The sequence below is a fragment of the Streptomyces sp. NPDC054765 genome (genome assembly GCF_053612065.1).
Map to the genome: position 1 here is coordinate 116461 of NZ_JBSHBP010000001.1, position 57131 is coordinate 173591.

The following is a 57131-nucleotide window of genomic DNA, read 5'->3' on the forward strand; positions in this document are numbered from 1 at the left end:
CGTCTTCGAGGTGCTGCGCAAGACCGCCCCGGGACGCGGCGGCGAGATTCAGCTCACCGACGCCCTCCAGGCGCTGGCCGCCGACCCCTCCCTCGGCGGTCCGGTGCACGGCGTGGTCTTCAAGGGCCGCCGCTATGACACCGGCGACCGCGGCGACTATCTGCGTGCCATTGTCAGACTGGCATGCGAACGTGAGGACCTGGGCCCGGACTTCCGGACCTGGCTGCGCAGTTACGTCACCGAGGAGATGTAAGACGTTGAACAACGCCACCGGCCGGACCCGCCACCCCGACCGTGTCTGGTCGGTGGCCGAGCATCTCGACGACGTCCTGGCGAAGATCGTCCCGCTGGACCCGATCGAGCTGCAGCTCCTCGAAGCCCAGGGCTGTGTCCTGGTCGAGGACATCACGGTCCCCGTCGCCCTGCCGCCCTTCGACAACAGCTCCATGGACGGCTACGCGGTCCGCGCCGCCGATGTCGCGGGCGCCACGGACGAGGCGCCGGTCGCCCTCACCGTCATCGGCGATGTCGCGGCGGGCAGCGGCGAGCCGCCCGAGGTCGGCCCCGGCCAGGCCGCCCGCATCATGACCGGTGCCCCGCTGCCGCCCGGCGCCGAGGCCGTCGTCCCCGTCGAATGGACCGACGGAGGCGCGGGCGAGGGACCGGCCGCCGCGATGCGCGCCCACAGCGCCGCCCCCCAGGACGCCGGCGGCGAGGTCCGCATCCACCGCCCGGCCGCCGCCGGCGCCCATATCCGCGCCCGCGGCAGCGACGCCACCGAAGGCGAGCCGGCCCTGCGGGCGGGCACGGTGCTCGGCCCCTCCCAGATCGGCCTGCTCGCCGCCATCGGCCGCGGCACGGTCAAGGTGCACCCCCGCCCCCGCGTCGTGGTGATGTCGACCGGCAGCGAACTGGTCCAGCCCGGCGAGGCGTTGGGCCCCGGCCAGATCCACGACTCCAACAGCTTCCAGCTCACCGCCGCCGCCCGCGCCGCCGGCGCCATCCCCTACCGCGTCGGCGCCGTCGCCGATGACGCCGAGACCCTCCGCTCCACCCTGGAGGACCAGCTCATCCGGGCCGACATCCTTGTCACCAGCGGCGGCGTCAGCGTCGGCGCCTACGACGTGGTCAAGGAGACCCTGACTGCCCTGTCCGCGACAGAGCCCGACGGCTCCTCCCTCGCGGGGGGCACGGTCGAGTTCCGCACGCTCGCCATGCAGCCCGGCAAGCCCCAGGGCTTCGGCCTCATCGGCCCCGACCGCATCCCGCTCCTCGCGCTGCCCGGCAACCCCGTCAGCTCGTACGTCTCCTTCGAGCTGTTCGTCCGCCCCGCCATCCGCGCCCTGATGGGCCTGCCCGACGTGCACCGCCCCACCACCTCCGCCCGGTGCACCGACACCCTCGCCTCCTCGCCCCGGGGGAGGCGCCAGTTCCTGCGCGGCTCCTACGACGCGGACGCCGGCACGGTCACCCCCGTCGGCGGCGCCGGCTCCCACCTGATCAAGGCCATGGCGCACGCCAACGCGCTGATCATCGTCCCCGAGGACACCACCGAGGTCGCCGCGGGCGCGGAGGTGGAGGTCGTCCTCCTCGGATAGCCCGCTGCCGCCGGGGGTACGGTGTCGTCCCACAGGCGGCAGTTTGGGTACCGGGAGAACGATGAGCAGCGGCCAGCAACACCTCACCCATCTCGACGCGGCGGGCGCGGCGCGGATGGTCGACGTCTCCGCGAAGGACGTCACCGCCCGCACGGCCGCCGCCCGCGGCCGCGTCCTGGTTTCTTCGCAGGTCATCGAGCTGCTGCGGGGCGAGGGCATGCCCAAGGGCGACGCCCTGGCCACCGCCCGGATCGCCGGCATCATGGGCGCCAAGCGCACCCCCGAGCTGATCCCGCTCTGCCACCCGCTGGCCGTCTCCGGCGTCACGGTGGACCTCTCCCTCACCGACGAGGCCGTCGAGATCACGGCCACGGTCAAGACCACCGACCGCACCGGCGTCGAGATGGAGGCGCTCACCGCGGTCTCCGTCGCCGCGCTCACCGTCGTCGACATGGTCAAGGCGGTCGACAAGGCCGCGGTGATCTCCGACATCCGCGTGGAGGAGAAGACCGGCGGCAAGTCCGGCGACTGGAGCCGGTCGTGAGCCCTGCCCGCGCTCTGGTCGTCACCGCCTCCAACCGCGCCGCGGCCGGTGTCTACGCCGACCGGAGCGGCCCGCTGCTCGCCGAGGGCCTGGCCGCCATGGGCTTCGAGGTCGACGGCCCGCAGGTGGTGCCGGACGGCGACCCGGTGGAAGCCGCCCTGCGCGACGCCGTCGCCGCTGCCCGCTACGCCGTCATCCTCACCACCGGCGGTACGGGCCTGACGCCCACCGACCGCACCCCCGAGGCCACCCGCCGGGTCCTGGACCACGAGATCCCCGGCATCCCCGAAGCGATCCGGGCCGCCGGCCGTACGAAGGTCCCCACCGCCGCGCTCTCCCGGGGACTGGCGGGCATCGCCGGTACGACCCTGATCGTCAACCTCCCGGGTTCCTCCGGCGGAGTCCGCGACGGCCTCGCCGTCCTCGCCGACCTCCTGCCGCACGCCGTCGACCAGATCCGCGGCGGCGACCACCCCGGACCGTCCGGGAGCCCGAGCTGAACGCGCCCTGGCCCGTGGTCCTCACGGACAACGACGTCACCCTCCGGCCGATAAAGATGCGCGACCAACGGGCCTGGCGCGAGGTCAACCGTCGTAACCGCGACTGGCTGCGCCCCTGGGAAGCGACCGTCCCGCCGCCCCCGCCCGGCCTTGTCCCGCCGCACCGCCCCACGTACCGTCAGATGGTCCGCCATCTCCGCGGCGAGGCGCATGCCGGCCGGATGCTCCCGTTCGTCGTCGAGTACCGCGGCCGGCTCGTCGGCCAGCTGACGGTCGCGGGCATCACCTGGGGCTCCATGTGCTCCGGCCACATCGGCTACTGGGTCGACCGGGAAGTCGCCGGCCATGGCGTCATCCCGACCGCCGTGGCGCTCGCCGTCGACCACTGCTTCCGGTCCGTGGGACTGCACCGCATCGAGGTCTGCATTCGCCCGGAGAACGTCCCCAGCCGCCGGGTGGTCGAAAAGCTCGGCTTCCGCGAAGAGGGCATCCGCCCGCGCTACCTCCACATCGACGGCGGCTGGCGCGACCACTTGGTTTTCGCCCTCACCGCGGAAGAAGTGCCCGAAGGCCTGCTCAACCGCTGGCGCCGGGAGAAGCCCAGTACTCCCGGCACACCCCACAAATAAAATAAATGTTCGAATGCATTCCCTGATGGACCGGACGGGGGGGAGGTGCTGATCTCTACCATCACAAAAAAGTTCGAGATATCAGCCAGATCGTGCGACACACCGGCTCAATTGGCGGATGGCCCCATGCAAACCCCTCTACCGTGTGAGTTGTGAGAAGCAGCGGCCTCATCTACGCAGTCATCGTCGGGGCCTGGGCCGCCTACTTGGTGCCGATGTGGCTCCGTAGGCAGGACGAGCTCAACGAGGCCCGTCCGACCGAGCGCTTCAGCACCGCCATCCGGCTGCTGTCCGGACGGGCGGCCATGCAGCGGCGTTACGACAAGGCGCACGGGGAGTACCCCGCCGACGATGCGGGCGACGACGTGGACCCGGACGCCCCGGCCGGCGAGGCCGCCGCCCGGGTCTTCGGCGACCCCGCTGCGGCAGCCATGGCCGAGGCTCCCCACACCCGGGTGCAGGCCGCCCCGCCGCGCCCCTCCGCCGCCGAGCGGACCAAGCGCGCCAAGGTCCTCGCCCGCCGCCGGCGCACCACCACCGTCCTCTTCCTCACCTTCACCGCCGGCGCCATCGTCGCCGCGGTCGGCGGCCTCCCCTTCCTTTGGGCCCCCGCCCTCCCCGCCCTCCTCCTGACCGCCTACATCATTTACCTGCGCGCCCAGGAGCGACGGCGCTTCATCTTCACCATGGACCGGCGCAAGGCGGAGGCGGCAGCACAGCGACTGCGGGAAGGCAGGCCCCGCCCTCAGCAGGCTGCCGACCAGCCGCCCGCCGACGAGCACCCGGCCGACGTCCGCGCTGACGCCCCGGCCGACGCCGCCCCGGAACCGCCCCGCGCCACCACCCCCGCCCACACCGCGGGCCGCCGCGCCCTGGTCGAGGAGACCGACCACGCCGAGTGGGTCGACCAGCAGCGCGAACGCGAACGCCCGCGCCCCGCCACCAGCAGCTGGGACCCGGTCCCGGTCCCCCTGCCCACCTACGTCACGGCCCCGGTCGCCCCCCGGGCCACCAGCCACGTCGACCTGGACGCCGAGGACGCCTGGAGCTCCGCCCGCTCCAGCGCCGCCCCCGACCACCCCCAGCCCGACACCCCCTCCCAGGACCGCCCCACCCACCCCGGCCGTCGCACCCGCGGCCGCACCCCGCTCTTCGACCAGTACGAGAACGAGGACCGCCCGCGCGCGGCGAACGAGTGACGGCCCTCCGCTGACCAGCACCGGAAGCGATTTCCGAGCACCGCGACCGAGATGCTAGAGTTTCACTCGTCGCAAGGGCCTGTGGCGCAGCTGGTAGCGCACCTCGTTCGCAACGAGGGGGTCAGGGGTTCGAATCCCCTCAGGTCCACAGCACGTCAAAGCCCCCGCCGGGGAGATCCGGTGGGGGCTTTTTCACGCCGTACAGCAGCGAAGTACAGCAACTACGTGGGATCCGCCTGGTTGCCGAGATGCTTGCCCAGCTTCCGCAGTGCCTTTCGCGTCGACTCCGATGGCACGTGCGTGTAGATCTCCATGGTTACCGCGATCTTGCTGTGCCGCAGAATCTGCATAGCGATCCGCGGGTGTACGTCGAGCGCGGCGAGGAGCGATCCGCAGGTGTGCCGGGTGTCGTGCAGGCGGATCCTGCGAACATCGGCCTTGGTCGTGCGGGCGGTGAACTCGCGGTTGAAGTTCCGCGGCTCGATCGGTGTGCCGTAGCGCGTGGTGAACACGAACCCGGAGTCCGTCCACAGTTCGCCGGCCGCTTGCTTCGCCGCTTCTTGGGCCTTGCTGCGGAGCTGAAGGGCCGCCACGCAGATGTCTGGAAGGGGCAGAATCGCGGTCGATGCTTCGGTCTTCGTCTCGTCATGGACGAGCCTCCGTGCCACCCGCTGCAACTGCCGTTCCACCGTGATTTCCCCGGTATCGAAGTTCACGCTGTCCCAGGTGAGCCCCAGCACCTCACCGCGACGGAACCCCAGCACCAGGACGAGGATGTACGCCGGGTACAGCGGATCACCAGCCGCACGAGCAGCTTCCAGGAAGGTCCGGGCCTCTTCCACAGTCCAGGGCTTCGGCTTCTGTGTACGGGCTGATCGCACCTTGACGAGAGCAGCGACGTTCTTCGAGATCAGCTCTTCCCGCATGGCGTTGCTGAGCGCGGATCGCAGCACGGTTCGCGCATCCTGAACAGTGCGCCGAGAGACGGTCTGCTGACAACACCGGCCGATCGCACAGCACTTCTGCCGGCGGGCGGGGTTCTTGTCCTCCCTGGGGCGTGCGGCATCCTTGCCCTGAGCGCAGCACTGGCACTGGTTCTGGAGCCTGTTGATCCACGTCCGCACGTCGCGCACGGACAGCTTGTCGAGCCGTTTGGCCCCGAGTTCAGACGTGATGTAGAGGCGAACGTGCATGCCGTAGGTCTCGGCAGCCTTGGGCCTGAGATCAGGCTGCACCACTTCCTTCATCCAGTATGTGAGGTATTGGGCGATGGTCGGTGACGAGGTGGCCACCGGCCCCTTCTTCGCCTCTCCATGCAGCTTGATCCACTTGTCGTGGACGTCGTCCCGCGTCTTCCCGTAGACGTACTTGCGCTTCTTCTTGCCATCCGGCGTGGTGACCCAGACGTACGCGGCAAAGCCGTTCTTGTACGGGTAGATGGACCCTTCACCGTTGCCGCGCTTGCCGCTCATGCCGGCCACCCTTCGGCGCCAGTCGCACAGCGGTTGACGTACTCATCGACCCAGCCAGGCAAGATGCGACGGTTGCGGCCGACCTTGACCGAACGGATTTCGCCGGTGAGCACGAGCATCTTGGTCTTCGACAGCCCGAAGCCGAGCATGGCGGCCACTTCGGCCGTGGTGTGCCACTTCCTGTCGATCACGGTAGCGGTCATGACCAGTCGTCTCCTTCGTCGTCGAGTTCCGCGCAGGCTTCGCGGGCGGTGTCGCGGTTGGTCTTGATGTCGCGTGCGAGTTGGGCGGCGAGCCAGGTCTCTCCCGGGGTGTGGCCGTGTCCGGCGTAGGTCCAGTGGGCGACGGTGAGCGTGGTGGCCTCGGGGTGGTCGTCGGGGTCGGGCAGGCCGAGGGCGGTGCGTTGCTGGGCGGCGCGGTAGTCGGCGCGGACCTGGCGGAGGGCGCCGAGGGTGGTGGAGTAGCGGCGGGACTTGGTGGAGAAGTGGCCGCGGAAGCCGAGCATGTGCGCCCACTGCCACAACTTGCGGTCGGGATACAGCTCGTCGAGGTCCCAGCAGGCGCGGATGAGGCGGCGGGTGTGGCCGGGCAGGTCGGGGAGCTTGTCCAGCTCGGCCAGTTCGCCGATGCGCCGGTCGACGGTGCCGGTGGTCTCGGCGGCCTTGGTGGCGTACTTGGCGACGTAGGAGGCCACGGCCTGTTCGGTCAGGTTCTCACCGGCTCCGAAGGCGCCGATGTGCTGGACGTCGAGCTGTGTACCCCAGCGCAGGACCCTTTCCGGCTGGTCACCGACAGGGTCGAGGACGATCTCAGCGCGGGTAGCGGCGGCGTTAAGCGCGTCGGTGAGCAGGTCGTAGGTGGCCCAGGCCGGGGGTTCGGTGTCGGGGCCGGCGGGCCCGTCGAAGCGGATGACGGCGTGGAAGTGGATGGCGCCGCGCTTCTGGTACTCGGCGACCTTGCCGTAAGACACCCGGAGATGTTCCTTGAGTGCCTTCTGCGTGATCCCGGCGCGCTTGGCCAGCTCCCGGGGCAGGTAGATGGTGACGTACCGCCACAGGTGTCCGGCGTGGTTGTTCCACAGCACCGCGCCCGCGTAGTCGTAGGTCTCCGGATTCAGGGCGGTGCCGAGTTCGGGGGCGTCGTCCTGGTGGTGGACGCCGCAGCGGCACCGGCCATGGCTTGGGCGATTGTGGACCGGGCCGAAGGACGGCGCGGTCAGGGTGGCGAAGACCCGGGGATGGTCCCGCACGGTCTCGGGGGTGCCTTTGGCTTCGTCGCCGGTCAGACCAGCGCGGATGAGGTGGTAGGTGTCTCCGGCGTAGGTCCAGGCGCAGGAGGGGCAGCGGGAGGCGCGGCGGTTGCCGCAGGCGAGCCGGAGGCGTCCGCCGGGTTCGGCGTCGGTGGTGTAGGTATGCAGGACGGTGCCGGTGGCCCGGTCCACGGTCTTGGTGGCGCCGGTGAGGTGGATGGGGTCGGCGCAGCCGCCGGTGCGGCGGATCTGGTCTTGCCAGCGGTCGAAGCCGGGGTCCCCGGCCACCCTGAGCAGATCGCCCAGGGTGGCGGGGTCCAGGCCCGCCAAGGTGGCGGTGTCGGTCACGCGATCACTTCTTTCCGGTCCGCTTCGTGGGCCGGTCGGAGTGGTAGCGCTCGGTTCCCAGCTCGTAGGGCGTGCCTTTGTCGGACAGGGCGCGGAGGCGAGGAGCGTTGGGGTTGCGGTCGTTCCAGTCCTCCGCGCACACCTTGTGGACTGGTTCGCCGGAGTGGGCGCGCAGTGGAGTTGCGGTGCCGCACTGGGTGCAGGGCTGGGCGCCGGTGGGGTCGAAGTGGTCGTGGTCGCGCCAGTTCAGGAGTCCCATCACGACCTCCCCGCGGTGGCAAGGGCGGCGGTGGGGAGCTTGTGGCCGGTGCCCTTGCAAGTGGGGCAGGTGGCATGGATGGTCGCGCGGGAGCCGTCACGGTGGCAGGAGCCCGTGGTGATCGCGACGACGGGGAAGCCGTCGCAAGCAGGGCAGACAGGCAGGTTGTGGGCGCGCTGAGGCATGATGGGGCTTCCCTTTCGGGTCATTGGATCTGGGAGGGGTGCAGGCGCCCGGGGCGGCGGAAGTTTGGCGACCGAGGCCGCCCCGGGGGCCCCTTAGCGGCGGTGGTTGCGGCGCTTGGAGTAGGCCGGCGGGATCTCGTCGTAGGCGTCGGCGCCCTTCCAGAACGCGACCCGCTCTTCGTCGGTGCTGCCGTTGCCGCCGATCTGGCGGGTGAGGCGGTTGGCGGTCTTGCGGTCGCCGTGGCGCTTGGCGATGGCGTACTCGCGGCCGAGTTCGGTCATGGCCCGGTCATCGCTGGAGTCGCTGGTCTTGCGGCTGAACATGCCCATGGCGGGACTCCCTTTCAGTGCTTGCTGTGGGAGTTGGTCAGGAGCGAGCGCAGGACGACGCCGCAGACTGCGACGGAGGCGGCGGTGATGGCGGTGGCCAGGAGCATGGAGACCAGGACCGTGCCGATGATGAGGACGGCGGCGGTTCCTCCGGCGGCGACGGTGACCACGGCGGCCGGGGTGAGCTGAACCGTGCGGCGGGCGGTCGGCATGGGCACCTGCGGGGCAACCGGTACGACGGGGGCGTGGACTTCTTCGACCGGGACAGGGACCCGGGGCGCGGCCGGGGTGGTCGGCACGACCGGGGCCGGGGCGATGGTCGGGGCGATGTCGGGGGCGGGGTATTTCGGGGTGAACATGGTGGTTCTCCTGTCTCGGGTCAGGGGTTGCAGCGGTGGGTGCGGGCGGCGAGTTCGGCGGCGGAGCGGTCGCGGTAGTCGGCGGAGAAGCCGCAGCCGGGCGCGGTGCAGGCGGCGGTGTGCTTGGTGCGGCCACGGCCGTCGTAGTGGGAGCCGACCTGGACGGGGCCGATGCGGGTCACGTCGTAGAAGCGGTTCGGGCGCGGCATGGTCAGCCCTCCGTCTTGTGGTTGGGGCCAAGCCACTCGTCACGAATCCAGGCAGCTTCGTCAGGGTCCTCGGTACGGTTCGCTGCTTCCTCAACGAGGAGACGAGCCAGAGCCGGACGACCCGAGCTGACCATCTCGTCTGCCGCCGCCAGGAAGTCGGCGGGATGATCGAAGGAGAGGAAGGACATGAGCTGATTCCTTTCGTGTCAGGCGAGTTGGGCGGTGATGGCGTCGGCCAGGACCGGCGGGACACCGAGGCGAGCGCGCAAAGTCGCGGAGTCGATCGGGGAGCCGGTCGAGGCGCGGTGGGTGTCAGCGATCTTGCGGGCGTGGTCGAGCAGTGCCGGCGGAACCGCAGGCGCCGACGCGGCGGGCCGGGGCGTGACCGGGGCAGGCTCCGGCGACGGCTCCTCAGTGGCTTCGGGAACTTCCGTGGAGACCGGTACGGGCGTGGGCAGTTCGACCGGCGGTGATGCCACGGGGCGTTCGACAGTGACCGACTTCGTAACCGGGGTGGGTACGGGCTCCGGGGCCTGGGCCGGGTCGATCACGAGGGTGTGCACCTGTCGCATCAGTGCGCCGAAGGCCAGCAGCGCGGCGGACGGGGGCACGGCCGCCACCACGTAATCGAGAGCGGGGGCGTTTGCTCCGACTCCGGCGACGTTGAGGCCGATGCTGCCGAGCGATCCGGCGACAGTCAGCCCGATGGCCCACCAGTCGGTGATGTGGCGGAGTCCGGCGCGGAACATCAGGACCTCACCGGCCAGGATGAACAGATCGATCGTGCCGGGCCAGGCCCATCGGCGTTCGGACGAGCTGGCCAGGCCATGGGATTGGGCGACGGAGGCGAGGTGGGCGTAGGAGAGCCAGAACGCGGCGATGGTCAGGACCATGATCACGGCACCGGCGACGAGAATCGCGGTCCGTTCCGCTTGGGGCTTGGTCATCGCGTCCTCCTTCCAAGGGGAGAAGGACCGGGCGGCGGTGCCCTAAAGAGCCAGCCGCCCGGCCGGGGCGGTCAGTTGGGGGCGTCGCCGGTGCCCCAGCACGCGGTGCACAGGGCGGCCTGCTGGTGGTCGGTGACCTTCTTGCTGCGCGTGCCGACCCGGACGGCGGAGCTGGTCTCTCCCTTGCCGTCGCAGTCGGCACACTTATTCGGGGCCTTGCGTCGGGTGGTGCCCTTGGATGCGGCCATGGCCATTGGTCCTCTCGGCTCGGTTTTGGGCATGGGCGGGGTAGGGACCTGGCGCGAGACGGTCACGCCAACCGGTGTGGAGGGGGCGTTACTCGGTGACGGGCCGGGGCTTGATCAGTGAGGGCGCGTCATCCGGAGCCGGTTCGGCCGGCACAGCCGGGCGGAACGGGGCCAGGGCGGGGAGAGCTGGGGTGAGGTGGGCGTACTCCCGGCAGACCGCGGCAGCCTCAGCAGGGGAAGTCTGCGGGGTGCGGATGCGCGACCAGCCGCCGGAGGAGTCACCGGCCACCGCGACGCCGGGACGGTCGGGGGCGATCGTCGTCACCGCGAACACCGCCTCCGGTGCAATGTCCCCCAGGCCCATTTCCGCGGTCTGCTTGTCGTTGACGCGGTGGACAACGCGGCCGGTGAGCTGGGCGCGGAGCATGGTGGCGCCCTTGCCGAGTTCGGAGCCGAAACGCTGCCCGCAGATCTCCAGATAGATGCCGACTGCGCGGGCCATCTGCCCCAGGCGGACCATCTGCATCACCATCCGGTCCCGGCGTTCCTCGTCCTTCTTCGCGGCGGTCAGGAACAGCTCCGCCACTTCGTCCACGAGGACCACCAGAGGCATGGGCCGTATGTTCTTGGGCAGGTCCCACAGGTTAGAGACGCGATGCTCGCTGAGCAGGTCAAAGCGGGTTTCCATCTCCTCGACCAGCACGTCCAGCAGGCTGGAGGCCTGATCCGGGGTGGTGGCAAGGGCGGAGAGACGCGGCGCGTAGGCGGACTGCTCCACCCCACGCTTGCAGTCGATACCGATCAACCCCACCGGGAGCTTGGCCAGCCCCGCGACGAGGTTGCGCTGATACATCGACTTGCCCGACTGGTTCGCCCCGAGCGTCAAAGCGTGCGGCACCTTGACGTAGTCGCGGACGAACACAGTCCCGTCATCGCGCAACGCGACGGGAACCACCATCGGCCCGGCCTTGAGACGACGCGGCATCCGGACGCGCCTGAGCACGTCGTAGCCGGTCATCCGCAGCTCCACCACACCCGGCTTGGCCTCCACCACGTTCACGGAGTGGACGCCCCAGGCATGCCGGAGCCGTTCGGAGGCCGCCGCCACGTCCGCAGGTTCCAGACCGGCGGGAAGCCGCAGCGAAACCCGCAGCCCCGTCGAGGTGCCACGAACCCGGCGCACCTTCGGCGGCACGGGCTGGACTTCCCGGCGGGCAACGTTGCGGACCATGAACGCCCGCAGACCAGACGGCTGCACCGTCAGACCGCACACGTCCATCGTGGCTCCGTACGTCACCGTGAACCGGCCCCAGGTGACCGGGAGGCCCACCAGCGACCAGTACACGCGCGGGGCGCGAACCTTCGCGTAGCCGAGGCCGCCCGCACCCGCTAAGGCGCCGGTCGCTTCGAGAAGGGTGGTCAGGTCCGACATGATCAGGCCCCGGGCGTGACGGCGACGGCGCGGAACGAGATGCCGTGGCGCTTCTGGCCGTTGAACTCGTTCTCCCAGTCCCGCGCCTTCAGCCCCACCACCGAGACCGGCGTACCCGGGTTCAGCTTCTCCGGCACACCCGTCTCCGGGATCGCCACCTGGTAGAGGTTCCCCTCACCCTCATCCGAGATGAGCAGGCCCACCGTCATCATCTTGGCGCCGGACTCACGGTCCACCGCGATCTCACCGGTCTGCTTGTTCACGAGCTTCGGAGTCGGCGCGGTCGCGACGAACACCACAGCAGTCGAAGTGTCGATCTTGAACGAAGGCATGAGGTCTCTCCTCGTTTGAGGGGCTACGGCAGCCAAGCGCCGAACGTCGCCCCGTACGATGCAGCTTGTATAACCAAGCTGGGATGACCGTACGTCAGCCAACTTGGATATACAAGTAGTTGGCCGCAAAAAAAGAGGGCCCAGAAGGCCCCCTGACGCCGAATCAGCTGGTCACGGCACGTCAATCACGTACCGAAAAACATGGCGGTCGCAAGGGACCCGCGAGTCGAGGACTTCCACGATCGACCCATCCGCCACATGCGCAGCACGCCACACCCGGGCAAGCGGTACACCCGGAGGGATGCTCAGATCCTCGATCTCACTCGGCGTCGGCATGCGAACGTCCAGGTCTTCAACAAACTGCGTGATCCTTTGCCCAATCGGACCGTCCGGATCCTCAACAAGCGCACTCACACCACCGCGGATGCGCCGCGGCTCGGCGACCGCCGTACCCGCGAACAGCGCTGCCGGATAGTAGCCGTCGCATAGCTGCATGGGCTCATCGTCAACGAGGAACAGTCGTCGGCGAACGACCACTTCCGCCCCTTCGGCGAGCCCCAGGCGTTCCGCTACCTCCTGCGGCGCCGGCAGCAGTTCAACGCTCAGGATCCGCTGCTCGGGTCGAGCGCCTTGCGCTGCCACCTCCGCGTTGAAATTGCTCTTACCCGTCTTGCGCCGGTCTCGGAAATTCGCACCGGTCGACAGCATCTGCACACGGGGGCGTGGGCGCACGACGGCACGGGCACCCTGGCTGCTGACCACCAGCCCCTCTGCCTTAAGGAGGGCGATGCCCTTACGGACCGTAGGGCGAGTGGTTCGGTACTGCTTCGCGAGCGTGTTTTCGGAGGGGATCGGCTCCCCTGGTGGAAGGTCGCCCGCCGCGATCTGGTCTCGCAAGTCGTTCGCGATCTGCACGAACACATTCGGCTGAGCCATCGGGTCACCTCTACTTGATTACACAAGCGAGAGTACGGCAACCGTATGACACAGTCACTCGAAGGCCCACCCTGACCACCGTGCTACCCGGATCGCTACAACCGGCCCCTGCGGCGGCTGCTCCCGGTACTGCACGTACTTGGATTGCAAGAGGGCGATGGGATCACCACGTCGCGCTTCGTCCTCGATCACCTCTGCGTGGCCGTCAGCGCGTACCCACCAGAGGTGGGACCAGTCGTCGTCATATTGGTCGACGAGGGCGGCGACGCGGTCGTTTTCCCGGATGTTGCGCAGACGCCGCAGATCCCTGGTGGTCTTGGGCTTGTGATCCACCGCGAAGTAGAGCGCGTCACCTTCCGCGGCGAAGGTGACGGGAACGAGATGTGGCGTGCCGGATGCACTGGCCGTGGCCAGCCGGGCAACCGGCGAAGCCACGAACCTTTGCCGTGCGTCTTCAGGGCCCAGATTCATGACGTGACCGTACCCGCAGGGCCCTTTTCGATGCGGGATGACAGTACTCGCCGCATTAGTAGAAGGAACCGCTCAGGCTCCGACCCACGTACGTCGATCCCGCGCGGCTGTGTAGATCAGTTCTACTTCTTCAGGCTTGAGTGCTCCACTTAGCGGGCCGAGGGATGAGACATCCCTGCCGCGGATGACACGCACGTCGTGCAGCGTCGGAACCACGTCAACCTGCTTCGCGCCAACGAAGACGAGCGCCGACTGAACCTCAACATCAAAGCCACATCTACGAGTGATCGCCCGGCCAGCGCGTAGGGCCTCGTGCCGAGCCTTCCGGACATACGGGCGAGCCTGGCCGTGGTTCACCTTCACCGAGTCGTCCCCCACCCAGACGCTGGCGCCACGGTGGTGCTTGGTATTGATGCAGTACACGCCGCCGGGGCCGATGAGCAGGTGGTCAATATCAACCTCCCGCGGCAGCGGGATGGAGTGTAGGACCCGCCAACCAGACCTGGTGAGGCGCGAAAGCTCTCGCCCAACGATGCGTTCTCCCGCCAAGCCCCTTCGCCATGGGTCCGCTTCGATCTTTCTTCGCAGCAAACGCGCCACGATCAACGCGAAGCAACCAGGCGATACTTCCGCCACCTTCTGACGAAGCCCTTCCCCAGGCCGATTGAGCGCCAGGTCGTCAGCCGCAGTCATCGGGGAAGGAGCCGACTTATGACTGGCGGGGAGGTAACTCGCCAACGCCTTTAGGGCAGCGGACTCATAATCTTGCTCAAGTACCGTCACGATGCCGGATTTGCGGTCCAACCAAGCGACGTTCGTGCCGTCTGGCAGGGATACGTAGACCCGATCGTGCCCGTATCGCTTCCACTCAGACACGCGTAAGTTACTCAAGCTCCAACCCCCAAGATGCCAGGCAGTGTCGACACCATGAGAGCAGTTGAGCGTGGCCCGAGGAAGCCATATCGCTACTCGCCATGCCCCTCAGAGCCTCTGCTGCTTGTTGCCTCCCGCGGGATCCAAGATCATCGCATGAGAGAGCTGTTACAGGTTTCTCTACCTCATCAAGCCCCGCCCTTCGGCCGGGGAAGGGGGAGGTGGGGGGAGAGCACTCCGGGAGCTCTCGCGGGTGGTGCCGTTCTCTTGCCGGATCTTCTGGTGCCGATCGCTTGGTCTCAGCCCGTTGAGTCCGTGGAGTGCCGATCGAGGCCAGCAGCCGCCGTGCACCTCGTTGGTCAGAGTCTCGCGGCTCGGTCCCCGCGGGAAGGCTGGCGGCTTATGGCTCTGGCCTTGCGGGGGCTTCGTGCCTTCGGCATCCGGCGCGCAGGCCAACGGCTTTGACAGCCGCCGCTACGAATCACACCCCACCGGCCCGCCACGCGGGCCGGCGCGGGCTCGGGGACTGGGGGCGACGCTCCTGCCTTCGGCCCGCTCCGCCCCCGCCCCCGGCCCCGCGCCACCACAGTGCCACGGGGTGATCCGCTACACGCTTTGTCCCGCCCAAACGCAGCACCGGACCGAGCAGACACCCCACCGGCCAACACCACTGCCGACGCCATCCACCAGGCCGGCCGCAGTCACCTACCACCAGGACGAGCTGAGCAGCCACGCAGGCGCCCGTAGCTCAGAGCAGGTCCAGGCGGGGAGCCCCGAGGGCGGCGAGGAAGTACGAAGGAGTTGGTGGTGGGGTGGGGGCGGAAGCGGTGAGCGGTTTACATGGCGGGCGCACTGCCGACCGTGCCATAGATCTTGGTTCCGTCGACAAGGCTGGCTACGGGAGGAGTGGGGGCAGCGGGGTCGAGCGCTCCGGGCATGCAGGCTGGCATGGGCGGGCCGCCGTACCGCCACCGTCACGGATGCAGGAGCGTGAGCGGACCGGACTCTGATCCGTGGCTGAGAGGGAGCTATCTGCTGCCGCGATGTGGCGCAGCCCGTCATGGGCGCTTCGCTCAGTTCCCCACCATCGTGGCTGGCCGTTTCGACTGGCCCTGCGAGGTTGCTGCGGTACAGCAGAGAAGGCCCAGGCAAGCCCGCTGCACTGCGTGTGGGTCGATGGCAGACGGGATGGCAGCGAGGCGTTGCGGTTCCTGCCGGAGGTAGCCTTCGGCGATCACTAATTATGCCTTATTTTCCAAGGTCAATTAGTTGTTGGAGTATGCAATGTTAGCCATGTCGACCTTCTGGCCTTGGAAGTTGCGGTCATGGGGTGGATTGGTCGAGAATCGCTCTGACGAGAAAAGCCATCCGCGGCGCCTGGTAACGAAGCGGATGGCCCTCGGTACCTCCCCCTGCAGAGAGGAACTTCCTCATTATGGAAGAGGGCAAGCGTCAAGGCCAGTTGATGCCCCTGTACTGGCTCAGCGGCACGGTCTACGTGATCGCTCTCCTTGCCGGAGTCGGGCTAATCATGAGCGGTCGGGCAAGCGTCCCGGAAGCCTCCGGCTACGTCACACCACTCCTCGTGATCTATGAGCGGATGTCGAGAGGTGGCAACAGTGGTGACCGTGCAAGCGCCTCCTGATCCGGCTGGTTGCTGTACAGCACGGAAGTACAGCAACCGTGACGACTTCACGTGACCGTCGTTGGCTCGTACGGGACGGTTGATCAGGCGGGATGACCTCAGCGCCCTTCGTGCCGGTAGTTCGCAACGAGGGGGTCAGGGGTTCGAATCCCCTCAGGTCCACAGACGGGCCGTTCGTGGGTTAGCCCCCGAACTGTTCACGAGATCCCGGTCAGACGGTCACCGTCCGACCGGGATCTCGGCGTTTGAACCTCTAGTTGTGTGAAAGTCAGCTTGCCGGGCCGCTGGGAAGCGCGGCGGTCCGCGTGGGAACGGACCGGGGGTGGAGATGCGGACATGCCGCGGGGACCGCAGGCGTGGAGGCAGACTCCTGCGGTCTCGCGACGTGCCGATCTTCAATTACGGGATGTGGGCTCGCTCAAGGGCTGCGGCTTATCCCCAGGGAACGGGGCGTGGCTGTTTCGCCAGGCGTCGGGTAGGGCGGAAGGACATCGTTCGCCCCGAGGTCGAGGCCCGTGACGGCGCTCTTCTTGCTGGCGGCCAGGTACTGCTCAAGCTCCTTGATGTTGTGCACCATGACGGTGATGGCGGACAGAAGGGCCTGGGCGACACGGCCCCGAGGCTGACGTCTCTCACGCGCGTGCAAGGCGGAGCCGACAGACTTCAGGCGTCCGTTGCCGCCCTCGATGTGTGCACGCAGCGTCTGGTAGGCCAGGGCCCAGGAAGGCGTCTGCCAAGGCAGCTCCTGCCGCATCCGGGGCATGACGTGAGACTGCACCGTGACGGAGGACTGACGGCAGCACTTGGGGCGGTCGTCGATGGGAAGTTCAGGCGGCTCAACGGTGGGCCGGGCGGCGGGGTGCGCGGCGCGTGCCCTGTGGTCGTCGAGGTCGATGACGACCGGCACGGGCCCCTTCTTCTTCGGCGTGCCGCGGCCCTCACGTTCTTGCGCCCAGGGGCAGTTGAGCTTGGTGACAGGGCAGGAGAACCGCTCGGTACCGCGGTCATCGAGGGTGTCCTTGCGGGTGAGTGCGTACGACTCGATCTCCTGCAACTGCTCACGCAGCGGGATGCGCTCACGCTCGTTCTTGGCGCTGCGGATCTGCTGGTAGAGGCCGAGCAGCCGGCGCGGGGTGAGGGGACAGAACAGCCGCCCTACTTTGGCAATGGCGCCTTGGTGGTTGCGCTCTGCCTCATCGGCGACCTGGGTCTTGGCGAAGTCGAGCACCGGAAGGTAGCCGAGGGTGCGCATGGGCCGGTGGAAGTTCTCGGGCAGAAGCTTCGTGTACGCACGGTCGGCCGCCGTGAAACCGCGGAGGTCGGTGAGCTGGGCCAGAACAGCGCTGACGTATTGCGCATGACGGCCCATGTCCTTCTCGGGCGTGTGCAGCACCATGCCGAGGATGAGCTGTGGGTAGCGGCCAGCCCGGTCCGGGTCGGCGTGGGCAGCGATGGCGAGCGTAGCGCTGTAGCCGAACTCCCGCTCTCCACCGCCCTTGTAGTGCCAATTGGCACTGGCCTCCAGTGCAGAGCGCTTGCGTGTGTGGTGGCGGGCCCAGGTCGGCACGGCGGTGGTGTCAATCGCCGTATCGCCGCGCCAGTGGCGCATCAGGCCCTTGGCGAACGCGGTACGGACCGGGGCGGTGACCAGCCGGTTGGCGAGCTCTTCCAGTTGGCGAAGGGCTTGTTCCCCCCTCTTGCCGTTCCACTGCGCGGCGATCTTGCGGCCTGCGGCTCTGGGGAGCCGGCTGCGGCGCTGGTGCGGTGCCGCGTCCAGCATCCGGTTCATGCGGGTCCAGGCGCGGTGGAAGCGGTTGTAGAGCGCGTTGACTGCGTCCTGGTCTTCGATGTCGCAAGTAGGGATGGAGAGTTCGGTTCGCAGCCGCCCGCTGGTGCCGAAGGTGATGATCTCGAAGGCGTCATCGAGATTGCTGCTGGCCTTTTCGTAGTTGGCGCAGAGCAGGCCGAGGAGAACCAGGCGGATGGGGTAGCCGGGCGGGCCCGGCAGCTCGGCGAACCGCGCCTCGATCAGGTCTACGTCGCCGCTTTGGTGCAGGATCCGGCGGAGCTTCATGACCTTGCTGGCAGCCAGCTGGGACGGTTCGTATGAGTGAGGATACGGGCGCCGGGGGCGTCCGTTGCCGGGCTGGTAGCGAGGGTCGTCGGCGGGAGTTCTCATACGGAGCCCCGCAGCATGCGGGTGGTGGCCGCGGTGGTGAGTGGTGGGACCGATGCCCGGTAAGGAGCCAGCGCGGCGGTCGACTTCATGCCGGCCGCACTGGCGATCACATCCTCAGGGACGCGTTGTCGCAGCAGCTCCACGATCCAGGTACTACGCAGCCGTGCGAGTTTCAGGGCGGGCAGGCCAGAAGAGCCCTTCAGGTTCCGCTTGACCCAGTTGGAGATGCCGTTCTTCGGGGCGACGGTCTGGCGCTGCGGCAGGAACAGGAAACCGTCGCCGGCCGCGCGGGCTCGCGCGGCGAGATCCTCTTCCCACATCGCCCGGCAGACCACCAGACGGTCACTGTCCGGCACCGCGACGACGACCGCCTCGGACGGCAGCACGGTGATGTCTGTACCTCGTGCGGCCAGCACCTCGCGGCGCGTGAGCCCACAGCCTGCGCCGAGGGCCAGCAGAGCCAGCGCACTGCCGCCGATGGCGGACGCCGGGGGCAGCGCTCTGGCCCACATCAGGTAGCGGGCGAGTTCCGGCGGTGTGTAAGGGGCGGCGCGCCGGCATTTGGCGCTCATCCGGGGTGTGGGCTGCTGCCCGTACTCCAGCCACAGCAGCGCCTCGCGGATGCGCAGAAGGATGCTCCGGTACGTCTGGACAGAGTTGCCTTCCAGATTCGTCCGAGCGAGCAGGAATCTGGTCATCGTCTCCGGCGCCAGCCAGAGCAGTGGGTCACGGGCAATGCCGACGCGCTCGGCGTACACGGCCAGCCCGGAGAGCACGAGCATCAGCTTCTGCACTGGGTACGGGACGGAATCGCAGGTTGCGGCGGCCACCATACGGACGCCGTCGGCGACCAGAGGCCATTCCGCCGGCTCTTCCGACGGCTGGTAGCCGAGGATCGCGCCGCTCATTTCCGTCTCCAAAGGGACACACCACGTGAAGTGGCTACACAAGGAGCCACCTGTCTCGTGAGTCTGCACTTCAACCGTCAGGAGCGCATTCCGATGACCGGAGGACGAGGCCGCAGTGTGCCACCGCGGGAGCTGGCCCGGGACCCGGAGAACTGGCCCGAGGCGGCTATCGCCGGCCACCCCGAAGCACGAGTGGTGCAGGCCATCGCATATGCCCTGACCAGGCATATGTCCCGGCAGGGGCTCGGGCTGCGGCGCGTTGCGGCCCTCACCGGCGTCAACCGCCAGGCGGTAGCCAACCTCCTTTCCGGCGGCAGCTGGCCGGATGTGGCCACGCTGAGCCGACTGGAGGACGGACTCGGGGTCGGACTCTATCCGGGGGGCAAAGGGCCCGGATCGGGGCATTGCTGAACCTCCACATGCCTGCGAGATACACGCGGGCAGGACAATTTCGGCTCAGCGCGCCATGCGCAGTCCGTGCTGGGCTACGCTCAGAGTGGGCATGCCGAAGCCGCTACCTGGGTGACGTGTGCCGGTGCCGCCGGGACTGATCCCTCGGCGGCACCACTGCTCTTCGTCGTCATTTCTCCGCGCTCGGCCCCGGCTGATCCTTCCGGCGCCAAGCGGTGTTCACCGCGCTCTGTTGCTCCGCGTTAGGCAGCCCCCTCGGACCTGGTGAACTCCCCGGTGCTGAGCATCCGCAAATAACCCGCCTCTGTAAGTTTGCGGCAGGCGCGGCGGATGGCTTCCACCTGCGAGCGCGAGGGTGCCTTACGGCCCAGAGCGATCGTCACCTCACGTGCACGCAAGGGTCGGTCGGCGCTCACGACGAGCGTGACGATCTTCTGACTCACGGCCCCCCTGGGCACTCTCTGCGCCTCGCGGCGGGGGCTGGCCTGCTTTGCCTTACCTGGCTCCGGGCGTTTCTTGGCAGACGACGGTTCCTGCTCGCTACCGTGGGCTTCCGCTGAAGGTGTCTCTCCCGTTACGGGGGCCGCCTCAAGGAGTTCAGTAAGCGTACGGCGCGTGACGGATAGCGCGGCAAGGCGCTCCTCCAGGGCGACGAGCCTTCCCTGAAGGGCGGTCATCTCTGCCCGTGCGGTCTCCTCCTCGCGTTCCAGGCGCTGGATGACCGTGTCAGGTGCCACTGAGACTCCATCAACTGCAGGTTTTCTAGGCAGGTTTGGGGCCTGGCATCGATGATCTCCTGCCCCACGTGCACGATGCGTGCTCACTGTAGAGGATCTCAAGGGGCGCCCGAAGGGAATCCTGAACATCGTCGTGAAAAAAGGATGACCCCTTGAGGCCTGCCGCCGCAAAGGCTTTGGCAGCCAGAACCTCTGGTTCATGGAGGGACGCAAGGCTGCCAGCCGCGTCGCCCATGCCGTCAGGGAAGCTGGCTGACCTGGCGTATATCGACTTGTCCCTTGAGGGCGCCAGCCTTAGGCGCTGAAGTGAGCCCAAGGGTGTGCGGGATGCATCTATGTGTAGCCGCCCAGAGCTGTGGGATCCACGTGGGTGTTCGTCAGCCCGCCCAACCGTTGAAAGACGCCCGCGGCAAGGGCCAAGAGGCTTCGATGCTGGGCACGTGTGCTGTCGGGGACGGTCTCAGCTGGTCGGACAAGAAGTGGACGAGGTCTGCCGTAACGCCTGCGGTCTTTCCGTAGATCCCTTACCGTGGGGCCTGGGCTCTGGCACTCTCGCAAGCCAGCGCTCGCACTCAGGGATGAGAATCAGGGTGGGCGATGACGTCACTATTTGATCGGCTGGATAAGGAAGAGGCCATCGTTCGCGGCGAGTTGGGCACGCTGCGTGAAAAGATCTCTGTTGTCGAAGAACGCCTGATCCGGCTGACGATCACCCGCGACACCCTACGGTCACTGTCAACCGATGGTGTGCCGAATGCGGATACTGACCCAGCGGATGATTCCGCTTCGGTTGACTCGGCTGGCGAAGAGAGCCAGCTGACCGAGGCGGCTGGTTCAGGCGAAGCGGCGGAGCCGTCGGCCTCAGAGCCGCTGGGGCTGGAAGAGGCCCGGGAGCGGATGCTTGCGCTGCTGACACGTTCCGGGCGCGCTATGAAAGCCAGTGAGATCACGACATCGATCGGCGATGCAGCCTCTCGGTCGGAAACCACCCGCGCACGGCTCAAGAGGCTGGTGGCGGAGGGCCGGGTGGTCGAAGAGCCGACTGGATGGTTCGTCATCGCACCCGGAGGCGCCGCCGCTGGGAGTCACTCCGAGGGCTAGACATGACGGCTGCCGAGAGTCGCCTGCGATGACAAGAAGTACTTTTGGGTCAATCGACGCGGCGCGCCCAGCCGTGCGAGGGCCTGGTCGACGGAGTACCGAAAGAGCCGCTTTCTAGATGCCGGGCAGCTGAACCGTACGTCGCAGCGCAGGCTGATGGCGTACGACTCCAGCCTCCGATTGTGTGCGGGCCGCTCGTTCGCCGATCGCGGAACGGTTTCCGTCGTGCCGCAGATTCAGTTGAGGGTGATGGGCCCGTCGGGCAGCCAGCCGTCGAGATAGCCGTCGACCAGGATGCTCGTGGTCTCGAATCGAGGAGCGTCCAGAATGGCGCCAAGAGAAGCTCTCGGGGCCCAGAAGGTGCGGCCGCCAGTGAGTCCGCTGCGCGCGGCAGGGCTGGCCCGTGCGATGAAGTAGCGTATTTCGATGCGTGTGGCATTGCCTTCCGGTGGTTGAGCCCAGAGGCGCCCGGTGATGGTTCCTCAGCGAACTGAACGCTCGTTCATGAGCTGGCCAGCGAGGCGCGCGACTGATTCGCTGGATGACTCCGCGAGCCCGACCCCGCGCTGTGGCAGCTCCCATATCGGTGGAGCTGAATCCTGGGTGCGCAGCAGTGCAACCCGATGCTCGGAGTCGATGGCGACGAGGGTAGCGATGCGCTGGAAGCGGGGAGCCGGAACGGGCATGACTCATCATGAGCGCATGTCTGCACAAGTAGCCACCTGAAGAGGCAATGGGTGCAATCCATTGCGCTACCCGTGTGGTCACATACATGGGCTAGCACTTCAGTAGCGGTTCTCCATTTCTGCTGGTCAGCGCACTGTTTCCTGGCCGGCCTGTCGTCCTTCTGGCAAAGGCGGCTTCGACCTTACGGGATAACGTGGTCGTCCCGATCCCGCCCACCCGGTAGAAGACGATGACGTTGCGCCGCGGTGCTTCGAGATCTTCGACGTCGAAGGCTGGCTCGCTGATGCGCTGCAGGTGCTCGGCGAGCGCTGCCGCGACCGCTGCCCACTGAGCCTGGCGATTGGTGAACGCCTCCTGCGGCGAGCCTCCGGTCGTTCGTGCTGAACAACGCCCTCAGATTCCGACCTGCTGAGCCCACCTGCATCGCGTTGACCGCAGCATGCCACGTCTGCGTCGCAGTCGCTTGTGGGTAGATGACGCGGCGGTCATGGAACGACAGGACAGCGGGGCTAAACGTGGAACTGATTACGGCCGCTGTTCAAGACCATCGATCTCCTTGGCCAGGTGCTCGTCCAGCCGCTCCGAGTACCCGCGCGGCATTGGGTTCTGGTGCGCCATGCCGAGGAATGATGACGTCAGAGTGGACTCAAGAGGAGCCAAGGATTTTCGTCGTCACCGATTCGATGAACACGGCAGCCTCGATCTCTGAGATCTTGACATGGTCGACTTCGTTGTGACCAAGGTCGTACAGCTTGAGGTACTCGGTCGGCTCCCAGCGGAGGTGCCGGGTGAAGGCTTCGTCATACGTCTGGCCTTCGTCGATGCGATGCCGGACGATTCCGCGCGGCTTGTTCCGGGGGTAGCCCTCGCTGACCTTTGCGTAGTAGGAGATCTCACCTTCGGCATCGAGTGCGTCGAGTGTCGCTGGGGCTAGCGTGAGGAAGGGCGTGGCGGAAGCGTTGCTCTCCACGTTGCCGAGCCGGATCATCACGCCGTTGAGGTCGAGATACTCCTCCAGGAAGTACCCACCACCTCGTTCGTACATGAGGAGGAGCGGTTCATAGGGGTCCGGCAGACCGGCAGGTAGGTCGTCACGGGTGTCACGGAGCGTCGCCCACCGGACAGCGGCTCGGCAGGTCCGCTTCAGCGAAGTCGGGGCGAGCCCGGCCAGGACTTCTTCTACTTCGGTGGCGACATCGGGGGGTGTCTGGAGCTCCGCATCGACGTGCTCCGCGATGTCGAAGAAGGGCCAGGACTGCTCCGCCCCATAAGCACGCGCCCAAAGGGCCGCCCGTCGCAAGTATTCGCGCATGAGCAGAGCACGTGAATTGGCGTGATCGGATGCCGCGAAATCGTCGGCCCAGTCAATGGCACGCAGCCGCTCCAACACCCTGCGTGAAGAACTCTCTGTCACTTCAGGTCCACCCCCTTGGCTCGCAGTTCTTGCACAATATCCTTCACGAAGTCATCGATGTTGGACAAATCAGCGGCGAGATCCGTCTTGGGGTGCCTGAGACCGAGCTTCTGCCACTGCGTCCCGAAACCACCCCGTGCGGGGTTCGGTGCCAGGTCGTGCGCGCCTGCTGCGGACAGGCTCTTCGGCGACCTCCTGCCTTCGAACTGCCCGTCGTCGCCCCACCTCCACAGGCCGGTCTCGTCGTACAGATAGGGAAGGCCACCCTTCATCAGCCGGCTCTCCACGTACTCGTGCGTCATCAGGTTCCTGAATTCCGCGATCTGGTCCGCGTCCAGTGTGCCCTTGCGCGCTCCGTCCCACAGGGCCGCGAGGTCATCGCGTGGCGTGAAGAGACCACGCCTCCACTCCCCGGGCCGGATGATCACGTCGTGCATTTGCTTGATCATGTGGGTCTTCACTTGCCGGATGACAGCCTCGTTGAGACCGGTGTTACGGGCCATTGCGGGCACGTCAACGTGGTTGGGTGTGGCCCGGAGCGAGTCGTACACGCCGGCCGCATACGCCGAGGGCTGCTCGACCCAACCGGCTCCTCCCCACCCGCCGTTGGGACCGTGGGTGTACGGATTTTCCGCGTCGCCTGCGGCGTCCAGCGAGTCGTCGCCCAGGCCACCAGCGTCTGCCGCGTCGTCTCCCAAGCCCCCGACATCGTCGCCCACCGACCCGAGGTCATGAGCCGTCGAGTCGAGGTCCTTGCCGAGTGCCGCTGCCGCATCGTCGGCGCCGTGTGCACCGATCCTGATGGCGCCCGCATCATGCGGCACCGGCACCTTGCCGAACAGTTCGGCTTGCTCGGCCTTGATCGCGGAAATCTCGTCGGGGGAGACACCGGGCAGGCGTTCCTTCTCGTACAGGACGTGGCCGTCCATCTTGGCCGTAAAGCTATCGGCCGTGTGGAACTGCAGCTCGAAGACCTTGCCACTGGCCGGGTCACGCCAGGTTGAGTTAATTCCCTTGTAGCCAACGGAGTCCCAGGTGTTCTTGAACGTGACGTTCTCGAACCCCTTGGCCTGCAGGTCGTTGATCGCCTGCTGCACTCCGCGGGTGTAACCGTTGCTCGGGACCTCCGTCGTGTAGCGGATGGAGTCCTTGATGTCGCTGAGTGCCTGGCCGTGGTCCATGCCGATGTCTTCGAGCATGTCCGTGGCGAGCTTGCGCTTGAGGGAGCCCTCGCCCTTGAGCCGGTACTCCAGGCCGAGGTACTTCCCGTCGTCGACCTTGCCAGCGATGTCTTGCATCGCCTCGGTGATGCGCGGCTCCGCCTCGGCGGACCTGCGTATGAAGTCGTCCGCGGCGGCATTCGCCTCCCGGTCCAGATGCAGGCCATTCTCGCCTACCCAGGAACCATCGGGCAGATTGCCTCGCGAGCCGTCGGGCAGGGAGGCACCGGGATTACCTAGCCCGCCTTCGTGGGGTGGGGGTGGCACGTCGGTTCCGGAGTCGGCCGGGGCATGGTCTCCCCCGGCCCTGCCTGGCGCGTGATCAACGCCAGTAGGCCCATCGTGACCACTGCTGCCCGGGACGTCCCCGTGACCGCCGGTCGGGGATCCCTGGCTGGCGTCTGGGCCCCGCCTGAGGTCGCCGGCGCGGCCCATGGGGGTGTTGTCGCCCGGCCCGGCGTGGCCGTGCCCCGCGTCGTCGCCCGCACGGGCTGGGTCGGAGATGTCCGAGCCGACGCGTGTGACGTCGTTGCTCCGTCCGCCGACGCCGGCCGGGACCTGCTGTTCCTGGCGGACCGGGGTCTCGATCCGTGGGTTGTCTGCGCCCGCCGTCGGGTTCGGGGTCTTCTCCGACTTGGCCTCGTCGCCCCTCTGCAAGAGGCTCCCGTCCTCCTTGTAGAGGGAGCCTTCGCCGTCCATGTACTTCCCCGGGCCGTCGAACGGCGACTTCACCGTGTGCGGCGGGAGGGTGACGGTGCTCTCAGGCAGCTTGATGTTGCCGTCCGGGAGCTTGATCGCCCCTTCCGGAATGGCGGCATCCTTGGGCAGCTGTACCGAGCCGTCCGGCATCTTTACGGAGCCCTCTGGGAGGCTGAAGGCGCCCTCGGCGATCTTCGGGGCCTCGATGTGGCCGGCGTCCTTGAGGTGGGCCATCACGTCGCCGATTTTCGACAGGCCCGCGCCTGCGCCCTTGAAGACGTAGGTCATCGGGTCGATGGCGTGGCCCACCTTGCCGGCGATGGACAGGGCCTTGGCAGCCGCGCCGGCCTTGCCCGCGCCCGACACGGCGGCGCCGCCGCCACGGGTGAAGATGGCGGTGATGACGTTGAAGGTGACTGCGCCGGCGGCCCGGGAGCCGTTCGATTCCCACTGGTCCCAGGCCACGAGCGCCTTGCCGGTCTCCTTCATCGCGGTACGCGAATCCCGCAGCCAGGAGGGGAGTTTGTCCCCCGGTATCGCCAGGAAGGCGGGGCCCACGATGGGCAAAGTGGTGATCATCACGCCGGTGGAGAGCTTGGCCAGGCCGGTCCATGCTTGGCCGGCGGCGTCCCAGCCGTCGACGCCGATCAGGGTGCCCAGGCCCTTGATGGTGCCCCACACCCCGTCGACGACGATGCCCTTGCCGAAGTCGTAGGCGTGCTCCCAGACCTGCCACCAGGGGACGGACTCCTCGATCGCGTCGCCCCAGGGCAGGCTCTTGGCGTGTTTGAGGGCTTCGGCGTCATAGCCGTACCCCGTCTTGTGGGAGCCGTCGATCGTGTGGAGTGCCTTGTCGCCTACCAGCGCGACGATCTTGGCGTGGCAGTCGCGTTCGGCTTCTTGGAACGCGGCCCAGACCTCGGCGATCTTGTTGCGGCGGTTGAGGTTCTCCTCGACCAGATCGCCGTCCTCGTTCCAGTCGTCTTCGGCGGCCTCCTTGGCGCGGAAATCGGCGGCGTCCTGTTTGAGCTGCTTGAGCTGGTTGACCAGTGGGGTGATCTCGCGGGCGTAGGTGTTCAGAGCCCTGGCGATGACATGGATGTCTTCGCTCAGGTCGTGCGCCTTGTCCGCCACCGGTTTGGTGACGCCGAACAACTGCTCCGCCTCAGGCGCCTTGTAGAAGGCGGCCAAGCCACCGAAGGACTTGTGGACGTCCGAGCCGGCGGTTTCGACCTTGGAGCCGCCGTGGGACAGCGCCTTCGCCTTGGTTTCGAGAAGGTCCAGATCGCCCGTGAAGACCGGTACCTCAGCCGGATCGACCGGCGCGTCGCTCACTTCTTCTTCCCCCCGAAGTCCTTGAGAGCATCCACCCGTACGGCCCGGGCGGCGTTCTGGGCGTTCTTGGCCGCCTCCAGGTCGCCCTCGACGTACTCATTGGTGGCTTTGGCTGCGCCCCGGACGGCGGCCTGGCAGCGATCAGCCATCCCCTTGAGGTCCTTCTTGCGCTTCGTCACGTACTCGACCAGTGCCGCGCCGACCGGTCCCGTCGACGTCCGCGCCGACCACGCCGGAGCCTTTTGCGGCACCACCGGCCCGTACGGCTGCGTCATGGCCTGCGAGCCCGGTACGGCCGTACCCGCGGCCTGAGCTGCCTCTTTCATGTCCGCGAGCAGGGTGTTGAGGGCGTTCCCCAGATCTTCGGCATGTGTGCCGACGACCTTCAACTGGCCCTGAACTCCCTGTGGCTGAATGTCCCATGACGCCATGAACGCCCCCTGCATTCCTATCTGGTGCACCGCCGCCACGAGCCGCGCGCACCGTCCCCCCCCCCGACAGCCGGCAACCCCAACCCCTCAGCGCAGTCGGGAGGATGCTTCTCCTCCCGTGCGCCGGGCTGACTCAGCCGATGTTGTCGACCGCGGTCTTCGCGCGTGCGAGCGTCTGGTGCGCCGTCGCGTCGTTCTTCTCCAGCGTCGCCTTCAGCAGCTGGATGATGCTCTTGACCTCCTGCGACGCGCGGTTCCAGCGCAGTTCCTTGCCGTGGTACTCCTCCGCGACACCGTCCGCCGCGAAATCCGACATCGCAGCCTTCACCTGCGCATCACGTGCCGCGATCACCTGCTCCAGGCGCGCGATCACCGCTTGGATGTTGCCCTGCGCCTCCGCCGACGTCGCCGTGTCATACGAACGACGGTCACTACCAGCAGCCATCACAATCACTCCCCCTGAGATCTGTGTACTTACGCCGCGATCGGGCTGTCAGCGGCCCGAGAAGCGGGCCGCGTCGAAGTTCGCCGCCGACATCTGCGACCGAGCGTTGTCGGCCTGCTCCTGGTCACCGGAGCTGAATGCCGACTCCATGCCCGACTGACCGCCCACGATCGCGGCCAGCGCACTGTTCAACGACGCCGTGATCTCGTCCGCGTGCGACTTGAATGAGTCGAACGCCACCTTGCCCGAGCCGTTGAACTTGCCCTCCAACGGCTGGGCCGCCTGCACGAGCTGGCGGATCAAAGTCCCCAGTTCCGTGCTCGACCCCTGCGACTGGGACCTCAGGGTCGAGAGCGTCTGCGCCCCCATGTCGAACTTCATCGGGCTCCCCCTGCCAGACTTGACGATCGTTTGTACGGTCATGCCTATCAACTGCGGCGTGATAGGTGCAATTCACAATCCCGATGCTACGGGCAGGGTCTGACAATGGCTCAAAGCCGTCAGGTGGCCACCTAGCATTGCCTGCACTGTGCTTGGAGTGGCCGGTCGTGCCCGCCCCTGACCGTCAGGTGCTCACACGCCTTTCAGATGCCGCATCAGGCGCTCGAAGTCCTGCCAGCCCGACAGGTCCGACGGGTCACCCGGCAGCGGGTAGTACAGCGCGGGGCGGGTCTTCGGGCCGAGGGGGACAGGCGACTGCGGCAGCGGGGTGTGCCTGGCGCGGTCATCGGGCAGCTGACGGACCTCCTCCGCGCCGAGTACGAAGGCCAGCGGGACGCCTGGGCCCTCGAAGCGGGGCGGCACTGCAAGGTCGCGGCGGGCCTTGCGGACCTGTACGAGCATGGACTGCAGGTGGTGGCGGGTGGCGAGCTGCTCCGCGGCCGCGGGCAGGGAGTTGACCGGCGGCTCCTCGTCGGGTCCGTAGCCGAAGGCCAGGGTGGTGTGTTCCTCCACGCCCGCCTTCGTACGGCTGATGCGCACGGTGGCGAGGCCGGGCCGGTCCGGGGTTCCGACCACTACGAACCAGGTCGGCTCCGGCGCCCTCTCGTGGGCGAGGTCGGTCATCTGGCGTGGTGACCAGGGGAGGTTGGCGGGTTCAGCGGTTCCCCAGCCGGCCGGGGGCTCGCTGGTGAGTTCGCGCCATATCGACTCCAGCGCGCCGCCGAGTACCAGACGATCGTCTGCGGGGTGGACGGCGCGGAACGTGACGGCCAGCTGGCGCTCGCCGGTGGTCGTGGCCTCCTGGTAGGAGGCGGCGACCGGGGTGCGAGGGTCGTCAGAGGTCGCGTCGGGTGCTGGTACCGGTGCGAACATGCCCTCCTGCCAGCGCAGTACGGCTCCGGACAGTCCGTCGTAGTAGCCGTCCCGTTCGTCCCGCACGATCCAGCGGGAGGTCCAGCTGCTGAGGCTCTCGCGTACGGCCGGGGAGAGCGTGGTTCCTGCCAGGGTGACGATCTGGAGGCCCAGCTCGGCGTTGGCGGCGGTCCGGAACGCGTCCGAGAGCCAGGCCGTCATGGCGACCACCGGGCGGTCCTGGATGACGACGGCGACCTTGTCGGTGAGGACGTCGACGGCGGGCTGCGCGGCGGCGGGCGTGGGCGCAACACTCACGCCATCGGTCTTCACCACGGCCAGGGAGCGCGCGGCCTCTGGCGGCCAGGCGGAGCCGCCGGCCAGAGTGGCCAGCCGGGCCGCGAAGGTGCCTGCGAGCCGCTCGGCTTCTTCGACGCCTGTGGTGGCGCGGGCCTCCGTCCACCAATACGGGACCGGCGGCGGGGTGGCTCCGAGCAGCCGCTCGGCCTCTCCGGCGACCTGCACGAGCAGCGGTGCCTCGACGGAGACGAGCGGGCGGCCCTCACCGTCGCAGAGTCGCACGACGGCGCCCTCGCCCGCCGTGTCCATCAGCTTGTCAGGGCCCCCGGAGAGCAGGCCCGCGAGCATGGTCCAGGGGTCGGGCATGCGCTGGGTGAGGGCGATGACGTCCTTGGTCATGTGGTCGTCCGGTCCTTCGTAGTTCGTGGCATGGGTGCCGTACATGGCGTGGCTCGCGTGGGCGGGAGAGCTCGCCGGTGTGTCACTGGGAGGAGTACACGGTCTGGATGAGGCGGTTGGTCTGGCCCCTGCGGATGAGGACACCGCGGCCCGCCGGCTGCTGGGAGGCGTAGACGTCGGGGAACAGCTGGCCCTCGCTGCGGTCCCCCGCCATGAGGAGTGCCGAGGATCCCGACTCGCGCAGGCCCTGCACCAGGGGCTCGTAGATGCCGCGTGAGGCACCTGCGACGCGGCGCGTCAGGACGAAGTGGAGGCCGATGTCCACCGCGGACGGGATGTACGGCAGGAACGGAGCCAGCGGTTCCTGGCCGGCGGTGGTGAGCACGTCGTAGTCGTCGACGAGGACCACGATCCGCGGGCCGCCGCCCCAGCTGCCGGGTTCCAGGTCCTCGAGGCGCGCGCTGTCATCGGGCAGTCGCTTGTCCAAGACGGTGGTGATACCGGTGGCGAGGCCCGCGCACAGTTTGGCGTTGTACGCGTAGCCGCCGTTGAACTCTTCGGGGACCGCGCCGCGCAGACTGCGCCTGGGGTCCATGACGGCGAAGACGAGTTCGTCCTCGCTGTAGCGCTCGATGAGGCCGCCCGCGATGGTCTTGAGGAGATTCGTCTTGCCGCACTCGCTGTCGCCCATGATCAGCAGGTGCTGGTCGTGCTGGAACAGGTCGAGCAGAACGGGTTTGAGCGCTGTTTGGTCCAAGCCGATCGGCACCCGCTTGGGTTCGGCGACCGGACCCGGCAGGAGGTGGGTCTCCAGGATGTGCGGCAGAACCCGTACCGGCTGGGCGACCTCGCCGCTCCATGTGGCGCGGATCGTCCGGGCCGCTCGCTCCAGGACCGCGCCCATGTCCGCGGTATCAGCGAGTCCGTCCGTACGGGGAAGTGCGACCTGTGCGAAGAGTCTGCCGTCGGTCAGGACCCGGCCGGGCTCGTCGGGTGAGAGGGTCTCGGCCAGCTTGTGGTCGATGCTGGACTCGCCGGGGTCGTTCAGCCGCAGCTCGACGCGGGTGCCGAAGTTCGACTGGACGGCGATGCGTACGTCGTTCCAGCGGAGCATGCCCGCGACGACGTGGATGCCGTAACCGCCGCCGCGTTTGAGGATGTCGGCGATGTCGTCGTCCAGGTCCTCGAAGTCGTCGCGCAGTGCGCCGAAACCGTCGATGACGAGCACGATCTCGGCGGATGCCAGCTGGGGCAGCCGGCCCGCGGCGTGCAGGTCGCGCAGCTGCTCGACGGAGTCGATGACATGCTCGCGGAAGAGATCCTCCCTGGCCGCGAGCATGTTCCGTACTTCTTCGACGGTTCGCGCGGCGCGCTCGCGGTCGGCGCGGCCCGCGATGCCGCCGACGTGCGGCAGACCCGACAGGGCCTGCAGCCCGCCGCCGACCAGGTCGAGGCCGTAGATGCCGACCTCCTGCGGGGTGTGGGTCAGCGCGAGCGAGAGGGCGAGGGTGCGCAGGAGCGTCGTCTTGCCGGACTGGGGGCCGCCGATGACGGCGGCGTGGCCGCCGGCCACTGTGAGGTCCAAGTACCACTGACCCTGCCACTGCTTGGCCGGGTCGTCGAGCAGGCCGAGCGGTACCTGAAGCGGCCCACGACGCTTGGCCAGCTGCACACCGCGCGGGCCGACGTCCAGCGGTCCGGCGACCGCATCCAAAGCGATCGCGTCGGGCAGCGGGGGCAGCCAGATGCGGCGCACCGGAGCAGCGGCGTTCACCAGCTGCTCGACCATGACGCCCAGCTCGGTCGGCCCGGTCTCGCGGCGCCGCACCGTCGGCTCCTGCGTGCTCGAATCCTCCGCGCGGGCCGCGGAGTTGAAGGTCTCGTAGGGAAGGGCGAGGGGCCCGGCGGTTTCGTCCTCCGAGCGCTGCACGGGGCCGCGGTAGGCGCCCGAGACATAGCTCGCCTTGAAACGGTCGTAGTGGCTGGTGTCGACCTTGAGGTAGCCGAATCCGGGCAGCGGCGGCAGGTGGAAGGCGTCCGTGGTGTCCAGGACCGTACGGGATTCGTCGGCGGAGAAGGTACGCAGGCCGAGCCGGTACGAGAGGTAGGTGTCCAGGCCCTTGAGGTTGCCGCCCTCGATGCGCTGGCTGGACAGCAGCAGGTGCACGCCTATGGAGCGGCCGATGCGGCCGATAGACAGGAACAGGTCGATGAAGTCCGGCTTGGCGGTGAGCAGTTCACCGAACTCGTCGATGACGACGAACAGGTGCGGCAGCGGGTCCAGGTCGGGCCGCTGGTGGGCACGCAGTGCGGCGTAGTCACCGATGTCGGCGATGTTGCCCGCGTCCTTGAGGACCTGCTGGCGGCGCTTGACCTCGCCGGCGAGCGAGGCGTGGACGCGCTCGACGAGGCCGGCCTGGTTCTCCAGGTTGGTAATGACACCGGCGACGTGCGGCAGGTTCGCGAACGGCGCGAAGGTCGCACCGCCCTTGTAGTCGACGAGGACCAGGGCGAGGTCCTCGGGTGGGTGGATAGCCACCAGGGCGAGGACAAGGGTGCGCAGGAGTTCCGACTTCCCGGAACCGGTGGCACCGACACACAGGCCGTGCGGGCCCATGCCGAGCTCCGAGGACTCCTTCAGGTCCAGGAGCACCGGCTCGTGGGAGTCGTTGATGCCGATGGGTACGCGCAGGAAGGCCCGTTCGCCGCGCGGCGCCCACAGGCGCGACAGGTCAAGCCGCGCCACGTCATCGATGCCGAGCAGGTCGGCGAAGTCGACGGGCCCGGACAAGGGAGCATCGACGAGCGACTCGGTGGAGAGGCGCAGCGGCGCCAGCATCCGGGCCAGGCCCTCAGCGAACGGGATGCTCATCTCGTCCACGGTGCCGTGGGCGCCGATCGGCTCCTGCTCTCGCAGATCCTCGATGATCACCTGATCACCGTCGACGATGATCCGCACGCCGACATGTCCCGGCTCCTGGACCCGCTGTTCGAGCAGGTGCAGGACCATGACGCCCATCTCCCGCAGGCCGACCGCCTCATCGGGACGCGGCAGGTCGACGGCGTCCTCCCCGTGCCCGTCGGCGACGACGAGCAGCCGGGACGTCATGGACAGCGCGTCCTTGCCGGACAGGCCGCGCCGCACCTCGGCCGCATAGGAGGCGCGGCGGCGCAGCTCGGAGCCGAGCTGCCGGGCGAGCTGGGGAGTGGAGGGAGCGATACGGCGAGCGGCGACGGGACCGTCGTACTGCTCGCCATCGAGCAGATGCGGCATCCACTTGGCCCACTCCCAGTCGGCAATCCGGTCCCCAGGCACCGCGAGCGCCATCACCACATCGTCGGGGGCATGCAGGGCGGCGGCCTGCACGAGCAGGGCGCGCGCGACGCGCAGACAGTCCTCACGGGGGCCGATGACGCTGACGTTGCCGACGCGGTCGAGCGGGACGGTGAGCGGGAGTTCGGTGCCGGTGCGGAAGCGGGCCATCAGCGCCGATGCCTCGTTGAGCATGAAGCGGTCGGGCGGGGTGAGGACCGACGAGCCCTGCTGTGCGATCTGCAAGTCGCGTACGGGCATCTCGCCGGTGCCGACCCGCACGCGCAGGAAGTCGCCGTCGACGCGGCGGCGCTCCCAGAGACGAGCCGGATTGCGCACGATGTCGTAGAGGGCGGGCGGCGGTGGGTTGAGGACATCGGCGCGCTCGCGCCGCCGGCGCTCCTCGGCGGAGAGCTCCTCGCGCAGGTCCTCCAGATAGGCGAGGTACGCCTCGCGCTGGGTGCGCCGGGTGCGTTGAGCCTTGCCGCGCTGCGAGAAGACGAGCGCGACGGAGCCGATGACGGTGACGACGAGGATGATGGCGCCGAGCCCGGCGAACTGACTGTTGCGCACGACCGTCATCATCACGACGGACGACATGACACCGGCGACGGGCAGCAGCGACATCGCGATGTTGCCCGACTTCCCCTCGGGGAGGTTGGGCGGGGCCTCGATGATGCGCGCCTCGGAGGCGGCCGGGGGCCTGGTGGTCCGGGCCGGGCGGTGGATCAGTCGGGTACTCATCGTCGTCGTCCGTCATTCACGATCGGGCTCGGCATCTGGTCAGTGACGCTGCTGGGAGAGGGAGAGCTGGAAGACGTCCGCGGCAAGGCGGGCGGCGGCTTCCCTGGTCGGGTGAGCGAGCAATGTGGTCTGGACCGGGCCGCCGGCTGCCAAGTGCCGGTCGTACGGCAGGACCTGGACGCTTGCCCCGGTGGACTTGAGTTTCTGGGCGGCCTCGTCGAGGTCGAGTCCTGAGTGCGGCACCAACTCGGTGAGCACGACAACCGTGCCGGCGATCACATGCCGGGGCAGCCCCTGCATCCACTGGAGCACCGAGTACGTGCTGGTGATGCCTTCCGGAGTGGCGGGTGTGGTCAGCACGCGGCCATGGGCGGCGGCGAGTGCGACCCGGCCGACTTCGGCGGGCAGCGTCTCGCAGTCGATGACCATCACACCGAAGTAGCGGCGCAGCGCGACCACGGCTCGCTCGTACGTGCGGCTGTCCAGCATCACGCCGATCTGGCCCTGGCTCGCGGGCAGCAGCCAGGCGTTGTCGGGGAGTTGGACGAGATAGCCCGTGACGTCGAGCAACGACATGTTCGGCTTGACGATCTCTGCGATATCGCTGGTGGTCCAGCGCAGCGTCTCGGCGCCGAGACGCAGCGGCAGCGAGCCGAGTGCCGGATCGGCCTCCAGGAAGAGGACCGGGTCCTGCCGGTAGTGCGCGTACGTGGTACCGAGCAGCGCGGCGACGGTCGACTTGCCGGATCCGCCCCGGATGGAGGTGACGGCGATCTGCCGGCCGGTCGTCACGGGCTGCTGGAGCACCTCGGCGGTGCGGGTGATCTCGGCGACTTCGCGCGCGGCTGACGAGGAGAGCGTACGGCGCAGGGTGCGTGCGGTACGCGCGGCGAAGGACTCTCCGTGCTGCGGCTTGCTGCGTACCGTGCGAGCCAGGCCCTTGTCCACCACGGGCCGAGAGTCGGAGATGCGGTGGGACTGGGGGCCCGGGGCGTACGCGGCCGGTGCCTGCTGCTTCTGTTCCTGGTACCCGGACTGCTGCGGCCAGCCGCCCTGATGGCCCGTCTGCTGCTCCTGACCCTGGTACGGGCGGCCGGCCTGCTGGGGCGCACCACCGTCAGGGGCGACGTCCGACACCTGGGCGCTCTGCGCGGGGAGGCCCACGCCCGGGGCGGGAGCACGGTACGCCTGCCCGCCGGGGCCCTGCGCACCCTGCTGGGCGCCGCCCCTCAGGTCGCGCAGCACATCACCCTGCCAGTCGTCTCCGTTCGGCATGCCTCCCCTTCTCCCCCACTTCGCTGCCCCGCCCGGAGCGCCAGCACATCGACTCGGAACTGTCAGATCTGGTTGAGCAGCTGCCCGTACACACCGAACACACCGAAGGCGAGCGGGAAGAGCCCCACCATGCCGACGGATTCGACCAGATCGGCCATACGCCGCAGTCGCACCTGTACATGCTCGGGCACCTGCACCGCCAGAACGAGCAGTGGCAGCACCGCAGCCCCGCACAGCACGGCGAGCGGCCCGCCGCCCCCTGCATGCTCCATCCACACCATCACAAGGCGCACGACGAGGCACGATGCGGCAGCGAAGAGCGCAACGACCTCGGCGACCAGCGGAAAAGCCCGCGCCCTCGACACGAGCACCACGACGACGAGCGATGCCAGCAGCACGGTCCATACGGTCGGCTTCTCGGCCAGGGTGAGCAGCCAGCCGGCAGAGGTTGCCGAGACCGCAGTGACGGTCGTCGAGAGGGCAAGGCCACGGTGCGTCGCCGCGACCGCGGTACCCACCTGGTGACGGCTGACGGAGGCGCCACCCGAGCGGCGGTCGTCAAGTGCGGTGAGCCCCGACGCCATCAGGGCCAGCCGCGGCAGCACGCCGAGCACCACCAGAGAGAAGACCGCCATGACGGCACCGAGCCGGGCCGGATCACCCTGGACTGCGGCAACCGCCTCCCACACGACGGCGATCGAGGCGGTGGTCACGGCGCCGACCAGCCCGCCCTTGCCGAGCGGCGAGAAGTAGCCAAGGAACGCAAGCGTCAAGGCCAGCGCGCCGGCGACGGCGGCGAGCCGCGCGGTGCCCGGCCAGTCGTACGCGTCGGCGGCCGTCCACGCGGTGAGAACGCCAAGCCCGCCGGAGGCGACCAGCAGAGCGGTCGCCAGACCCCTGTTCCCCCGTCCGATCTTGGCGACAAGCGCACCGGCCACCAGCAGCACGAACGTGACAGCCGAAAGAGCACCGACCAGGGCACCGAGCGCGAACTCACGGCGGGCGAGCAGCGCGGTGATCACCGCGAAGGCGACGGTCGCCACGCCGGCGCTCGCCCGGCGCGCGGCGGGACGCCAGCGCCAGGCCCGCAGGTCGAGGTCGTCAGCCACCTGGTCGGTGACGTCGTGCACTACAGGGGCGGGCGGCGCAGAGTGGGTACTGACGAGTCGGAGCACGGCGCCGTCGGCAATCCCGACCGACGCCAGCGTGCTGTCGTGGGGCAGGACGGAACCGTCGGACGTAATCAACTGCCGTGTCATCGGGCGCGACGTGGGCCGGTCATCCAGCAACTGCAGAACATCCGGAAGCAGTTGCCCAATGGGTGTGTCGGACAGCAGGACGATGTCGGCCCGGCGTCGCTCACCGACCAAGGTCACTCGGCTCAGTTGCGCCTGGGAAGTCGTTGCTCTGCTCACCACTTACGGGAACCTATCATCGCGAGGTTGAGGCCCCTCGGGACAACCGACATGCCTATCCTGCCCACTTCCGCCCGGTCCCGCTTCAAGGAACCCTTCCCCCGCCACCCGGAGCTCTTCATGTATTTCCCGGGAATGCCGCAAAATCTGTCTGAATCCGTTCTGCGGACTTCTAGGATTTCGCCGACCTCGTCGGCTGCTCGTACTGCTGCACCTGACGCTGCTGTTTCTCCTGCTCTGCCTTCTGCTGCGCCAGCGTGTGCTGAAGGAACGACCACCCGACACACCCCGCGCACAGGACGGCGGTGATAGCGATCCCCGCGAAGACCTTCCCGAGCCGTTCGTCCGCCGTGCGCCGCCCCCGCTGCGTCCCGAACAACAGGGCATCCCGCATCCTGCGTCGGCGCACAGCCACCGACTCCAGCAGCTGACTGTCGTAATCCCGCGCCATCTCGTCGTCCGTCGCCCTAGTCGTCCGTCGCCTTAGTCACTGCCGATGTACCGCTCCGAGCGTACGCTTCTGGTTCCTTGCCAGTGCGCCTGCCCGGCACACGCACAAGGCCTTTCACGCGCTGCGTGCGCGCTTCATCGAGCCACCGCTCGCTGACACGCGGCCCTTCAGGGAGCCAGCAGCCAGGTGGCGGCCAGTTCAGGACCTCGACGGCTGCCACTTCGGGCCGCAGGAACTGCGCGTGAACTGCCTCGTGCCTGACCTATCCGCTCTCGACCGTCGATCGTGCCGAGGGTGGCCAACGGACGTCTTTGGGCCAGGGGTTGCCCAGATCACTTGTGATCGTTTACACCGGAACCGTCGCCGGTCACCTGATTGGCTCTCCTTGGCCAGGAATCTCCCCGGCGGTCTGCCGCCCGCCGCCCCCACCGGGACGGGGTTCGTCCTGGACATCCCGGTCGGTGTAGGTGATCACGGTGACGAAAAGCCAGTGCAATCTGTAGGCTCGGCAGGCGCCAAGCACAAGCGCGGCCTCGACAACCCAATGCACACCCCACGTGTCCTTCGGCCTGACGTCCAGCACGGTGGCGGTGAGGCACACGCCGGCAATGATGATGGTGGCGGAAAGGATGCTCACCCAGTTCCGCCGGAACTGCGCGGCCAGACGACCGGTGGTGCGCAGGGCGCGCATGCGAGGGCCAGAGGCCTGAGCGTATTGCGCGATAGCGGCGGTGACGAAACTGCCTACGATGGCGACCACGGTGGCGCCTGTGGTGTACACGCTTAGGCGTTGATCCTGGCTCGGTCTGCCCAGCAGGTCCCCGCTGCCGGCCCAGCGGACCCAAGTGAAGTGCAGCCCTACTGCTAAGGCCGTCACCCACCAGTCGGCCACCGGGCGCTCGCGCGACGAGTGCCAAATCCGGGCCAGCGCCCCACGGCGTCCGTACATCATGCCCCACCCCCCCACGCGACCTGCGGGAATCGGTCCACTCCCGCAGCGGTTCAGCGTGTCACCAGACTAGACGTCGGCACTGACAGCGGCTCGCAGGGTCCGTTCGTACTGGTGGGAGACTGAGCCGAGCTTCTCTAGCGCGAAATGAACGTCCAGGGCGTGACCGTTGGTCGCGGTCACCGGTACGGAGCATTTGGCCGTGATGCGTTCCGCCACAAAGTCGATCTTCTCGTCTTCGGCCCGCTCGCCCCAGTGCTCGATGTGGGCGATTGCCTGGGCTGTGGTCACAGCGTCAGTGTTGTCGAGCCAGTCTCCGATGTCTGAGGCCAATGCGCTAGTTGCATCGAGGAGTTGGTGTTGCCCACGTGCGCGACGAGTCGGTGTTAGGGGGAAGCGACTACGTTTCTTCGGTACTTCGAGAGTTAGCGTCAACGCCAGGTCTGGGAACTCCTCACGTACACGGTTGGCGAGTGAGCTGATCTCTGTGCTGCTGCGTAGTGCCGTCGGACTGTCGTAGGGCTCAGGCTCCAGTCGCAGCACAAGCTTGTCGACGGCAGTGGCCTCCTTGAGCTTGTCACGAGAGCGGCCGTTGACGACCGGCCTGACCCGGATCTCCTCATGCAGATAGTGAGCCCCGTTGAACCATCGCTCGATTGCCCGAACGCGAGGGGACGAGATGCCTCCGCTCATTGTGGCTACGACGTTGCCAAAGGGGAGGAAGTAGAGCACGGTGAGGTCAACCAGACCTCGGTTGTGGGCAAGTCGGAGATCGCTGATGGAGCCATCACCGAGATCGATCTGCCGAGGTATGTCGGTGCGCAACTTGGCAAGCAGAAGGTGAGGCGCCGTCTGTTGTTGGTCGACTCCACCGATCAGCGTCTCCCCACCCGATTCCACCCGCCGCTCGTAAACGGGTGCGTCACGCAGTCTGCCTAGTATGCGCGACCAGTCACGCTCCAACATGCGTTGGCCCGCGCCCTTTGCCTCCACTAACTCATAGAAGTGCACGGTACGTTGACGGCTGTTTGCTGCCACGCAGGCCCCCTTCCCCAGGTCCCGAACGATTGCGTGAAGATCAGCTTGGTGGGCTACTCAACTCGTGCATGTGCCCTATGTAAAGAGACAGGGCTGCCGCGTCGGATGGTACGTGCAGCCCTGTCAGAAAATCTCATCTTCTCAGTCGGACTCGAACTCTGCTTGCAAATTCAGGGTGTTGGAGTTTTCACGCAGGATGCGCACCTTGTCCTCGGGGAAGCCCTCGGGCCGGCTCGCCTGGATCTCGACGGTGACCTCCACCTCGGTCCCAGACAGCGCCAGGTGCTGGAGGATCTCGAAGACATAGTCGGTGGCGTTCTTGCTGTACTGCTCTGGCGTGAGGCGCGCGGTCGCGTAGAAGCGGTTGAGCGTCCGGGGAAGGGTGGGTTGCACAGAGATACCTGGGCCGACGGTCGAAGGGTTCTCCTTGCCTTGTCCTTGACCACGTTCGCCCCTCGCCTCCCCGGATTCTTCCTCCTCGACCCGGGCGCGTGCGGTAGTGCCCGTCCCCCCGCCGTTGGTGGCGGCGTGGGCTGTCGCCTCGCGGCGGCGCGTGATCTCCTCCTCTTCCTGCCGCCGCTGGGCGAGTGCCCGTTCAGGGCGGACGAGGAGGGTGCTGTCGGTGATCTGGCTGAAGCGGGTGTTGCCGCCGGGCAGGACGAGCCCTTGATAGTGGCCCTCGGCCTCTTCGTAGCCAGTGGCGAGGGCGAAGCCTTCCTGCTCCCAGTTGAACAGCGACAGGACGTCCTCCACGCCCGCATCCAGGACGGACCTGCCCACGAGCCGGTTGAGGTAGGGGTAGGTCGTGTGCAGTTCCCACAGGCGGCCCACGCTGAGGTGCCCCTCCGCCTCCCAGATGCGGGAGAGCGGGCCCGTCAGCTTCTGCTGGATGAGATTCGGGGCCTGCTGGAGATGCAGCTGTGCCTTGCGCTTTAGGCGTTCCGCGGTACGTGCAGCTAGGTCCTCAGCGCTACCGGTGTCGATCTTGATGTCTTCCCAGGTCAGCCGCGCACCGGGTTCCTCGCCCTGTTGCGGAACCAAGGCCCAGTGGTAGGTCTGTCCAATCCGGAGCTCCACCTTCTCGGCGGCCTGCGCCATTCGCGCCTCTGCCTGCCTGCGCTGGCTCTCGCTGAGGTCGTGCTGGAGGTGGTCTGCGAGGACCTTGCGCCAGCCCAGAAACTCTCCTACGGCTTCTTCCAGTTCCTGCATCCGCCGCTTGTCGGGTGCCAAGAACACCAACATGTTGCGGTGGGAACGCTGCGAGGGGCCGTGCGTGAGCAGGGCCTCGGCCACGAACTCCATGGCCGGGGTGTCGTCACGATCCTTGGTGTGTGTGTACTGCGGGTGCAGCAACACGAGTCGCGCCTCGTCCCGGTCAGGGATGTCCCGGGTGCTGCGGGGTGCAGCGTGGACGGCCTTGAAGTCTGCACGGCGCTGGGCCATGGGACTGAGCCTGCGGACGATCTCGGCCCAGATGTCCTCCTGCCGGCCGAGCAGCCGGTTGGCTTCGTCCTTGGCGAGGCGTGTGATGTTGGCCTGGGTGTCGTACCAGTAGCGGTCGGCGTCGGCGTAGAGGTAGGTCGAGCGATCGGCGAGGGTATTGAGCGCGGTACGGAAGTTGCCCATGGTGTCGCCGGGTATCGCCATACCGAGGCGTACGTGAGCCTCGGAGAGCCCCTTCTTCGCGGCCTTCAGGGTGGCGGCCGAGCCCATGAAGACTGTGCGGGCGATTCGGCGACTGACCGCTCGCTGTCCCAGGTACGACTTCTCTTTGTCGATCTCGACGGGTGTGGAGTGCACCCCATCGACGTCGGTGTCAAGGATGGCCTTCCAGCGGTCCTCCAGATACTGGGTGAGATCGCTGCTGACGAGCCGGTCATTGAGGGGGATGTCCCCGACCATGATCATGGGGCTCTGGCTCTGCCCGATCCACAGTGCATGAATCACGGCGCTCATCAGACGCAGGACGCCTCGGGTGCGCTGGAAGCGTTCCAGGGTCGACCAGTCTTCGTAGAGTCGGGCGAAGAGTTCGGGGTGGATCGGGTACGTCGCTCGAATCAGGCGTTCGTACTCTGTGCTGTCGCTGCCGGAGGGGAACTCGGCCTTGTGGTTGGCGTAGAACTGCTGGAAGACACGCGCCACCTTGTTGATCTGCGCCTGGGCGGTGCCCGTCGGTGCCTCGAAGAGGCGTCGACGCACGATCTCGAACGACTCATCGGCACTCGCTGGCCGCCACGGGTCGGCGTTGCGGCGCACCACGTTCTGCAGGCGCTCCAGAGCGATCTGCCCGGCGGGCCCCCCAATCTCGTTGTCATCGGCGTCGTTGCCCTTGCCGGTGTCGGAGGCGGGGATGGAAAGGATCAGCTGTGCGCCCTCAACGGCGGCAACCGCTTCGGTCAAGGACTGCGCGAAGGAGAAGTGAGTGTCGAAGTCACCAGCCGGCAGGTCATTGTTGTTGACCAGCTGCCTCGCATAGACGACCCATTCGTCGATGAGGATGAGGCAAGGGGCGTATGCGGCGAGCAGATCCTGTAGGACTGCTGAGCCGGGGCTGGTTCGGGAGCGATCGGCCTCGGCGACGAGGCCGTAGCCCTCCTTGCCGCCGAGCTGCCAGCCGAGTTCTCCCCAAAGCGTACTGACACGGGTTCCGTCGGGTTTGGAGTCCGGCGCGCCAGGCGACAGCTCCGTACCGACAATCACAGCACGCGTAACCGGGGTCGTCGGCAGCGTCCCGCCGGGAGCCTCGGCGATCAGCTCTTGCATCTCCTGGGGTAGGCGCTGTGGCCTGAGCCCTGGCGAGAACAGGTGGTAGAGGGCGAGCATGGAGTGAGTCTTGCCGCCGCCAAAGTTCGTCTGCAGGTTGACGATGGGGGCAGCGGAGTTGTCGCCGGACAGGCGGCGCAGAGACTTCTCCAGCAACTGTTGCAGGCCATCGGTCAGATAAGTGCGGTGAAAGAACTCCTCGGGGTCTGTGTACTCAGGTGCACCATCGCCATTGACGACATGAGCGAGGTTCGCGGCGTACTCGGATGCGTTGAACTTGCCTTGGGCCACGTCTTGGTGTGGAACCAGGACATCTCGCCACGGCTTGAGCCCGCCTTCCGCCGCGACTGCTGGCATGTCGGCCGCGCGCCGTGTCGCCTTCTTCGTTTCAGCCTCGATGAGGATGCGTTGGTGTTCAAGGCGCGAGGTGCGGACCTTCGCGACCAGCTCGCCGGGCGCTCCGACGTCTGTCAGCAGTCGCTCCGCGGTGTCCAGGGCGCGGCTCGTGTCGTCGGCGCTGAACGGTGCGTTGTGAGCCCAGCGGTTTCGTACGTCGCTCAGCTCGCCGACGTAGCTGCGCGCAGCGGGGGGCAGGACATGCCGAAAGTAGGATGCCCAGTTGCGCAGGACAGTCGTCAGCAGGAAGTGCGGGTCCTCTTTGGACTGCGCACCGAGGCCACCCGACCGGGCAGCAGCCACCGCGTCATCGAACCAGGAATTCCCTTGCCGCCTGGTCATTTCGCGCTCCACCAAGGGCAGAACACCCTCAGGAAGCAACTCGATCATGCGGCCTATGCGGTCCCTGTTGCTCAGTGCCATGCGGTCCGTGTCATCCTTCGTCGTCCTGTCGGCCGCGTCCTGCGCGCCCTGCTGCTCGTCGTACATCCCGCCCCCTGCCGTGCGGCGCTACGTCAGTTCCGTAAGAGCACGTGTTGCTGTGTCATCGAGTCGTACCTGTGGCTGTGTGGAGGGTTGTGTCGGTTATGCGTCGTCGCTCTCTTCACTGGTGAGATCCCAGCTGAGCTGATTGGCTGCCGGCGCGTTGCTGCGGGCTTGTTTCTCGGCCGCGTATGCCGCGGTCTGCAGGTCCGGCCATGAGCCCGCCAGGTTGTTGAAGCGCTGGCCGCTCTCCGACCAGTTGTTGCGCTCGCAGATGCTGTATAGGAGGTATGCAAGGTCCTTGACGGAGTCCTCGTCGAGCTCCCTATGACGGCGGATGTCGGCCAGCAGCTCGCCAGCCGCGTCTATGCCGGAATCCTTGCCCTTGCCGTCGAGAACGCGCGAGAGGTGCATTGCCGCCTCCCACACCGAGATGTGGAGTGCCGCTCCCGGGGCGTATGCCTCGCGCAGGTCGGCAGGCTTAACAAGCCACACGTTGCTGTCACCAGACGCTGTGACGCCCGTGTCCTCGAGGCCACGCATTGACGTGTTGTACGCCTTAGACAGTGTCTCCGCGTCGCCGAACTTTCCCTTGTCCCACTCATACTGCTCGAACCACTTGATACACCAGCGTGTCTCCATGTCGAACTCCCCCTCCTGGGCGGAGAGGACCTCGGCAAGGACGTCGTTGATGAGTGCGAGGGCCCTGCGCACGCGCATGGGGGTGCCATCGGACTCCGTCACTTTGGCGTAGCGCGAGAAAATCGCGATACCGGGCCCGATGGCGGACTGAGCCATGTCCACGGGGGCGACATTGCCCTGCTGAAGATCTTGGAGAGCTGACGGGAGTTCCCTGCGCAGGGCGCTGAGGAAGCCGCGCCGGTCGGTGGTTGTGGCGGTTGCTGGGCGAGGGCGGCAGGCGAGGACGATGGAGGAGGCGAGCGCGTTGGTCCCGATGCCGATCGACCTTCCCGCCCGCTCGGTACGGACTGGCCATGTAGCCGTCACAGAAAACCCTGCCTCCATGAGGCCATTGAGCATGGTCTCCCACCCGGTCGAGGCTGTTCCGTCGACCTCATCGGTCTCGGACTGCTTGAACGCGTAGAAGACCGCCAGCGGGTAGTCGGCATGGTGGCCCTCGCGGATACGGGTGAACGTCTCGACGAATCCGCGCTCGAAGTGGTGCTCCGCCTTCTCCCTGCTGCCGCCGTGCCGGTAGGGAGAAGCAATGAGCTCCGGCTCCTTGGGGGTGAGGATCGTGGTCATCACGTCTGGGTAGATATCGCCAAGGGAACGGCGGAGCCAGACGTAGAAGAAATCGGAGAGGTCGGCGTAGCCGATGTTGTCGTAGTACGGGGGGTCAGTGCTGACGATGTAGCCGTCGTAAGGGCGGTGGGTGGCATCGGCCTGAGTGACGTGGCCGCAAGCTGCTTCGGAGGGCAGAGCATCTAGCGTCTTGCCGATCGCAGTCAGCATGATCTCCAACGTTCCCGAAGACGGCCCGAAGACGTTCCCCTCAGCGAAGTCCCAGGTCATGGGCAATGCTTGGCGGGCGAATGTGCTCCGGAGGATCTCCATCTGGGGGTTGTTGGCCCATGTTGTGATTGTGGAGGCGTAGTCCGACATGCGGCTGACGGCGAAACCCAGGTATGTCGCCACGGCCTTTCCGTACTTGGCTGCTTCGGCCTCCTGCATCCCAGCCGCCTTCGCGTCAAGCTCGACCCTTGAACGCGCCTCACCGACGAGATCGCTAAAGGTCGTGAGGGCGAGGAGCTGGCGGTTGGTGAAGAGCGACGCATAAGTCTCCAGCCCGTACAGCGGCGGCGAGAACCAACGTGGATTCACGGGAAGAAGATCCTCTGGCACCTTGACCGGCACCCGTACCTCTGCCGCCCTCACCTGCTGTTCTGCTGCCTCCAAATACACCCGCTGCCGCTTGCCCTCGGCCACGGTCGCCAGCATCGTGGCGCCCATCCGTCCGGCCACGCCCTCGCCTTTGATGTAAGCGTCGCTCGTGATGTCCCCACATACCAGACACGCGAACTTGGCTCCCCGCCCCTGTTTGGGCGGGCTGGGTGGGCCCTCCTTGCCGTGGCGGATTTCAAAGCGGACGTCGCGCCCCTCCACCACTGGTTCGATCCACCGAGGCCTGTCCTTCTTCTTTGACAGCCACCACGTGCTCACTAGCGGCATCTCCGCCCCGCAAGCCGGGTTCGGGCACCTCACTGTGCGCGCCCACAGCCAGGCGATGACGGATGCCTCGGTACCGTCGTCAAGCATCGCCTTCGGATAGCGGTCGCCGATGCGTGCGAACGCCTCGTCACGCATCCACTGCCCGTACCGGCGCACATCCTCCGCCAGTCCGCTCGCGGCTGGCCAGTCGTTCCGGATCTCTGCGCGCGGTGAAACCGGCTTGTGCCCCGCCCACCTGGGTGGGATCTCAATGAGTGCCTTATTGATGACTACGGGGACCGGGTTGAGGTCGCTGGCATGCGCCTTGAGGCCGAGACGGTGAGCCTCCAGTGGAATCGTGCCGCCGCCCGCGAAGGGGTCGAGGACGGGTGGGAGTGGTCCGTCGCTGGATTTGGCTATTTCCTCGCGTACCTGGCGCATGATGCGTTCATTGCGGGTGGCCTCCCACGGGACCATCTCCTCCATCAAGTGGAAGAGCCGTTTGCGCTCCAGACGCTGATCTTCTTCCGAGGGGAAGAGATCAGGGTGGGAGGAGGGGTCGTCGATGAGCTGGGCGAACAGGATCGCGCGGGCTGCCGCGAGGGGTCGGCGGGCCCACCACAGATGGAGGGTGGCAGGGTGGCCGTGACGGATCGACTTCTCGCGCGCCGACTCCTTGTTGATGACCTCTAGCGGAAGAGCTACTTCGATCAATTTCCGACGACGCGGTGCCGGTGCCCCCGCACTCGCCCCTAACGCCCCTGTCCTGGTTTCGACCGCTTGGTTCATTGCGGGGCCTCTCCCTTGTTCCACGCGTCCTGCCAGGACAGCAGCACGCCCTCCGTCTTTAAGTCGCCGAATTCGAAGTCGGCGAACGCGTCCACCAGATAGCGCACTTCGTCCCTGCCAGACCCGTCGGGATGGACACAGACCAGTGCCAGGCGATGCTGGGCGCCGCGATTCCGGGCGACGAGGATTTCATTACGACTCACGTAGAAGCGGTCCGCTCCGGCCCGTCTGCCCTTGACCTCGATGTGGATGAGGCGTCCGTCCTGGGTGAGGGACCGGATGTCGTAGCCCGGATTGTTATGCGGCATCTCCTCAGGTCGGCGGCCGAGCCCGCGCTCCGCGCGCAGCACGGCTCCGATGGCGCGGCGGTCGGTTTCGAAGCCGTCGACGGCGGTCAGGAACGAGTGCTCCTCAGCCTGCGCCTCCACATGCTTGACCAGCCAGCCGGTCGGCACGACGACCGCGCAGCCCGCCATAACAGGTGGACGGGGCTGGAGCGCGGCGTCCTTGTCCAGGTCGGCGAGGCGCCTTTCGCGACGGGCTTCCAGCTCCTCGGCCCATTCCCGTGCCTTCTCCGGGCGGTGGCGGACCTTCTTGCCGTCTACAAGGTCCTGTTCAAGCTTCCCGGCTTGGGCATACCAGTAGCTGATCTCTTGACCCAGGCGTTGCTGTACCTGAGTACGGGTGCGGTCGATGGCAGGCAGCAGTCGGTCCCGTACTTCCGCGAGGTGTTCCGGAACCGCTTGGCGGACCGCCCAGTCCAGGGCGCCGGCGCTTCCGCCGTCGCACAGCCAGTCTTCGTCCAGGAGGATCTCGGCTGCCTCGGCCTCGACGGGCGTTGGCGGTCGGTAGTCCAGGTACGGGGCGGGCCCCGCGTTGCGGGCAGTGCCGTCGGGGAGGAGTTCGACGAAGGCGAAGGAACGGTCTACGGACCTGCGATGGCCATCGACGATGTCACTTTCGAGCGCGACCAGGAGGCGCGGCGTGTCCCCGGAATCGGAGGCGTCGACGAGCACTGCGCCTTTGGCCAGAAGGTCGCCGTGCCGGCGGACGGTCTCGTCCAGTACGGCGTCGAAGAGCGGATGCCCGGGGGCGATGAGGTCGGCGCGGATCTTTCCAGGCGTGGTGATGCAGTTGCGGTCGAAGCAGACGCGTTCATAAGCACGTTGCGGTACGCCGCCTAGTCCTCTGCCGAATCTGCCCGCGTCCCTTAGCACCGCCGGGACGTGGGTGATCTCGTAGCGTCCTGGTTCCCGCTTCCCGAGGCGGCCGCCGAGGTGGTCGAATGCTTCGCGGAAGAACGCCTGGACGTAGTGCGGGTGCAGGCGGCGGACCTGTGCCTCCTCCATGCGGAGCCGTACCTGTTGGACATCCTCGATGCGCATCACCTGGGCGTCCAGGGCGAGCCCCTTGATGAGTTCGCTGGCGCGCTTACCGACTCGGGCGTCGATAACCCTCTCCAGCTGGCCCTTCACCTCGGGCCGGTCTCCGTAGCGGATCGCCTCGACGAGGAGCTTGCGCAGTGGCTCCCCTTCGAAGATCTCCCCGAGGACGTTGTAGACCTTGCCCTGGTACGCCTTGGACTGTTGCTCGATCTTGTCCAGGAGTCGCTGGAATACCTGCCCTTCGCGGGTGTTCTCGGCTACCAGGTTCCACAGGTGGCATACCTCGGTCTGACCGATGCGATGGATACGGCCGAAGCGCTGCTCGATGCGGTTCGGATTCCAGGGGAGGTCGTAATTGACCATCAGGTGGGCACTCTGGAGGTTGAGACCCTCACCTGCGGCGTCGGTGGCGATGAGAACCTGCACGTCGGGGTCCTGGTTGAAGGCATCGCGGATATCGCGGCGCTGTCTGCGGGGCGTTCCGCCGTGGAGGCAGATGACGGCCTCGGGGCGGCCGATGACCGCACGTATGCGGTAGGACAGGTAGTCGAGGGTGTCGCGGTGCTCGGTGAAGACGATCAGTTTGCGGGGCCTACCGAGTCCGTCGCGCATATGCCCGTCGTCCTGGAGGAGTGCGGACAGCTCCTGCCACTTTCGGTCCTCGCCCGAGGCCCGCACGCCAGCGGCCAAGTGCTCCAGTACACGCAGACTTCCGATCTCCTGCTCCAATTCGGCGATTGTGAGCGAGGCGGATGCTGAGTCGACGACCTTTTCCTCGAGCAGCTCCACCTCCTCGCCGGAGAGGTCGTCCAAGTCCTCGTCGAGCTGTGCAAGGGGGGCGGCAACGACCGGTTGCAATGAACCAGGCACTCTGGGACTGCCGGACAACAGGTCGTCGCAGCGTGCCTCGAGCCGTTCCCGGCGCCTCTGCAGCGACTTCGCGATGGCCTCCGGGCTGGAGGCGAGGCGCCGCTGCAGCACGGTGAGGGCGAAGCCGACCTGATTTCCCCGGCGACCGTCGAGCCGCTCGGCCCGGTTCATCTCCTCACGAACGTACGCGGTGACCCGCTCATATAACTCCTGCTCTTTTGGCGAGAGCTGATATGGGACGGTGTAGGCACGGCGCTCGGGGAAGAGCGGACGGCCCTCGAAGGTGAACAGATCTTCCTTGATCATCCGACGCATCAGGCCGGAGGACTCGTGCTGGTGCACGCCGTCGCGGAATCGGCCTGCGAACCGGTCGCCGTCGAGCAAGGCCATGAAGAGCTGGAAGTCCTCCTCCTTACCAGCATGCGGGGTCGCAGTCATCAGTAGGAGGTGACGGGTGAGCCGGCCTAGCAAGCGGCCGAGTTCGTAGCGCTTGGTGGTCTTCAGTTCACCACCGAAGTAGCTGGCACTCATACGGTGCGCCTCGTCCACCACAACGAGGTCCCAGGCCGATTCGGCCACGCGGTCCTGTAACTCAGCGGAGCGCGCGAGAGCGTCCATGCGGGCGATGAGGCGGGGATGTTGTTCGAAGACGTTGCCGCTGGCCGCTGTCTCGGTCAACTGGCGCGTGAGCAGAGTGAAGTCGAGGCCGAACTTCTCGACCAATTCGTCCTGCCACTGCTCCACCAGGCCACCTGGCGCGACGATCAGGCAGCGCTCCAAGTCGCCACGCAGGGCCAGCTCCTTGATGTACAGACCGGCCATCACTGTCTTGCCGGCCCCAGGATCATCGGCTAACAGGAAGCGAAGCGGGGTGCGTGGGATCAATTCGCTGTAGACAGCTTGGATTTGGTGGGGCAGTGGGTCGAGCAGGCTGGTGGAGACGGCCAGCATGGCATCCCCTCGCGCGGCCATCCGGATACGGAGCGCTTCGGCTACAAGCCGGAAGAGTTCTGCGTCGGCCGTGAAGCCGCGGTGAGCTGTCGTGGGGGCACATAACGACAGCTGGGGTTCGTGGTCCCGGTAGAGGATGACCTCCTCGACACTCCCGTCAGGCCGCCGATAGGTGGCCTGCGCAGCCGAGCGTCCAAACGTCCGCTTGGCGATGATCTCAACAGCACTCTCCGTCACGATGCCGGAGACGTGGAGCCCTGGGGCGAGGTCCTCCAGGCGCAGAGAGCCCTCCTTGGACATGTGCTGCACCTCCCCCCGACAACCCTGATCAAGCATACGAGCAACTTCTGCTTTCAGATGCGTAGATGAGGAATCCGTCTATCCGCATCTGGTGTCGCGGAAGACGCCCGGTTTGCGCTCCTTGGCCACATGTAGCAGGCCGCAAGGGAATCCAGCGTCCCCGGCGCAGCTCAGGCGCAGATCGCCAGGTCTGAGGAAGGCGGGCCGAAGGCCTGTTCCCTCCGAGGAACGCCATGCGAAGCACGAGCCGACGTAGGGGCGCCGGGTACGTGCTCTCTGCCGCTACCACTTCCGGGGTCATGACTGACCGGCTGTACGTAGCGCCCTAATTTGGGCGGAGCCTTACGACGGTCCGGGTGCGTGAACGGACGGAAGGCCCGCTCGGGGATGTTGGGGCTCGGTCGGTTTCTCCCCGAACGTGGGCTGGGGCGGGGCGGTAGGTCCGCGGAGAAGATTGGTCGGCGGTCGCCCTCACAACCGAGTGCGCAGCATCAGCCCGGCCCCCACGGGGTGATGGTGAAGCCTATGGCCAAGGCATGTTGCAGGCGCACTCCATGCCGTAAGGGCCTCCAGGAAGTTGTATGCATGCTACATCAACTTGGGAAATGATCTTCGCCGTCATGGGAAGCCTCTGCCGAACGCCGCCAAACCCCCAGCTCACACCCACCCGTGAACGGCCCACAGACGCAAAAAGCCGTTCTCGGGTTCGCTCGGGAGGGGTTGACGGGATCCCGCCGATCTTTATGATCGGCGGGATTTTTGTCGTTCCGGGCGATGGTTGTGCGGGCTCGGGGTGGTGGAGGGTGGCGGGCCGCTGTGAGGGGCGTGCTGATCTGCCGTCATGCGGGTGTGCCGGTGTGCCGGGCGTGGCAGGCGGTCACATGGCCCTCGGTGCTCCGGGGTTGGAGGTTGGAGGGGGTGCTGCCGACTGTGGCGGCGATGGCGCCGCCGCCGACCAAGGGTGAGGGCGCCAGGGCACGGGGGCGGGTCAGGTGTGGAGGAAGGTCAGGATGGCGTCGGTCTGGCCGAGGATGGCGTGGCCGGTCTCGGGCAGGAGGTGCACGGTGGCGTGCGGGACGCACCGGTGCAGGCGCCGGGCGGTTTCCTCGGAGTCGAACATGGCGTCGCGGCGGCCGGCTATCAGCAGTACGGGCATGGTCAGGCGGCGCAGCGCGTCGTCGGGGAATATGGGCAGGCGTTCCGTGCGCGGCTTGAAATGCTTGAAGGTCAGCATGACGTGGTCGAGGGCGGGCCGGGCCTCCGGCGAGTACAGGCCCGTGGCGGTGCGCGTCGAACGGAGTGCCCCGCGGCGTCCGAAAGGGAGCAGGAGCAGGGTCTTGAACAGCCAGCCCAGTTTCTGCCTCCCCACGCCGCCGGGGCACAGCAGGGCCAGGCGCGTCACCCGCTCCGGCCGGCGGGTGGCGTAGTCCAGCGCCAGCCAGCCGCCGAGGGAAGTCGCGACGATCGAGGCACTCGTGAGACCCAGCCCTGCCAGTACCTCGTCCAGCCACCGTGCGGGGGCCTCGGAGGCCAAGGGTGGGCGGGACGGTGCACTCATGCCCGGCTCGCCGATGACGTCGACGGCGTAGGTGCGGAAATGCCGTGCCCAGGAGGAGATGTCGTCGCGCCACATCGTGGTGTTCGCACCCGAGCCGTGGAGCAGCAGTACGGGAGGCGCGTCCTCGGGGCCGGAGACGACGACGAAGGTTTCGCCCTCGCGGGTCGGTACCCGCACATGCTCGGCGGGTACCGGCCAGGTGCGCAGCATCTCCTGGTACCGCCGCTGGATCTCGTTCGCGCCGGCCTCGGACTTGTAGATCGCGCTCATGACGCGAGTACCCCCTCCATGTAGTCGAACAGCCGGGCCGTGTCCGCCAGGCCGCCCAGGACGATGACCTTCATCCGGGCGCGCTCCTCGTCGTAGGCCGTCTCGATCCGCAGGGGGGCGCCGTCCGGGCGGCGGTGGGCTGCCGAGCTCATCAGGAGGGTGGTCAGGCGGTGGGCCGTCTCGGCGCTGACCGCGTCGATCTCCACGATGCCCGATACCTCGGTGTGCCGCTGCCGCCCGGCCGTCTCGCTCAGGGGCGCGGGCACCGGCCGGCCGGTGAACGCTTCCAGGTCCTCGTGCGCGATCCGGTACTGCTTGCCGATGCGGACCGCGGGCAGCCGCCCGTCCCGCACGTAGGTGCGGATGGTGCGTACGTGGAGGCCGAGGCGTTCGGCGACTTGGTCCACGGAGTAGAGGCGGTCGTTCATGAAAATACTCTAACTTCCTCTATGAGGCGCCACAATAGGGAAGTTTGAGGAAGGGTGGGGAGTGGAGGGGAGAGGGGGAGGGGGAGGGGGAGGGGGAGGGGCGGTTTTTTCGGGTGGGGGTCAGCGGGTGAAGGGGCGTGAGGTGAGGCGGATGCCGTGTCCGGCCAGGTAGGTGAGGGGGTTGATGTCCGTGCCGTAGCGGCGGCCGGTGCGTACCTCGAAGTGGAGGTGGGGGCCGGTGACGCGGCCGGTGGAGCCGCTGTAGCCGAGGCGGGTGCGGGCGTGGACCCGCTGGCCGGGGCGGACGGTGATGCGGGAGAGGTGGCCGAAGAGGGTGTAGCGGCCGTCGTTCATCCGGATCGTCACGGCCTTTCCGTAGGCACCCGACCTCCGGGCGAGCACGACGGTGCCCGAGCCCACGGATCTGACCCGGGTCCCGGTGCGTAGGGCGAGGTCGATGCCGGTGTGGTGGCCGGCCTGCCAGGTGCCGCGCATGCCGTAGGGCGCGCTGATGCGGTAGTGGGTGGTGGTGGGGTGGGCCCACGTGCCGGCGGCGGTGGGGCGGGCCCACGTGCCGGCGGGGGCCGCCTGGGCCGCCTGCGACGCCGCCAGGGCGAGGACGGAGCCCAGGGCCGCCGTGGTTATGGCGTGGAGCAGCATTCTGCGAAGCGGGGGGCGTTTGCGGAATGTGGTCATAGTGGTGAGCCCACGCCTAGTGGCGGGTGGTCGCATCCCGGGGCGGGGCCACGCGCCGCCGAACGGGTGGCGGTTGGTCCGGAGGGTGGGTCGTCGGGCCGTTTCACCACTCCGGGCGCTCGACCGCCTTGAGGACTTCGCCGGCGCCGTCCTCGGTGGCGAGGCGCCGGGCCGCCTCGGTGGCGCGGGTGCGGCGGGTGGCGGAGGTGGTGGCCTGGGTGAGGGCGTGCGCCAGGCGGGGGACAGCGTCGTCGGCGGACAGTTCACTGAAGGGAATCGGGGCGGTGGCCACGCCCAGGGAGGCCAGACGGGCGGCCCAGAAGGGCTGGTCGGCGGTGACCGGGACCGGCACGGTGGGGACGCCGGCGCGCAGTCCCGCGGCGGTGGTGCCGGCGCCGCAGTGGTGCACCACGGCGGCCATCCGGGGGAAGAGGAGGGCGTGCGGGACGTCGCCGACGGTGAGGAGGTCGGCGTGCTCGGGCGCGTGGTGGGTGGTCAGGCCCGCCCAGCCGGACTGGAGGATGCCGCGGACCCTGGCGTGGCGCAGGGCGGCCGCAGTGATGCTGCTCAGACGTTCGCCGTCGCCGCCCGCCATGCTGCCGAAGCCGATGAAGACCGGGGGCGGGCCCGCGGCGAGGAAGTTCTCCACCGCGGGCGGGAGTTGGGCGTCCGGTGCGTGCCAGGGCCACCAGTTCCCGACGATGTCCAGGCCGGTACGCCAGTCCGCGGGGCGGGGTACCAGGACCTCGCTGAAGCCGTGCAGGACCGGCCGCCCGGCGGCTTCGGTGCGGCGGCGGACCGCACGGGGGGTCGCGGGCGGCAGGCCGAGGCGGGCCCGGAGGTCGCGGGTCGCTTCCGCGTAGAGACGGTCGATGATGCGGAGCGAGAGACGGCCGGCGGCGCGGTTGCCCCAGCGGCCGAGTGAGCGCCCGCCGCTGACGACCGGGGCGAAGTCGCCGGTAGGGGTGTGGGGGACCAGGGGCAGGTCCAGGGACGGGATGTCCAGCGCCTCGGCGAGGTGGTTGCCGAGTGGTGCGGTGGTGGTGGAGAGCAGGAGGAGGCCGGTGTCCTCGTGGGCCGCGTCGGCGATTCCGCCGCCCAGTTTCTTGATGAAGGCGGCGGCCTGGCGCATCAGGGCGCGTTTGCTGCCGGGGTCCGCGTGCTGAGCACGTCCGGCGGTGTCGGGACGGCGGGTGCGCGGGTCGGCCGGCAGCCGGCGGAACTCCAGGCCGGCGGCGCGTACGAGCGGGGCGTAGGTGTCGTGTGTGGCGAGGGCGACCTCGTGTCCGCCGTCGCGGAGCCGGGCGCCCAGGCCGGTGTACGGGGCGACGTCGCCGTACGAACCGGCGGCGGTGATCAGGATCTTCGTCATGGAGCGGTCCGCCTTCGCTTCGGTCAGGGGAAGGGCGCGTGCGGAAAGGACGCGTACGGAAAGGACGCGTACGGAAAGGGGCGTGTGGTGGCAGGGCGTGGTGTGCAGGGGGCGATCTGCGGTGGGTAGGGGCGCCGGGGGACGGGTTCGTGCGTGCTGGACCTCCATGGCGTGCTCGGCGACCTCGACCAGCCGCTGCAGCTTGGCGATCTGGTCGTTGAGGAGGCGGCGGCGGGCGCGGAGATGGCCGAGGACGTCGGCCTCGGGGTCTGCCAGGATCGTGGCGATCTCGTCGAGGGGGAAGCCGAGCTCCCGGTAGAAGAGGATCTGCTGCAGCCGGGCGAGGTCGGCGTCGCTGTAGAGGCGGTAGCCGGCGGGGCTGCGGTCGCTGGGGGAGAGCAGGCCGGCCTTGTCGTAGTGGTGCAAGGTCCGCACCGTGATCCCCGCGAAGCCGGAGACCTGCCCGACCGAGTAGCTCATCGCAGCGCCTTTCGTCCCGTCACCGGCCGGCCCGCCCCTTCCGGTGAGGGTGCCACCGGTGGCGGGGCCGTGCCGCCTTCAGGCTGGAGCCTGACGTCGGGTGAGGGTCAACCGTGGTGCGGGCGGCGGGCGGCGGGCCGGAGCAGACCGGGACAGGGCAGGACAGGCGGGGTGAGGGAGTGGCCGGCTCAGCCCGGGTGCGACGCCGGCCCGTCGTCCGTACCGCACCGGTCGCCGCACGGCCGGGCCCCGCCCCGCTCACTGCCCGCCCGGCTCAGCCGTCCGGATACCGGTCCTGCAGCACCGCATTCACCAGGGCCTGGACGTCCTCCCGGTCCAGCCCCTCCGTGCGGGCCCGGTCCATCCAGGAGCGGAGCTCCTCGCGCAGCAGGGCGTCCGCCGCGGACTCGGGGCGGGCGAGCGTACGGCTGACGAAGGTGCCGAGGCCGGGGCGTGGTTCGACCAGGCCCTCGCGTTCCAGTTCGCGGTACGCCTTGAGGGTCGTATTGGGGTTGACCTTGGTCGTGGCGGCGACCTGTGCGGCGGTCGGCAGCCGGTCGCCCTCCACCAGGATGCCCAACCGCAGCGCCTGCTGGACCTGTTGGACGATCTGGAGATAGGTGGCGACGCCGCTGCGGCGGTCGATCCGGAACTCGACGACGCTCACCACCTCTCTGCTTCTTCCGCTTCTTCCGCCCGTGCCGCGCGGTGTGCCGCCGGCGTCGTGCTGCCCGACCGCTTGATGATCGGGCTGGTCGTGCCGGGTGTCAAAGCGCCGCCCGGGGTGTTCCCCGTACGGGGGGAACACCCCCGGGACCGGCGCCCGCACCGTCCGGCGTGCGCGTTGCCGTTCAGAGGGGCCGCCGGCGTGCCTGCCATACGACGCAGGCGAGTACCACGGCGGCCAGCGCCAGCAGGATTCCCGCGCCCAGCCACTGCATCCCCGCCATCTGCCCGTAGTCGAAGTACTGGGTCACCCGGTTGACGATGCCCAGCTTGGCCCGGCAGGCCTCGGCGTTGCCGCCGTGCACGCAGGTGCTGAAGCCGTAGAGCCTGCCGTCCGCGGTGGACACCCAGTCGTCGATGCGTACGGAGGCGGCCGGCAGCTTCGGGCCGTCTCCGTTGAACGGATAGCTGACGCTGCGCAGGGTGCCGAGCCGGGGGCGCAGCTGTTCGCCCCAGAGGGTGAGGGTGACCATGGTGACGACGACGGTGGCCCCCATCGCCGCCGTCACCCGCTTGATCAGCATGCCGAGGGCGATTCCGCAGGTGGTCAGGAACAGCACCATGGCGACCGGGACGGGGCCGGTGCTGTCGAAGGCACCGCCCTCCAGCCAGTTGCCGCCCATGGCCAGCTCGTGCGCCGGAGTCCACAGCCAGGTGAAGGCGGCGGACAACAGGGTGGCGCACACCGCCACGAAGGCCAGCGGCAGCCCGAGCATGGCGGCGATCCAGCGGCCGCGGCTCACCGACTGGGTGGTGACCAGCCTCACGGTGCCGTGCTCCTGCTCGGACGCGATCAGCGGTGCGCCGATGAAGATGCCGGAGACCGTGGACAGCAGCGCCAGGAACTGGGTGTCGCGGTCGAACATCGTGCCGAAGCTGCTCTGGAACGTGCTGAGCAGCTGGTCGCCGCCACTCGCCGAGCCGCCCTTGGCGTGCAGGAAGTCCATGACGCCGATGCGCTGGTAGGCGAAGGTCGCACAGCCCACGACGGTGATCAGCAGGGCGATGCGCAGCAGCGAACGGTGCCGGCGCCAGACCAGCCAGGGCAGGCCGCGCAGCGGACCGCGGCGGCCGGCGGCCGAAGCGGCGGGAGCGCCGTCCGCGGCCGCTGCCTGCGCCACGCCGGCCGTGTCGGCCGTGTCGGTCCGGTTCACGCGGCGGCCTCCTGCGGTCCGTCGATGCGGGCCTCGTCCGCGATCAGGGTGGGTGCTTCGGGCGAGCGCAGATAGGCCAGCAGGACTTCCTCCAGGCTCGGCGCCAGCACCTCCCAGCTGTCGGAGAGCGGGCCGTGGGGCCGGACCAGGGCGTTGAACTGCCGCCCGGTGACCCGGGCTTCGACGACGGTGTGCCGGCGCCGCAGCTCCTCGGGCACCCCGTCGTCGCCGTCGGCCACGCCCGTCACCAGCAGGTGCGCGGGCACCAGCTCCTCGGTCTGGCCGGCCATCCGCAGCCGGCCCTCGGCGAGGACGAGGAGGTAGTCACACATGACCTCCATCTCGGCGAGCATGTGGGACGACATCAAGACGGTGGTGCCGTGCTCGGCGGCCTCGGCCATCAGCAGCCCCGACAGCTCGTGCCGGGCGAGCGGGTCGAGGTCGGACATCGGCTCGTCGAGCATCAGCAGCTCGGGCCGCTTGCCGAAGGCGAGGGCGAAGGCGACGCGGGTGCGCTGGCCGCCCGAGAGGGTGCCGATCCGGGCGCTCAGCGGCACCTTCCCGGACCGTACGATCCGCTCGGCCAGCGCCTGGTCCCAGCGCGGGTTCAGCTCACGGCCGAGCCGCAGGGTCTCGGCCACGGTGAAGCGCGGGTAGAGGGGCTTGTCCTGCGCGAGGAAGGCGACCCGCTCCAGGACGGCCGGGTCGGAGACCGGGACGCCGAACAGCTTCAGTGTCCCGGTGGTCGGCTGCACCAGCCGGGTCGCGGTGCCCAGGAACGTGCTCTTGCCCGCCCCGTTGGGTCCGACGAGTGCGCAGACGTGGCCGGCGGGGAGCCGGAAGGAGCAGTCCCGCAGGGCCCAGCCGCGACGGTACTTCTTCCCCAGGCCTTCGGCCTCGATGGCCCATGGGCTCGGGTCGCTCACCCGAATCCCCCCTTTAGCTAGTTGATTAGTGGAATGAGTATGGAGAGCGTTCCGGAGGCATGTCAACCAGCCGTGTCAAACAGCCGTGTCAGCCAGCCATGCCAACCAGCCATGCCAACCAGCGGTGCCGGGCAGCGGTGCCGGGCAGCGGCCCGAAGGGGCCGGCCGCCGACGGCCGAGGCCGCCGCAGGGCCCCTCGGCCAATGGTCGCCAGCCGGTGGTCACCAGCCGGTGGTCACCAGCCGGTGATCACCAGCGACTTCGCCATGCATCTGCTCTCGTCATACGTCCGGTACAGGCCGAACTTCTCGACCGGCACATAGCCGCTGGAGGCGTACAGCTCCAGCGCTTCGGGCTGCTGGGTGCCGGTCTCCAGCACCATGCGGGAGCGCCCCGCGGCCCGTGCGTCCGCCTCCAGGGCGGCCAGGATCCGCCGGGCCAGCCCCTGCCCGCGGGCCTCCGGGAGCACGAACATCCGCTTGATCTCGGCGTCGCCGGCCGCGTACCCCTCCGCCGCGTCCTCCTGCCGCCGCCATCCGCCGGTGGCCAGCGGACGGGGCCCGTCGTAGGCGATCAGATACGTGCCGCGCGGAGGGGTGAACATCTCCGGGTCCAGCGGCGTCATGTCGCCGTCGCCGTAGCGCCGGACGTACTCCTGCTGGACCAGGGCATCGAGCGTGACCGCGTCGGGGTGGTCATAGCGGACGGGGCGTATCTCCATTCCAGAAATCGTACGGGTGAGCGGGTGCCCGGCGCGATGCGTTCCGGGGGATGGGTATCGTGCCTGGATGCTCACCGTGACCTCTGTGAATGTGAACGGACTGCGTGCCGCGGCCAAGAAGGGCTTTGTCCCGTGGCTGGCGGGGACCACGGCCGATGTGCTGTGCCTGCAGGAGGTGCGGG

Annotated in this window: 52 protein-coding genes, 1 tRNA gene and 1 pseudogene (2 of these 54 only partly in view); 11 read left to right on the forward strand and 43 right to left on the reverse strand. The window is 68.0% G+C overall.

All coding sequences use genetic code 11. The annotated features are described in order from the left end of the window. The 7 genes from galU to ACWGJY_RS00635 all read left to right on the forward strand — a co-directional run. Positions 1 to 253 carry the 3' end of a UTP--glucose-1-phosphate uridylyltransferase GalU gene (gene galU, locus ACWGJY_RS00605; RefSeq protein ID WP_453258601.1) on the forward strand. It extends 650 nt beyond the left edge of the window, so 253 of the gene's 903 nt are visible here — the last part of the coding sequence; its start codon lies beyond the left edge, outside the window; the stop codon is at positions 251 to 253. Between the two features lie 4 nt (positions 254 to 257). Then, positions 258 to 1598: a molybdotransferase-like divisome protein Glp gene (gene glp / locus ACWGJY_RS00610; RefSeq protein ID WP_453258602.1), complete on the forward strand. Its 1341-nt coding sequence runs from the start codon at positions 258 to 260 to the stop codon at positions 1596 to 1598. Positions 1599 to 1659: 61 nt separating this feature from the next. Next, positions 1660 to 2142, forward strand: coding sequence for a cyclic pyranopterin monophosphate synthase MoaC (gene moaC, locus ACWGJY_RS00615; protein WP_453258603.1), 483 nt, complete (start codon positions 1660 to 1662; stop codon positions 2140 to 2142). After that, positions 2139 to 2642, forward strand: a complete 504-nt coding sequence (locus tag ACWGJY_RS00620) for a MogA/MoaB family molybdenum cofactor biosynthesis protein (RefSeq protein ID WP_453258604.1) — start codon at positions 2139 to 2141, stop codon at positions 2640 to 2642. The genes moaC and ACWGJY_RS00620 overlap by 4 nt, the downstream gene beginning before the upstream one ends. Before the next feature lie 14 nt (positions 2643 to 2656). Continuing rightward, on the forward strand, positions 2657 to 3271 hold the full coding sequence (locus ACWGJY_RS00625) for a GNAT family N-acetyltransferase (RefSeq protein ID WP_453258605.1): 615 nt from the start codon (positions 2657 to 2659) through the stop codon (positions 3269 to 3271). A gap of 152 nt (positions 3272 to 3423) precedes the next feature. Next, positions 3424 to 4470 carry a divisome protein SepX/GlpR gene (sepX, locus tag ACWGJY_RS00630; RefSeq protein WP_453258606.1) on the forward strand — a complete coding sequence of 349 codons (1047 nt, stop codon included), beginning with the start codon at positions 3424 to 3426 and terminating at the stop codon, positions 4468 to 4470. 75 nt (positions 4471 to 4545) lie between these two features. Continuing rightward, positions 4546 to 4618 (forward strand) — tRNA-Ala (locus tag ACWGJY_RS00635). Between the two features lie 73 nt (positions 4619 to 4691). Here ACWGJY_RS00635 and ACWGJY_RS00640 read toward each other — a convergent pair. From ACWGJY_RS00640 to ACWGJY_RS00715, 16 genes are all read right to left on the reverse strand, one after another. Beyond that, positions 4692 to 5951 (reverse strand): site-specific integrase, encoded by a 1260-nt coding sequence (locus ACWGJY_RS00640; RefSeq protein WP_453258607.1) that lies wholly within the window; start codon positions 5949 to 5951, stop codon positions 4692 to 4694. Further along, positions 5939 to 6145 carry an excisionase family DNA-binding protein gene (locus ACWGJY_RS00645; protein WP_453258608.1) on the reverse strand — a complete coding sequence of 69 codons (207 nt, stop codon included), beginning with the start codon at positions 6143 to 6145 and terminating at the stop codon, positions 5939 to 5941. The genes ACWGJY_RS00640 and ACWGJY_RS00645 overlap by 13 nt, the downstream gene beginning before the upstream one ends. Continuing rightward, positions 6142 to 7539, reverse strand: a complete 1398-nt coding sequence (gene repSA, locus ACWGJY_RS00650) for a replication initiator protein RepSA (protein ID WP_453258609.1) — start codon at positions 7537 to 7539, stop codon at positions 6142 to 6144. Before repSA ends, ACWGJY_RS00645 begins: the two co-directional genes overlap by 4 nt. Before the next feature lie 4 nt (positions 7540 to 7543). Beyond that, positions 7544 to 7798: a hypothetical protein gene (locus tag ACWGJY_RS00655; protein ID WP_453258610.1), complete on the reverse strand. Its 255-nt coding sequence runs from the start codon at positions 7796 to 7798 to the stop codon at positions 7544 to 7546. Beyond that, positions 7798 to 7983, reverse strand: coding sequence for a hypothetical protein (locus ACWGJY_RS00660; RefSeq protein WP_453258611.1), 186 nt, complete (start codon positions 7981 to 7983; stop codon positions 7798 to 7800). Before ACWGJY_RS00660 ends, ACWGJY_RS00655 begins: the two co-directional genes overlap by 1 nt. 93 nt (positions 7984 to 8076) lie before the next feature. Continuing rightward, on the reverse strand, positions 8077 to 8313 hold the full coding sequence (locus tag ACWGJY_RS00665) for a hypothetical protein (protein WP_453258612.1): 237 nt from the start codon (positions 8311 to 8313) through the stop codon (positions 8077 to 8079). Positions 8314 to 8327: 14 nt separating this feature from the next. After that, positions 8328 to 8672, reverse strand: a complete 345-nt coding sequence (locus ACWGJY_RS00670; RefSeq protein ID WP_453258613.1) for a SpdD protein — start codon at positions 8670 to 8672, stop codon at positions 8328 to 8330. 20 nt (positions 8673 to 8692) lie between these two features. Next, positions 8693 to 8881, reverse strand: a complete 189-nt coding sequence (locus tag ACWGJY_RS00675; protein ID WP_453258614.1) for a mobile element transfer protein — start codon at positions 8879 to 8881, stop codon at positions 8693 to 8695. A gap of 2 nt (positions 8882 to 8883) precedes the next feature. After that, positions 8884 to 9069, reverse strand: a complete 186-nt coding sequence (locus tag ACWGJY_RS00680; RefSeq protein ID WP_453258615.1) for a hypothetical protein — start codon at positions 9067 to 9069, stop codon at positions 8884 to 8886. A gap of 18 nt (positions 9070 to 9087) precedes the next feature. Then, the gene (locus ACWGJY_RS00685; RefSeq protein WP_453258616.1) at positions 9088 to 9828 is read right to left on the reverse strand and encodes a DUF2637 domain-containing protein; all 741 of its coding nucleotides are present in this window, start codon (positions 9826 to 9828) and stop codon (positions 9088 to 9090) included. A gap of 71 nt (positions 9829 to 9899) precedes the next feature. Next, on the reverse strand, positions 9900 to 10076 hold the full coding sequence (locus tag ACWGJY_RS00690; protein ID WP_453258617.1) for a hypothetical protein: 177 nt from the start codon (positions 10074 to 10076) through the stop codon (positions 9900 to 9902). Between the two features lie 88 nt (positions 10077 to 10164). Next, positions 10165 to 11508 carry an FtsK/SpoIIIE domain-containing protein gene (locus tag ACWGJY_RS00695; RefSeq protein WP_453258618.1) on the reverse strand — a complete coding sequence of 448 codons (1344 nt, stop codon included), beginning with the start codon at positions 11506 to 11508 and terminating at the stop codon, positions 10165 to 10167. Between the two features lie 2 nt (positions 11509 to 11510). Further along, positions 11511 to 11840 (reverse strand): SCO3933 family regulatory protein, encoded by a 330-nt coding sequence (locus tag ACWGJY_RS00700; protein WP_453258619.1) that lies wholly within the window; start codon positions 11838 to 11840, stop codon positions 11511 to 11513. Positions 11841 to 12011: 171 nt separating this feature from the next. After that, positions 12012 to 12776, reverse strand: a complete 765-nt coding sequence (locus ACWGJY_RS00705) for a GntR family transcriptional regulator (RefSeq protein WP_453258620.1) — start codon at positions 12774 to 12776, stop codon at positions 12012 to 12014. Between the two features lie 54 nt (positions 12777 to 12830). Continuing rightward, positions 12831 to 13247 carry a TIGR03668 family PPOX class F420-dependent oxidoreductase gene (locus ACWGJY_RS00710; RefSeq protein ID WP_453258621.1) on the reverse strand — a complete coding sequence of 139 codons (417 nt, stop codon included), beginning with the start codon at positions 13245 to 13247 and terminating at the stop codon, positions 12831 to 12833. A gap of 72 nt (positions 13248 to 13319) precedes the next feature. Further along, a complete protein-coding gene (locus ACWGJY_RS00715) occupies positions 13320 to 14051 on the reverse strand; it encodes a nuclease-related domain-containing protein (protein WP_453258622.1) in 732 nt (243 codons plus the stop codon). A gap of 1504 nt (positions 14052 to 15555) precedes the next feature. On the opposite strand from ACWGJY_RS00715, the gene ACWGJY_RS00720 reads away from it, so the two are divergent. Next, positions 15556 to 15765 (forward strand): hypothetical protein, encoded by a 210-nt coding sequence (locus ACWGJY_RS00720; protein ID WP_453258623.1) that lies wholly within the window; start codon positions 15556 to 15558, stop codon positions 15763 to 15765. Between the two features lie 418 nt (positions 15766 to 16183). Here the strand turns inward: ACWGJY_RS00720 and ACWGJY_RS00725 are convergent, their stop codons facing one another. Both ACWGJY_RS00725 and ACWGJY_RS00730 read right to left on the reverse strand, forming a co-directional pair. Then, the gene (locus ACWGJY_RS00725) at positions 16184 to 17839 is read right to left on the reverse strand and encodes a hypothetical protein (RefSeq protein WP_453258624.1); all 1656 of its coding nucleotides are present in this window, start codon (positions 17837 to 17839) and stop codon (positions 16184 to 16186) included. A gap of 101 nt (positions 17840 to 17940) precedes the next feature. Next, entirely contained in the window at positions 17941 to 18852 is a 912-nt protein-coding gene (locus ACWGJY_RS00730; protein WP_453258625.1) for a hypothetical protein, read from the reverse strand. A 57-nt stretch (positions 18853 to 18909) separates the two neighbouring features. On the opposite strand from ACWGJY_RS00730, the gene ACWGJY_RS00735 reads away from it, so the two are divergent. After that, complete coding sequence (locus ACWGJY_RS00735) at positions 18910 to 19263, forward strand: helix-turn-helix domain-containing protein (RefSeq protein ID WP_453258626.1); 354 nt, start codon at positions 18910 to 18912, stop codon at positions 19261 to 19263. A gap of 242 nt (positions 19264 to 19505) precedes the next feature. Here the strand turns inward: ACWGJY_RS00735 and ACWGJY_RS00740 are convergent, their stop codons facing one another. After that, on the reverse strand, positions 19506 to 20000 hold the full coding sequence (locus tag ACWGJY_RS00740; protein ID WP_453258627.1) for a hypothetical protein: 495 nt from the start codon (positions 19998 to 20000) through the stop codon (positions 19506 to 19508). A gap of 597 nt (positions 20001 to 20597) precedes the next feature. Here ACWGJY_RS00740 and ACWGJY_RS00745 point away from each other — a divergent pair. After that, positions 20598 to 21101, forward strand: a complete 504-nt coding sequence (locus tag ACWGJY_RS00745) for a hypothetical protein (protein WP_453258628.1) — start codon at positions 20598 to 20600, stop codon at positions 21099 to 21101. 1333 nt (positions 21102 to 22434) lie between these two features. Here ACWGJY_RS00745 and ACWGJY_RS00750 read toward each other — a convergent pair. The 24 genes and pseudogenes from ACWGJY_RS00750 to ACWGJY_RS00865 form a co-directional block, all read right to left on the reverse strand. Then, complete coding sequence (locus ACWGJY_RS00750; protein ID WP_453258629.1) at positions 22435 to 23202, reverse strand: hypothetical protein; 768 nt, start codon at positions 23200 to 23202, stop codon at positions 22435 to 22437. Continuing rightward, positions 23199 to 26456 (reverse strand): hypothetical protein, encoded by a 3258-nt coding sequence (locus ACWGJY_RS00755; protein WP_453258630.1) that lies wholly within the window; start codon positions 26454 to 26456, stop codon positions 23199 to 23201. Before ACWGJY_RS00755 ends, ACWGJY_RS00750 begins: the two co-directional genes overlap by 4 nt. After that, on the reverse strand, positions 26453 to 26887 hold the full coding sequence (locus tag ACWGJY_RS00760) for a DUF6507 family protein (protein WP_453258631.1): 435 nt from the start codon (positions 26885 to 26887) through the stop codon (positions 26453 to 26455). The genes ACWGJY_RS00755 and ACWGJY_RS00760 overlap by 4 nt, the downstream gene beginning before the upstream one ends. A 133-nt stretch (positions 26888 to 27020) precedes the next feature. Further along, a complete protein-coding gene (locus ACWGJY_RS00765) occupies positions 27021 to 27332 on the reverse strand; it encodes a pore-forming ESAT-6 family protein (protein WP_453258632.1) in 312 nt (103 codons plus the stop codon). A gap of 48 nt (positions 27333 to 27380) precedes the next feature. Continuing rightward, positions 27381 to 27713 carry a hypothetical protein gene (locus ACWGJY_RS00770; protein WP_453258633.1) on the reverse strand — a complete coding sequence of 111 codons (333 nt, stop codon included), beginning with the start codon at positions 27711 to 27713 and terminating at the stop codon, positions 27381 to 27383. Positions 27714 to 27905: 192 nt separating this feature from the next. Next, on the reverse strand, positions 27906 to 29324 hold the full coding sequence (locus ACWGJY_RS00775) for a DUF6177 family protein (protein WP_453258775.1): 1419 nt from the start codon (positions 29322 to 29324) through the stop codon (positions 27906 to 27908). 82 nt (positions 29325 to 29406) lie between these two features. Continuing rightward, positions 29407 to 33381 (reverse strand): type VII secretion protein EccCa, encoded by a 3975-nt coding sequence (gene eccCa / locus ACWGJY_RS00780; RefSeq protein WP_453258634.1) that lies wholly within the window; start codon positions 33379 to 33381, stop codon positions 29407 to 29409. Between the two features lie 39 nt (positions 33382 to 33420). Continuing rightward, a complete protein-coding gene (locus ACWGJY_RS00785; protein ID WP_453258635.1) occupies positions 33421 to 34656 on the reverse strand; it encodes a MinD/ParA family ATP-binding protein in 1236 nt (411 codons plus the stop codon). A gap of 62 nt (positions 34657 to 34718) precedes the next feature. Then, positions 34719 to 36074 (reverse strand): type VII secretion integral membrane protein EccD, encoded by a 1356-nt coding sequence (gene eccD, locus ACWGJY_RS00790; protein ID WP_453258636.1) that lies wholly within the window; start codon positions 36072 to 36074, stop codon positions 34719 to 34721. A 169-nt stretch (positions 36075 to 36243) separates the two neighbouring features. Further along, on the reverse strand, positions 36244 to 36522 hold the full coding sequence (locus ACWGJY_RS00795; RefSeq protein ID WP_453258637.1) for a hypothetical protein: 279 nt from the start codon (positions 36520 to 36522) through the stop codon (positions 36244 to 36246). Positions 36523 to 36889: 367 nt separating this feature from the next. After that, positions 36890 to 37303, reverse strand: a complete 414-nt coding sequence (locus ACWGJY_RS00800) for a hypothetical protein (protein WP_453258638.1) — start codon at positions 37301 to 37303, stop codon at positions 36890 to 36892. 237 nt (positions 37304 to 37540) lie between these two features. Next, positions 37541 to 38509 carry a hypothetical protein gene (locus ACWGJY_RS00805; RefSeq protein WP_453258639.1) on the reverse strand — a complete coding sequence of 323 codons (969 nt, stop codon included), beginning with the start codon at positions 38507 to 38509 and terminating at the stop codon, positions 37541 to 37543. Between the two features lie 141 nt (positions 38510 to 38650). Beyond that, complete coding sequence (locus tag ACWGJY_RS00810) at positions 38651 to 42157, reverse strand: Swt1 family HEPN domain-containing protein (protein WP_453258640.1); 3507 nt, start codon at positions 42155 to 42157, stop codon at positions 38651 to 38653. Between the two features lie 96 nt (positions 42158 to 42253). Beyond that, complete coding sequence (locus ACWGJY_RS00815; RefSeq protein ID WP_453258641.1) at positions 42254 to 45037, reverse strand: DUF1156 domain-containing protein; 2784 nt, start codon at positions 45035 to 45037, stop codon at positions 42254 to 42256. Positions 45038 to 45108: 71 nt separating this feature from the next. Beyond that, positions 45109 to 48618, reverse strand: a complete 3510-nt coding sequence (locus ACWGJY_RS00820; protein WP_453258642.1) for a helicase-related protein — start codon at positions 48616 to 48618, stop codon at positions 45109 to 45111. Between the two features lie 988 nt (positions 48619 to 49606). Beyond that, a complete protein-coding gene (locus ACWGJY_RS00825; RefSeq protein WP_453258643.1) occupies positions 49607 to 50446 on the reverse strand; it encodes an alpha/beta fold hydrolase in 840 nt (279 codons plus the stop codon). After that, positions 50443 to 50874 carry a helix-turn-helix domain-containing protein gene (locus tag ACWGJY_RS00830; protein ID WP_453258644.1) on the reverse strand — a complete coding sequence of 144 codons (432 nt, stop codon included), beginning with the start codon at positions 50872 to 50874 and terminating at the stop codon, positions 50443 to 50445. The genes ACWGJY_RS00825 and ACWGJY_RS00830 overlap by 4 nt, the downstream gene beginning before the upstream one ends. A gap of 120 nt (positions 50875 to 50994) precedes the next feature. Further along, positions 50995 to 51534 (reverse strand): M23 family metallopeptidase, encoded by a 540-nt coding sequence (locus tag ACWGJY_RS00835; RefSeq protein WP_453258645.1) that lies wholly within the window; start codon positions 51532 to 51534, stop codon positions 50995 to 50997. Between the two features lie 139 nt (positions 51535 to 51673). Beyond that, complete coding sequence (locus ACWGJY_RS00840; protein WP_453258776.1) at positions 51674 to 52942, reverse strand: glycosyltransferase; 1269 nt, start codon at positions 52940 to 52942, stop codon at positions 51674 to 51676. Positions 52943 to 53143: 201 nt separating this feature from the next. Further along, positions 53144 to 53422 (reverse strand): annotated as a pseudogene (locus tag ACWGJY_RS00845) (MerR family transcriptional regulator); the annotation flags it as partial. Between the two features lie 274 nt (positions 53423 to 53696). Further along, positions 53697 to 54092, reverse strand: coding sequence for a GntR family transcriptional regulator (locus ACWGJY_RS00850; protein WP_453258646.1), 396 nt, complete (start codon positions 54090 to 54092; stop codon positions 53697 to 53699). A 181-nt stretch (positions 54093 to 54273) separates the two neighbouring features. After that, positions 54274 to 55302 (reverse strand): ABC transporter permease subunit, encoded by a 1029-nt coding sequence (locus ACWGJY_RS00855; RefSeq protein WP_453258647.1) that lies wholly within the window; start codon positions 55300 to 55302, stop codon positions 54274 to 54276. Further along, a complete protein-coding gene (locus ACWGJY_RS00860) occupies positions 55299 to 56228 on the reverse strand; it encodes an ABC transporter ATP-binding protein (protein ID WP_453258648.1) in 930 nt (309 codons plus the stop codon). Before ACWGJY_RS00860 ends, ACWGJY_RS00855 begins: the two co-directional genes overlap by 4 nt. A gap of 235 nt (positions 56229 to 56463) precedes the next feature. Further along, positions 56464 to 56949: a GNAT family N-acetyltransferase gene (locus ACWGJY_RS00865; RefSeq protein WP_453258649.1), complete on the reverse strand. Its 486-nt coding sequence runs from the start codon at positions 56947 to 56949 to the stop codon at positions 56464 to 56466. A 67-nt stretch (positions 56950 to 57016) separates the two neighbouring features. Between ACWGJY_RS00865 and ACWGJY_RS00870 the strand changes: the two genes are divergently transcribed. Continuing rightward, on the forward strand, positions 57017 to 57131 hold the 5' end (the start) of the coding sequence (locus ACWGJY_RS00870) for an exodeoxyribonuclease III (protein ID WP_453258650.1). It continues 689 nt past the right edge of the window; only the first 115 of its 804 coding nucleotides appear in the window; the start codon lies at positions 57017 to 57019; its stop codon lies off the right edge, out of view.

What these genes read in the sequence shown, in the direction of transcription:
- moaC (WP_453258603.1), top strand. Translation starts at nt 1,660, where the DNA reads ATGAGCAGCGGCCAGCAACACCTCACCCATCTCGACGCGGCGGGCGCG.
- ACWGJY_RS00645 (WP_453258608.1), bottom strand. Translation starts at nt 6,145, where the DNA reads ATGACCGCTACCGTGATCGACAGGAAGTGGCACACCACGGCCGAAGTG.
- ACWGJY_RS00655 (WP_453258610.1), bottom strand. Translation starts at nt 7,798, where the DNA reads ATGGGACTCCTGAACTGGCGCGACCACGACCACTTCGACCCCACCGGC.
- ACWGJY_RS00660 (WP_453258611.1), bottom strand. Translation starts at nt 7,983, where the DNA reads ATGCCTCAGCGCGCCCACAACCTGCCTGTCTGCCCTGCTTGCGACGGC.
- ACWGJY_RS00665 (WP_453258612.1), bottom strand. Translation starts at nt 8,313, where the DNA reads ATGGGCATGTTCAGCCGCAAGACCAGCGACTCCAGCGATGACCGGGCC.
- ACWGJY_RS00670 (WP_453258613.1), bottom strand. Translation starts at nt 8,672, where the DNA reads ATGTTCACCCCGAAATACCCCGCCCCCGACATCGCCCCGACCATCGCC.
- ACWGJY_RS00675 (WP_453258614.1), bottom strand. Translation starts at nt 8,881, where the DNA reads ATGCCGCGCCCGAACCGCTTCTACGACGTGACCCGCATCGGCCCCGTC.
- ACWGJY_RS00680 (WP_453258615.1), bottom strand. Translation starts at nt 9,069, where the DNA reads ATGTCCTTCCTCTCCTTCGATCATCCCGCCGACTTCCTGGCGGCGGCA.
- ACWGJY_RS00685 (WP_453258616.1), bottom strand. Translation starts at nt 9,828, where the DNA reads ATGACCAAGCCCCAAGCGGAACGGACCGCGATTCTCGTCGCCGGTGCC.
- ACWGJY_RS00690 (WP_453258617.1), bottom strand. Translation starts at nt 10,076, where the DNA reads ATGGCCGCATCCAAGGGCACCACCCGACGCAAGGCCCCGAATAAGTGT.
- ACWGJY_RS00695 (WP_453258618.1), bottom strand. Translation starts at nt 11,508, where the DNA reads ATGTCGGACCTGACCACCCTTCTCGAAGCGACCGGCGCCTTAGCGGGT.
- ACWGJY_RS00700 (WP_453258619.1), bottom strand. Translation starts at nt 11,840, where the DNA reads ATGCCTTCGTTCAAGATCGACACTTCGACTGCTGTGGTGTTCGTCGCG.
- ACWGJY_RS00705 (WP_453258620.1), bottom strand. Translation starts at nt 12,776, where the DNA reads ATGGCTCAGCCGAATGTGTTCGTGCAGATCGCGAACGACTTGCGAGAC.
- ACWGJY_RS00710 (WP_453258621.1), bottom strand. Translation starts at nt 13,247, where the DNA reads ATGAATCTGGGCCCTGAAGACGCACGGCAAAGGTTCGTGGCTTCGCCG.
- ACWGJY_RS00720 (WP_453258623.1), top strand. Translation starts at nt 15,556, where the DNA reads ATGGAAGAGGGCAAGCGTCAAGGCCAGTTGATGCCCCTGTACTGGCTC.
- ACWGJY_RS00725 (WP_453258624.1), bottom strand. Translation starts at nt 17,839, where the DNA reads ATGAAGCTCCGCCGGATCCTGCACCAAAGCGGCGACGTAGACCTGATC.
- ACWGJY_RS00730 (WP_453258625.1), bottom strand. Translation starts at nt 18,852, where the DNA reads ATGAGCGGCGCGATCCTCGGCTACCAGCCGTCGGAAGAGCCGGCGGAA.
- ACWGJY_RS00745 (WP_453258628.1), top strand. Translation starts at nt 20,598, where the DNA reads ATGACGTCACTATTTGATCGGCTGGATAAGGAAGAGGCCATCGTTCGC.
- ACWGJY_RS00760 (WP_453258631.1), bottom strand. Translation starts at nt 26,887, where the DNA reads ATGGCGTCATGGGACATTCAGCCACAGGGAGTTCAGGGCCAGTTGAAG.
- ACWGJY_RS00765 (WP_453258632.1), bottom strand. Translation starts at nt 27,332, where the DNA reads ATGGCTGCTGGTAGTGACCGTCGTTCGTATGACACGGCGACGTCGGCG.
- ACWGJY_RS00770 (WP_453258633.1), bottom strand. Translation starts at nt 27,713, where the DNA reads ATGAAGTTCGACATGGGGGCGCAGACGCTCTCGACCCTGAGGTCCCAG.
- ACWGJY_RS00775 (WP_453258775.1), bottom strand. Translation starts at nt 29,324, where the DNA reads ATGACCAAGGACGTCATCGCCCTCACCCAGCGCATGCCCGACCCCTGG.
- eccCa (WP_453258634.1), bottom strand. Translation starts at nt 33,381, where the DNA reads ATGAGTACCCGACTGATCCACCGCCCGGCCCGGACCACCAGGCCCCCG.
- ACWGJY_RS00785 (WP_453258635.1), bottom strand. Translation starts at nt 34,656, where the DNA reads ATGCCGAACGGAGACGACTGGCAGGGTGATGTGCTGCGCGACCTGAGG.
- ACWGJY_RS00795 (WP_453258637.1), bottom strand. Translation starts at nt 36,522, where the DNA reads ATGGCGCGGGATTACGACAGTCAGCTGCTGGAGTCGGTGGCTGTGCGC.
- ACWGJY_RS00810 (WP_453258640.1), bottom strand. Translation starts at nt 42,157, where the DNA reads ATGTACGACGAGCAGCAGGGCGCGCAGGACGCGGCCGACAGGACGACG.
- ACWGJY_RS00820 (WP_453258642.1), bottom strand. Translation starts at nt 48,618, where the DNA reads ATGTCCAAGGAGGGCTCTCTGCGCCTGGAGGACCTCGCCCCAGGGCTC.
- ACWGJY_RS00825 (WP_453258643.1), bottom strand. Translation starts at nt 50,446, where the DNA reads ATGAGCGCGATCTACAAGTCCGAGGCCGGCGCGAACGAGATCCAGCGG.
- ACWGJY_RS00830 (WP_453258644.1), bottom strand. Translation starts at nt 50,874, where the DNA reads ATGAACGACCGCCTCTACTCCGTGGACCAAGTCGCCGAACGCCTCGGC.
- ACWGJY_RS00835 (WP_453258645.1), bottom strand. Translation starts at nt 51,534, where the DNA reads ATGCTGCTCCACGCCATAACCACGGCGGCCCTGGGCTCCGTCCTCGCC.
- ACWGJY_RS00840 (WP_453258776.1), bottom strand. Translation starts at nt 52,942, where the DNA reads ATGACGAAGATCCTGATCACCGCCGCCGGTTCGTACGGCGACGTCGCC.
- ACWGJY_RS00865 (WP_453258649.1), bottom strand. Translation starts at nt 56,949, where the DNA reads ATGGAGATACGCCCCGTCCGCTATGACCACCCCGACGCGGTCACGCTC.